The organism is Streptomyces sp. NPDC043427, assembly GCF_056436655.1.
This window is the reverse complement of sequence record NZ_JBWKCC010000023.1, coordinates 72026-129696: the sequence shown is the minus strand read 5'-3', so window position 1 is coordinate 129696 and position 57671 is coordinate 72026. Positions and strand designations below refer to the sequence as shown.

General features: G+C 72.4%; 36 protein-coding genes and 1 pseudogene (2 of these 37 running past the window's edge). 13 read left to right on the top strand and 24 right to left on the bottom strand.

The window, feature by feature from the left end:
• On the bottom strand, positions 1-173 hold the beginning of the coding sequence (locus AC067M_RS30765) for a hypothetical protein (RefSeq protein WP_478700301.1). Its footprint begins 784 nt before the window's first position; the window shows 173 of its 957 coding nt (coding positions 1-173); its start codon is at positions 171-173; the stop codon falls past the left edge of the window.
• A 389-nt stretch (positions 174-562) separates the two neighbouring features.
• Here AC067M_RS30765 and AC067M_RS30760 point away from each other — a divergent pair.
• Positions 563-1443: pseudogene (locus AC067M_RS30760) on the top strand (N-acetyltransferase family protein).
• A 30-nt stretch (positions 1444-1473) separates the two neighbouring features.
• On the opposite strand, the gene AC067M_RS30755 reads toward AC067M_RS30760, so the two are convergent.
• Positions 1474-2253: a GNAT family N-acetyltransferase gene (locus AC067M_RS30755; protein WP_478700300.1), complete on the bottom strand. Its 780-nt coding sequence runs from the start codon at positions 2251-2253 to the stop codon at positions 1474-1476.
• A 283-nt stretch (positions 2254-2536) separates the two neighbouring features.
• On the opposite strand from AC067M_RS30755, the gene AC067M_RS30750 reads away from it, so the two are divergent.
• Positions 2537-3694: a DUF6183 family protein gene (locus AC067M_RS30750; protein WP_478700299.1), complete on the top strand. Its 1158-nt coding sequence runs from the start codon at positions 2537-2539 to the stop codon at positions 3692-3694.
• 37 nt (positions 3695-3731) lie between these two features.
• The gene (locus AC067M_RS30745) at positions 3732-4214 is read left to right on the top strand and encodes a nucleoside deaminase (protein ID WP_478700298.1); all 483 of its coding nucleotides are present in this window, start codon (positions 3732-3734) and stop codon (positions 4212-4214) included.
• A gap of 243 nt (positions 4215-4457) precedes the next feature.
• Here AC067M_RS30745 and AC067M_RS30740 read toward each other — a convergent pair whose 3' ends face one another.
• A complete protein-coding gene (locus AC067M_RS30740) occupies positions 4458-5141 on the bottom strand; it encodes a chaplin (protein WP_478700297.1) in 684 nt (227 codons plus the stop codon).
• Between the two features lie 220 nt (positions 5142-5361).
• Between AC067M_RS30740 and AC067M_RS30735 the strand changes: the two genes are divergently transcribed.
• Complete coding sequence (locus tag AC067M_RS30735; protein ID WP_478700296.1) at positions 5362-6948, top strand: alpha/beta hydrolase; 1587 nt, start codon at positions 5362-5364, stop codon at positions 6946-6948.
• Positions 6949-6952: 4 nt separating this feature from the next.
• Here AC067M_RS30735 and AC067M_RS30730 read toward each other — a convergent pair whose 3' ends face one another.
• From AC067M_RS30730 to AC067M_RS30710, 5 genes are all read right to left on the bottom strand, one after another.
• Positions 6953-7732 (bottom strand): alpha/beta fold hydrolase, encoded by a 780-nt coding sequence (locus AC067M_RS30730; protein WP_478700295.1) that lies wholly within the window; start codon positions 7730-7732, stop codon positions 6953-6955.
• Between the two features lie 62 nt (positions 7733-7794).
• On the bottom strand, positions 7795-8934 hold the full coding sequence (locus AC067M_RS30725; protein ID WP_478700294.1) for an alpha/beta hydrolase: 1140 nt from the start codon (positions 8932-8934) through the stop codon (positions 7795-7797).
• Positions 8931-11528, bottom strand: a complete 2598-nt coding sequence (locus AC067M_RS30720) for a thioester reductase domain-containing protein (RefSeq protein ID WP_478700293.1) — start codon at positions 11526-11528, stop codon at positions 8931-8933. The genes AC067M_RS30725 and AC067M_RS30720 overlap by 4 nt, the downstream gene beginning before the upstream one ends.
• A 69-nt stretch (positions 11529-11597) precedes the next feature.
• Complete coding sequence (locus AC067M_RS30715; protein ID WP_478700292.1) at positions 11598-25379, bottom strand: SDR family NAD(P)-dependent oxidoreductase; 13782 nt, start codon at positions 25377-25379, stop codon at positions 11598-11600.
• 199 nt (positions 25380-25578) lie between these two features.
• Complete coding sequence (locus tag AC067M_RS30710) at positions 25579-27330, bottom strand: fatty acyl-AMP ligase (protein WP_478700291.1); 1752 nt, start codon at positions 27328-27330, stop codon at positions 25579-25581.
• Between the two features lie 361 nt (positions 27331-27691).
• On the opposite strand from AC067M_RS30710, the gene AC067M_RS30705 reads away from it, so the two are divergent.
• Entirely contained in the window at positions 27692-28786 is a 1095-nt protein-coding gene (locus AC067M_RS30705; protein WP_478700290.1) for a baeRF3 domain-containing protein, read from the top strand.
• 27 nt (positions 28787-28813) lie between these two features.
• On the opposite strand, the gene AC067M_RS30700 is transcribed toward AC067M_RS30705, so the two are convergent.
• A complete protein-coding gene (locus AC067M_RS30700) occupies positions 28814-29227 on the bottom strand; it encodes an SsgA family sporulation/cell division regulator (RefSeq protein WP_478700289.1) in 414 nt (137 codons plus the stop codon).
• A gap of 345 nt (positions 29228-29572) precedes the next feature.
• On the opposite strand from AC067M_RS30700, the gene AC067M_RS30695 reads away from it, so the two are divergent.
• Positions 29573-30991, top strand: coding sequence for a PP2C family protein-serine/threonine phosphatase (locus AC067M_RS30695; RefSeq protein ID WP_478700288.1), 1419 nt, complete (start codon positions 29573-29575; stop codon positions 30989-30991).
• A 21-nt stretch (positions 30992-31012) separates the two neighbouring features.
• Here the strand turns inward: AC067M_RS30695 and AC067M_RS30690 are convergent, their stop codons facing one another.
• Complete coding sequence (locus tag AC067M_RS30690; RefSeq protein ID WP_478700287.1) at positions 31013-32506, bottom strand: DNA-binding protein NsdB; 1494 nt, start codon at positions 32504-32506, stop codon at positions 31013-31015.
• Between the two features lie 244 nt (positions 32507-32750).
• On the opposite strand from AC067M_RS30690, the gene AC067M_RS30685 reads away from it, so the two are divergent.
• Together AC067M_RS30685 and AC067M_RS30680 are read left to right on the top strand one after the other, a co-directional pair.
• A complete protein-coding gene (locus AC067M_RS30685) occupies positions 32751-33890 on the top strand; it encodes an aminoglycoside phosphotransferase family protein (RefSeq protein WP_478700286.1) in 1140 nt (379 codons plus the stop codon).
• Positions 33891-34070: 180 nt separating this feature from the next.
• Positions 34071-36017, top strand: a complete 1947-nt coding sequence (locus AC067M_RS30680; protein WP_478700285.1) for an N-acetylmuramoyl-L-alanine amidase — start codon at positions 34071-34073, stop codon at positions 36015-36017.
• A 16-nt stretch (positions 36018-36033) separates the two neighbouring features.
• Here AC067M_RS30680 and AC067M_RS30675 read toward each other — a convergent pair whose 3' ends face one another.
• Together AC067M_RS30675 and AC067M_RS30670 are read right to left on the bottom strand one after the other, a co-directional pair.
• The gene (locus tag AC067M_RS30675) at positions 36034-36531 is read right to left on the bottom strand and encodes a hypothetical protein (RefSeq protein WP_478700284.1); all 498 of its coding nucleotides are present in this window, start codon (positions 36529-36531) and stop codon (positions 36034-36036) included.
• A gap of 184 nt (positions 36532-36715) precedes the next feature.
• A complete protein-coding gene (locus tag AC067M_RS30670) occupies positions 36716-37267 on the bottom strand; it encodes a MarR family winged helix-turn-helix transcriptional regulator (RefSeq protein WP_478700331.1) in 552 nt (183 codons plus the stop codon).
• A 92-nt stretch (positions 37268-37359) separates the two neighbouring features.
• Between AC067M_RS30670 and AC067M_RS30665 the strand changes: the two genes are divergently transcribed.
• Positions 37360-38079: an SDR family NAD(P)-dependent oxidoreductase gene (locus AC067M_RS30665; RefSeq protein WP_478700283.1), complete on the top strand. Its 720-nt coding sequence runs from the start codon at positions 37360-37362 to the stop codon at positions 38077-38079.
• 229 nt (positions 38080-38308) lie between these two features.
• Here AC067M_RS30665 and AC067M_RS30660 read toward each other — a convergent pair whose 3' ends face one another.
• The 7 genes from AC067M_RS30660 to AC067M_RS30630 form a co-directional block, all read right to left on the bottom strand.
• The gene (locus AC067M_RS30660) at positions 38309-38908 is read right to left on the bottom strand and encodes a CGNR zinc finger domain-containing protein (RefSeq protein ID WP_478700282.1); all 600 of its coding nucleotides are present in this window, start codon (positions 38906-38908) and stop codon (positions 38309-38311) included.
• A 67-nt stretch (positions 38909-38975) separates the two neighbouring features.
• Positions 38976-39875: a universal stress protein gene (locus AC067M_RS30655; protein WP_478700281.1), complete on the bottom strand. Its 900-nt coding sequence runs from the start codon at positions 39873-39875 to the stop codon at positions 38976-38978.
• 239 nt (positions 39876-40114) lie between these two features.
• Positions 40115-40357 carry a DUF397 domain-containing protein gene (locus AC067M_RS30650; protein WP_478700280.1) on the bottom strand — a complete coding sequence of 81 codons (243 nt, stop codon included), beginning with the start codon at positions 40355-40357 and terminating at the stop codon, positions 40115-40117.
• Between the two features lie 81 nt (positions 40358-40438).
• Positions 40439-41605, bottom strand: a complete 1167-nt coding sequence (locus AC067M_RS30645) for a thiolase domain-containing protein (RefSeq protein ID WP_478700279.1) — start codon at positions 41603-41605, stop codon at positions 40439-40441.
• Complete coding sequence (locus AC067M_RS30640; RefSeq protein WP_478700278.1) at positions 41602-42645, bottom strand: thiolase domain-containing protein; 1044 nt, start codon at positions 42643-42645, stop codon at positions 41602-41604. Before AC067M_RS30640 ends, AC067M_RS30645 begins: the two co-directional genes overlap by 4 nt.
• Entirely contained in the window at positions 42642-43583 is a 942-nt protein-coding gene (locus tag AC067M_RS30635; protein ID WP_478700277.1) for a Zn-ribbon domain-containing OB-fold protein, read from the bottom strand. Before AC067M_RS30635 ends, AC067M_RS30640 begins: the two co-directional genes overlap by 4 nt.
• Before the next feature lie 139 nt (positions 43584-43722).
• Positions 43723-44523: a crotonase/enoyl-CoA hydratase family protein gene (locus tag AC067M_RS30630; RefSeq protein WP_478700276.1), complete on the bottom strand. Its 801-nt coding sequence runs from the start codon at positions 44521-44523 to the stop codon at positions 43723-43725.
• Positions 44524-44698: 175 nt separating this feature from the next.
• Here AC067M_RS30630 and AC067M_RS30625 point away from each other — a divergent pair, with 175 nt between their 5' ends.
• Positions 44699-46297 (top strand): acyl-CoA synthetase, encoded by a 1599-nt coding sequence (locus AC067M_RS30625; RefSeq protein ID WP_478700275.1) that lies wholly within the window; start codon positions 44699-44701, stop codon positions 46295-46297.
• A 357-nt stretch (positions 46298-46654) separates the two neighbouring features.
• On the opposite strand, the gene AC067M_RS30620 is transcribed toward AC067M_RS30625, so the two are convergent.
• Entirely contained in the window at positions 46655-47509 is an 855-nt protein-coding gene (locus tag AC067M_RS30620) for an alpha/beta fold hydrolase (protein ID WP_478700274.1), read from the bottom strand.
• A gap of 173 nt (positions 47510-47682) precedes the next feature.
• On the opposite strand from AC067M_RS30620, the gene paaK reads away from it, so the two are divergent.
• Positions 47683-48981 (top strand): phenylacetate--CoA ligase PaaK, encoded by a 1299-nt coding sequence (paaK, locus tag AC067M_RS30615; protein WP_478700273.1) that lies wholly within the window; start codon positions 47683-47685, stop codon positions 48979-48981.
• Here paaK and AC067M_RS30610 read toward each other — a convergent pair.
• Positions 48976-50472, bottom strand: coding sequence for an acyl-CoA synthetase (locus AC067M_RS30610; protein WP_478700272.1), 1497 nt, complete (start codon positions 50470-50472; stop codon positions 48976-48978). The genes paaK and AC067M_RS30610 overlap by 6 nt on opposite strands.
• 109 nt (positions 50473-50581) lie before the next feature.
• On the opposite strand from AC067M_RS30610, the gene AC067M_RS30605 reads away from it, so the two are divergent.
• Positions 50582-52981: a penicillin acylase family protein gene (locus tag AC067M_RS30605; protein WP_478700271.1), complete on the top strand. Its 2400-nt coding sequence runs from the start codon at positions 50582-50584 to the stop codon at positions 52979-52981.
• Positions 52982-53039: 58 nt separating this feature from the next.
• On the opposite strand, the gene AC067M_RS30600 is transcribed toward AC067M_RS30605, so the two are convergent.
• From AC067M_RS30600 to AC067M_RS30590, 3 genes are all read right to left on the bottom strand, one after another.
• Entirely contained in the window at positions 53040-54599 is a 1560-nt protein-coding gene (locus tag AC067M_RS30600; protein WP_478700270.1) for an acyl-CoA synthetase, read from the bottom strand.
• Positions 54596-55720 carry an NAD(P)H-dependent flavin oxidoreductase gene (locus AC067M_RS30595; RefSeq protein ID WP_478700269.1) on the bottom strand — a complete coding sequence of 375 codons (1125 nt, stop codon included), beginning with the start codon at positions 55718-55720 and terminating at the stop codon, positions 54596-54598. The genes AC067M_RS30600 and AC067M_RS30595 overlap by 4 nt, the downstream gene beginning before the upstream one ends.
• Positions 55721-55819: 99 nt before the next feature.
• Complete coding sequence (locus AC067M_RS30590) at positions 55820-57382, bottom strand: phytoene desaturase family protein (protein ID WP_478700268.1); 1563 nt, start codon at positions 57380-57382, stop codon at positions 55820-55822.
• A 110-nt stretch (positions 57383-57492) separates the two neighbouring features.
• Between AC067M_RS30590 and AC067M_RS30585 the strand changes: the two genes are divergently transcribed.
• Positions 57493-57671: the 5' portion of an NUDIX hydrolase gene (locus tag AC067M_RS30585; RefSeq protein WP_478700267.1), read on the top strand. Its footprint extends 703 nt past the window's final position; 179 of the gene's 882 nt are visible here — the first part of the coding sequence; the start codon lies at positions 57493-57495; its stop codon lies off the right edge, out of view.

Here is a 57671-nt window from a genome sequence, read left to right as displayed (position 1 = left end):
TCGGGATCGGCGAACAGGGCGCTGTAGTCCGCGAAGCGGGTCTCGGCCAGCCAGCCCTGCGTCAACCCTGAGACCGCGTCGGCATGACCGGCCCTACGCGCTCCCTCGGCCAGCGCTTCGAGCCACTCGCGGCGTTGCTGCTCCTTGTCCCGGAGCCCTCCGATGCCGTGCACGAACACAAGCTGAGGAGTGTCCGATTCGTTCACCCGCGCCCCCGTATCACCAGCATGAACACCCAGGAAAACCTTAAGCCACAACTCCCGGGCACGCGGGGCGAATCGGTCTACACGCACGTCCGCGGGCCGCTGCCGGGGCACGCCCTCCGTCCCGTCAGCTCACGTCGAGAGCTGTCGCCCAGAAGGCCACGCGGCCGTTGCCGAGGGTGCTGATCGCGAAGAAGGGGGTCGTGTCCGCCGCTCGGCGCGGGAGTGCCCTTCACTGTGCGAGGGCGGGGTGTCGGCGGGCCAAGTGACCGCGGAGGTAAATGCGTTGCGGCCGGCATCCCGCTCCTGTTGGCTTCCGCGGGTCGCCACGCCCGGTCCGATCCTCGACGGAGCCCCCCTTGTCTCTGCGCATCACGCCGCTCACCGACCCCGAAACAGGCAGCGCGAGCCGTCGCCTGGTCTGGCTGGCCTCCGGCGCCGACGGCGCTCCGATCGGCTCAGCCTCACTCCGGCTGTTCACGCGCGAGGGCAGCGTCATCTCGCCGAGTTGGAAGTCGCGGTGCACGGAGCGGAGCGACGGCAGGGCGTCGGCTCCCGACTGCTGGGGGCCGCCGTCGCAGCCGCGAGGTCGGAGGGCCGGCGCTCGGTCCTCGCCCGGGCCGAGGCGGACTCCCCCGCCGGACTGTTCCTGGCGGCACGCGGTTTCCGCCGGGTGCTGACCCTGACGTACGCGCGCCTGCCACTGGCCGTCGCCGACCTCGCGGTGATCGAGACGAGCGCCCAATGCCCCTGTCCCGGCTACCGGTTGACGGAGTGGGACGGCACCGTGCCCGCCGAGCTGGCGCAGTCGTACGCCGACTCGCGGCGGGCCATGGACGACATGCCGATGGACGAGACGGACTTCGGCACCGTCGTGTGGGACGTGGAGCGTGTCGTCGCGGCGGCCGAGGCGGTCGCGCGGCGCGGGGAGTTGCTGCACACCGTCGCCGCGGTGGACGCATCGGACGGCTCGGTGGTCGGGTTCTCCGAACTCGTCGTTCCGGGCGACGGTCGGGGCGACGCCCAGCACTACGGCACGGCGGTCCTCCCCGAGCACCGGGGCCGCGGCCTCGCCCGCTGGATGAAGGCGGCCTCGATCCTCCGGGCGCGCGAGCGGCATCCCCTGCTGGCCGGACTGCTCACGGACACGGCGGAGAGCAACGCGCCGATGCGCGCGGTCAACGACGCGCTCGGCTACATGGCCACACATCAGGCGTTGGAGTACCAGCTGGACCTGTAGCGCGGCCTACGGCTGGACCTCCAGCCGGGCCTACGACTGGACGTACACGTACGGCGTCGTCGTGCTCAGTGCCGAGAAGCCCAGGCGTTCCAGGATGGGGCGGCTCTGATCGGAGGCGTCGACCTGGAGGTAGGGGTAGCCGCGGGTGGCGGCGACGCGGGCGCGGTGGGCGACGAGTGCGCGGTAGATGCCGCGGCCGCGCCAGCCCTCGACGGTGCCGCCTCCCCACAGGCCGGCGAACCCGGTGCCGGGCACGAGTTCCATACGGGCCGAGCTGACCGGCACGTCCCCCGCGAGGGCGACGACGGCGACGACCGTGTCGGGGTCGGCGGCGAGCCGGGCGATCATCTGGAGCCGCAGCCGTTCGCTGTCCGTGCCGAACGCCTTCTCGTGCACGTCGGCCACCAGATCGACGCCCGCCGCGTCGGTGACGGGGACGATGCGAACTCCCTCGGGCGGTTCGGCGTCCAGGACCGGCCCGGTGGCCTCGCCGATCATCAGGGTCTCCTCGGGCTCGGATGTGAAACCGGCCGCCCTGAGTCGCTGCCCCAGGTCGGTGGGCCGGTCGTGTCCGTACAGCTTCCACTCGAAGTCCCGGCCGAGCGCGGTGAAGTAGGCGACCTGCTCGGCGATCGCCGCGTCGGCGTCCGTCTCGTCCAGATCGGCCCACAGGACGCCGTTCCAGCCCTGGACGGACGCCACCTGGCGGACCACCTTCCCGGCCCGCTCGATCCGGGCGTCGGGACCGTCGGGGCGGGCACCTTCGCGCAGGTCCCGGTCGTGCAGGGCGAGTACCGCGGCGTGATCCATGCGGCCATCGGACCATCGACTCGCCTCGGGGGCAACGGGATTACGACGCCCCCGCCCGAGGAAATGAGGCGGCGGCCCGGCGCGCGGTGCGCCTGGGGCGCGTTGCGAGAGTCCCGTCGTCCGCCCGAAGGGCGGGCCCTGCGGCGTCCGGTGCGTGCGATCGCACGGCGGGGGGGTCGCCTCGTACCGGGCGTACGTGGGCGGCCCCGGCAACGCGGCGAGCGCACGTGCCGGACGCCGCAGGGCGGGCGGGACGTTCGCAACACGCCCTAGGCTCGGCGCCGTGACCGACGAGATCGAGACCATCGTGAGGACCCTGCCCGACCTGGAGAACGTCGGGGGCGTGAAGGAAGTGGCCGTCCGCCGCCACGCCCGGGGGGACGTCGCCTTTCCGGGCGACCTGGGCGTCGCGCTGGTCCGGCGGTACGGACGTCCCGGTGCCGAGGAGATCTGGCAGTACGGCAGCGTCTTCAGCCATCTGTTCCACCTGCTCGCCACGACGCCCGGCCCCGAGAACGTCCGTCAGACGCTGCGGCTGATCGCCGCCGGGGGGCCCGGCAACCGGAACCTGGAGCGCTTTGCCGCGTCCGTGCTCGCCTCCGGCCATTCCGCGGAGGAACTCGCCGTGGTCTTCACCGGCGGTGGGGGCGGGAGCGGGACTGTCCCGGGCGCCTCGGAGGAGCTGCGCGCCTGTCTCGTACAGGAGTTGGTGCTCAGGGGTGTCACCCTCGCCGACACGCCGGGCATCGCCCGGTGGGCGTCCTCGCCCCACCGGCGGTTCCATCCGCTGGCCTGGCTGCCCCTGGTGGCGTCACCCCTGGAGGCGTACGCCGGTCTGCCGCATTACAGCGTGCATGGCAGCAGTCACGCGATGCCGTATGGGCTGCCGAAGGACGGCGCGCCCGTGAGGGACGCGCGGGCGTGTGTGCCGTCGGCGGTGGAGACGACGCCAAGGGAGCGGGAGACGCGCATCGCCGAGGCGGTCGCGAACTGGGCGGCCGAGTCGAACGGCCGCAGCGAGGCATGCACCTTCGAACTGGACGAGCCCCTCACCCCGGGCGCGCTGCCGGCCACCCTCGCCGAGTTGGGCCTGGAGTGCCTGGTGGGTGTGGGGCGCGGGAACAGGCTCACGGTGAAGACGAGTTCGGCGGCCGAGGCGTGGCGCGTGCTGTTCGCCGCCGCGTCCACGGGCGGGGCCTACAACCACGGCTGCGGCGGCGCGTACGGCCGCCTGGCCGCGTGGCGGTCCCTCGCCGGGCTGTGCGGGGCACCGGAGGGTGCGTCCGCCGAGCAGGTGGAGGCCCGCGCGTCGGAGTGGGCGTGGTACGCCTTCGACGCGCCGACGGACTGGTTCGAGCAGGTGGCCTGGGACATCGGCCTCGCGGCTGTGTCCCCGGACGGCCTCGAGCTGGCCGTGCTGGCCGCGACGGACACCGACTGAGCGGTGTGGAGTTCCTTGTGAGGAGGTTCGTACGACCATGGTGAAGGACAGCGAACTGCCGTACCTGCGGCGCTGTGTGGCACTCGCCGCCGAGGCGCTGGCCGAGGGCGACCAGCCGTTCGGGTCGGTCCTGGTGGCCGGGGACGGTGCGGTGCTCGCGGAGGACCACAACCGGGTGGCATCCGGCGACCGGACACGACATCCGGAGTTCGAGCTGGCCCGCTGGGCGGCGGCGCACCTGACCGTCGCGGAGCGGGCGGCGGCGACCGTCTACACCTCCGGCGAGCACTGCCCGATGTGTGCCGCCGCGCACGCCTGGGTGGGCCTCGGACGCATCGTGTACGCCGTGTCCTCTGCGCAGCTCGCCTCCTGGCTGACCGAGTGGGACGTCCCGCCGCCGCCGGTGCGGATGCTGCCGGTGGAGGAGGTCGCTCCCGGGGTGACCGTGGAGGGGCCGGTACCGGAGCTGGCGGAGGAGGTACGGGCCCTTCACCGGCGTTTTCTTGAGCGGGGGCGGTGAGTCGGTTGAAGGCGGGGGGCGTGGACTGAAACGGCACCAGTCTCCGGAGCCGAGGGCGGGCGGGCCTTGGCGGGTCCACGCGAGCAGCCCCGTGAGCCGACGCGGAACGGGCACCGGGGCTGACGTGTGGCAGGGCCCCGCCGGTGGTCGTCCGGCAGGGCCCCGGGTCATGCGCCGGAGACCGCGCCGACTGGAGGTGCGCCTCGTCAGCGGGACGCGCCCCTCAACGCGAGGCGCGCCGCTTCATCGCGTCTGCTGAGGGCGGCTGCGTCGGTACAGGACCGCTCCGCCCAGGACGAGGGCCGCGCTGATCGCGGCCGCGGGGAGCGTGGCGTCTGCTCCCGTGCTGGCGAGGGCGGAGACGGACGAGGCCTGGGCCTGCGCGGTCGCCGACGCCTGGTGGGCCTTGGGGGGCGTGTGGTGCGCGGGCCGTGTGCGAGGCGCGGTCGGGGACTGATGCTGGGGCTGGGGCTCGGCGGGGTGCGCGGGCCGGTCGCCTGAGGTGTTCACGGACTCGTTGTCGAAGACGGGGTTGCCGATGCCGACGACGTTCGCGGTGTTGCCGCTGACGTTCGCGGGGAGGTCCACCGGCAACTGCGCGACGTTGCCGGAGACGACACCGGGCGAGTCCTTCGCCAGGCCGTCCGCCGTCGCCCCACCGGAGCCGGGGCCCTCTTTCTTGCCGCCTCCCTCGTTGGCGCACACGTTGCCCACAGCGGGGTTGAGCAGTCCCACCACGTTGACGGTGTTGCCGCACACGTTCAGCGGCACGTGGACCGGGATCTGGACGGTGTTGCCCGAGATCACCCCGGGCGAGCCGAGCGCCGCGCCGTCGGCTGCGGAGTCGGCGAACGCCGACCCAGTCACAGCCATCGCGCCGGACACGGCGGCGACGGCGATCACACCGTTTCGCGTAACCCGTCTCATGGGTCCCTGCCTTCCAGACATGTTCGCGAGCACTCACCCGCACCGAATAGAACGCGGATGAACCGCCAGAGTTATGGTCAATTCCGTATTCACCCCATTGAGGGGGATGCACGGCCTCCATCGAACGAACGTACGAGTCACGCCGTCCGTCTCCGGAGGCAGCCCCCGCGAGGGCCGCATATCGTGAGCGAGGGCGCCGCTGGCGTCCCTGGAGGCACTGATGCTGGCCAAGCTGTCGACGCGGCCCGTGGCCCGGCGCCGCGTCCTCACCGGAGCCCTGGGCGCCTTCGGGCTCGCCCTGCTGGGTGCGGGGCTGCCCGCGGCGGGCACGGACGGGGACGGGCCGGACCTGTCCCGGTTCCACGACCAGAAGATCACCTGGTCGAGGTGCGAGGGCGAGGACATGCCCAAGGACCTGCAGTGCGGAAAGGTCACCGTCCCGCTCGACTACACCAGGCCCCGCGCCGGAACCCTCGACCTGGCCCTCGCCCGCTACCGGGCCACGGGTGACAAACGCGGCTCCGTGCTGCTGAACTTCGGCGGCCCGGGCGGTCCCGGGGTGCCGGAACTCGCCTACGGCGGCAAGGACTTCATGGAGCTCACCAACCGCTACGACGTGGTCACCTTCGACCCGCGGGGTGTCGGCAGGTCCTCCCCGGTCAGCTGCGGCGACGGCGAGGAGGACGTGTTCGCCGCCATCGACGGCACGGAGGACGACCTCAGTCATCCGCGGGACGTGCTGGACCAGTTGAAGAAGGCGGCCGCCCTGTGCGCCGAGCACTCCGGGCCCGTACTGAAACACATCGGCACGGTGGACGCGGCACGGGACATGGACGTGCTGCGCGAGGCCCTCGGCGACAAGAAGCTCAACTACCTCGGCTTCTCCTACGGCACCCGCCTCGGCGCGGTGTACGCGGCGCAGTTCCCGGACAAGGTGGGGCGGGTGGCGCTGGACGGCGTGGACACGTTGACCGAGCCGCTGACCGAGCAGGGCGCGGCGGGCGCCCGGGGGCAGCAGGTCGCGCTGGACGGCTTCGTCGACTGGTGCGCGGAGGACATAGCGTGCCCGTTCGGGCAGGACGCCCGCTCGGCGAGGGAGCATGTGCTGCAGCTCGTCCGGTCCCTCGACGAGGACCCGGTGCCGACGGACTTCGGTGAGCCGTTCTCCGGCCAGGACCTGGTGAGCGCCTTCAGCCAGGCCCTCTACAGCAAGGAGTGGTGGCCGTCGCTGGAGCGGGCCCTCGCCCAGCTGGTGGAGGACGGCGACGCGAGCGGTGTCATGGCGTTCGCGACCCGCGGCACCACCCTCCCGGTGCGGCAGCGGGCCGGCGACCTCGTCGACGAGGAGGAGGTGCCGCTCGACAACCTGCCGGCGGCGCTCATGGCGATCAACTGCGCGGACGATCCCGACCGTCCCGGTGCGGCCCGGCTCACCGAGGAGCTCGGCCGGCTGCGCGCCGAGTACGAGGAGGCGTCGCCGATCTTCGGCCGGTACCGGCTGACCCAGGTCCTGATGTGCTACGGCCGCCCCAAGGGCACCGACTTCATACGGGAGAAGGTGAAGGACGTCGACACGCCGAGGATGCTCCTGGTGGGGACCCGCGGCGACCCGGCGACGCCGTACCGCTGGACCGAGGAGACGGCGAAGCGGCTCGGCGACTCGGCGGTCGTGCTGGACAACAAGGGCGAGGGGCACACCGGGTACGCGACGTCGAAGTGCGTGCACCGCAAGGTCACCGCGTTCCTGCTGTACGGCACCCTGCCGTCCAGCGGAAGCTCCTGCGGGGCGGAGGAGAGGCTCCGCTGAGCCGTCACGGGCGGGCGGTCAGGAACCCGTCGAGGGCGGCGGTGAGCTCGGCCGGCTTCTCCACGGGCAGCTCGTGGCCGGCGTCGATGATGCGGATCACCGCGTCCGGGTAGCCGGTGGCCATCCGCAGCATCTGCTTCACCGGCAGCTGGATGTCGTGGTAGCCGTGCACGAGCAGGGTGGGCACGCGGATCTCGCCGACCCGGTCGAGGACGTCGAAGGCCCGCATGGCGCCGTAGAGGGTCATGACGACCTCTCTCGGGGTGTCGGCGGAGGAACGGATGTACGAGCGGATCTCCTCGCGCGGGTAGCCGGGGGCGAAGGCCCGCTGAATGTTGGTGGCGACGAACAGCTTGAACGGGACGAGGGTGGAGGCCCCCATCAGCAGGCCCCGGCCCCGGCTGTACGTCATACGGCTGATGGAGTTCACCAGCACCAGGCGCTCGACCCGCTCGGGGTGGGTGAGAGCGAGGGTCTGCGCGATCATCCCGCCCATGGAGTGGCCGATCGGGACGAAGCGGTCGATCTTCAGGTGGTCGAGGAGGGCGACGACGTCCGTCGCCAGCTCCTCGATCGTGCGCACCCCGGCCCCGCCGCTCTCGCCGTGTCCGCGCAGGTCGAGCCGGACTACCCGCCGCTGTCCGGCGAAGTGCGCCACCTGGTGGTCCCAGCGGTGCCGGTTCGCCGTCCAGCCGTGAATGAACACCAGGGGCACCTGAGCCGCGTCGCGGGGGCCCTCGTCGTCGTACGTCAGGGCTACGCCGTCGACTTCGAGCTGCGGCATGGGTGCCTCCTGGATGCGGTCCGGTTACTGCCGCGTACGGTAACCGGCGGACCGGGTCGCCGTCACCGCCGTTCGCCCAGGAAATCGAGGATGTGTCCGAACACGTCGAGGGCGGCTCCCCGGCCGAGGAACGTGTCCAGGTGGCCGTAGCCCGGGATCTCGGTGTACGCCACGTCCAGCTGGGGCTGCCGGTGGGCGAGGACGTCGTGGCAGAGCTTCTGGGAGTCCAGCCACAGCCCGTTCTCGCTGCCGGCGAGCAGCAGGACCGGTGTGTCGATGCGGGCGGCCGCGTCCAGCGCGTTGGGCGGCAGGGCGCGGTAGCGGTGGTCGGTGTCGTGCCAGCGGACCACGCTGCGGGCCAGTTCGATGCGGCGCAGGTGCGGCAGGATCCACAGGGGCGCCGGGCCGAGCAGTTCCGCGAGCCGGTCGTGGGTGGCGTCCGCCAGGTGTTCGTGCACGAACAGCGACGCGCCCGTGCCCCAGGCCGAGTTGTGCAGGATCTGGCAGGTCGGGTCCGGGCAGCTCGCCTTGCGGGAGGCCAGGGCGAACAGCGGGGTGTACTTCGACCACAGGCCCACCTTGCGGAAGTCGACCGGGATGTGGTCGATCCGCGTCTTCAGCAGCTCCCCGGCGACCGACATGCGCAGCGAGGTGCGACCGGCGAGCTTCGGCGTCAGGAACACGCCCTGCGAGACGACGCCCGCGAGGCCGGGTACCAGGCCCGCCGCCATGCTCAGCGACAGGGTGAGGGAGCCGATGCAGTGGGCGACCACGAACAGCGGCCGGTCGCCAATGCGTTCGCGGATGTGGGAGACGGCCGCGGGGATGTCGTGGAGGGCGACGTCGTCGTACGTGTACCGCTGCCCGGTCTCGTTGTACGGCAGCCGGCAGCTGCCCCGCCAGTCGAGGAGCCAGGGCTCGTAGCCGTCGTCGAGCAGGGCGTCGACGAGGTTGCGGGTCTCCGGCAGCAGGAACATGTCGGCGGACGCGGTGTGCCCGTGCAGGAGCAGTACGGCGGGACGGTCGCTGTCGCCCGTGTCGACGCGGGTCAGGCCGAGGCGGACGCCGTCGGCCGCGCGGAAGGGGATCTCCTCGACGCGGGCCGGGTCGAGGCGGTGGCGCAGGGGGCGCAGCGCGGTGGTGGTCCGGACCCTGCGGAGCGCCGGCCTGGTGGTCCTGGGGTTGGTCGTCCTGAAGATCATCGGCGGTGCTCCGAGGGGGTGGGGGTGCGGCGCAGGTCGAGCAGGTCGGCGGCGGCCCGGGTGAACGGGCCGAGCAGGCCGCGGCCCATCTCCAGGCCGAACCAGGCGAGCCAGGTCAGCTTGGCGGCCCGCTTCTCCTGGCTGGTGAGGTGCGGGGCGACCCTGATGCCGTCGATCTGGTCGCGGACGTAGGAGTCGGCGGGGACGACGACCTCGCCGGCCAGCGTGGCGCCTTCGCCCTCGCGGCCGATCTCGACGGTCAGCGCGCGGGTCTGCCGCCACAGGTCGCGGCGGGCCCGGGCGTACTTGTGGCCCTCCAGCCACCAGTGTGTGCCGTCGGCGTCGCGCAAACGCAGCCGGTAGCGCAGGAGTTGATGCTTCATGCCGTGCTGCTGGGGGATGCCCTCCTCGGGGCGCACCCAGAGGTCTCCGCGCTCGACGGTGAGCGGCTCGGGGTGGATCGCGGCGCACGTCACCTCGCCGGTGACGTCGACGCGGCGCTCCTTGACCAGCTGGTACATGCTCGCGATGGAGAGGGTCAGCGCCATGGAGCACGGCGTGTCGGCGGGGGCGCCGACCGGGCCGACGGCGCCCTCGGTGGTCTCGGGGAACCACAGGTAGGGCTGGTCGTCCTTGTGCGGCAGCCGGGCGAGGCCGTCGTCGGCGAGCTTCTCGAACGTCCTCAGCTGGGCCTGGGCGTCGTACCGGGCGGCGGGCGGCAGGCCGAGCGCCTCGACGAGCGCGGCGGTGCGCTCGGCGACGGCGGCGGGACCCTTGAGGGTGGCCTCGCACAGCTTCAGGGCGGTGGGGCTCTGCAACACGCGGGTGAGGAAGGTGAGTTCGGGTACCGGGTCCGCTTCGAGACGGGCCAGGGTGTCGGTGCGCCACTCGTCCCAGTCCTGGACGCGCACGTGCATCCCGCCGAACGCCATGTCCCGTACGACGTCGTCGAGGGTGTTGGGCACGCCGGTCAGGTTGTAGTCGAAGCCCCACGCGTCGGGTTCGCACACGACGGCCACCGCGACCCGGCTCACCCAGTCCACCGGCGCCGCGTTCAGATAGCGGAAGGCGGGGACGGTCCGGAAGCGGCCGAAGGCGGAGATGAGGCCGCTGCTGAGGTCCTGGGGGTTGTAGGCGCCGGTCTTGGTGTGTCCGCCGATGCCTCCCGGGCGCAGGGCGCTGACGATCAGGCCGTGGTCGCGGGCGCGGCGCAGGGCGGCCTCGGCGGCCCACTTCGTCTGGTCGTAGCCCGCGATCAGGCGGTCGACGTGGGCGAACGGGTCGTCCTCGCCCATCGAGGTGATGCCGACCTCGTTGAAGACGGCGATCGAGGAGATGTGGTGCAGCGGCTTGGGCCGGGCGGTGGTGGCGAGTTCGGCCAGGGTCAGCGTGCCGAGGACGTTGCTCTTCCTGAGCGACTGGTAGCCCCGCAGGAAGTCCACGGCCGCCGCGACGCCGACGACGCTGTCCACCTCCTGCGCCAGCGTGTGCCACAGCTCGTCCGAGAGGCCGAGGCGCGGTTCGCGCATGTCGCCGGGGAGCACCGTCACCCGGCGCCGGACCTCCGACGACCACGGCAGCCGGTAGCTGCGCAGCGCCGCGCCGAGCCGCTCGGCGGCGGCGGCCTCGTCGGCGCCGCGGACCAGGCAGTACACGTGGGCGTCACTGTGCCGCAGCAGGTCGAGCAGCATGTGGCTGCCGAGGAAGCCGGTCGCACCGGTCAGCAGGATCCGGCGCGGCGGCACCGGCTCGGGCGAGGCGGTGAACGGCAGCCGGTCGGCGAGCGCGAGGTCGGCCAGGATCTGGTCGAGGTCCTCGCGGCGGGCGGTGGTGTGGGGGTCGATGCCGTCGGTGGGGAGGGGGGCGGTGGGCATCGGGGGTGCGGGGCGGGGGAAGGGGGCGGGGAGGGCGCTGGGGGCGGGCGAGGCGGCAGTAGGGGCGGTCGTCGAAGGTGCGGGAGCCGCAGGCCTGGACAGAGCCGCAGCCCCGGATGGCGCCACGGATCCGAACGGAGCCTGAGCCACCGGAGCCCGCAAGACCTCGGGACCACCCGGAGCCACGGGCACACCCGAAGCACCCGAAGCACCCGAAGCACCCGGAGCACCCGGAGCACCCGAAGCACCCGGAGCACCCGGAGCACCCGGAGCACCCGAAGGCGACTCCCCACCGGACTTCTCCGCCGAACCTCCCGCCCCGGACCTGCCCTCCGTCGCCGACAACCAACGGCGGGCCAGGCTCACCGGACGGGCGTCCGCGAACACGTCGTCCAGGCTCAGCTCGACCCCCAGCTCCCGCTCCAGTTCCGCCGCCAGTTCCACGGCGTGCACGGACGTGCCGCCCGCGTCGAAGAAGTCGGCGTCGGGCGGGAGGTGCCCGGCGGGCAGGTAGCGCCCCGCCGCGGTGGCGATCGCGGCGGTGAGGCCCTCCAGGTCCAGGGCCGGAGCGACGGCGGGCGCCTCGGGCGTCGCGGTCGTCATGACCTTGGCGAGCAGGTCGGTCACGCTGAGGCCGCCCGCTCCCCCGCCCCGCTCGATCGACTCGGCGGTCGTCAGCCGTCCGGCGTGCGCCGCCGCGTCCTCGTTCATGTCACGCATGAGAGCCCTTCACCATGTGCACGGTCCTTTCCATCACTGCCGTAACCCCCGCTGTCGCGCGGGACGCGCTCATCGCCGCTCCCACGACCGGAACGTCCGCAGATGCTCCGGCGTGGCCACGGACTCCAGCCGCTCGTCGTCCTGGTCCCCGCCGCCGAGCGCCGCCACGAGACGGCGGGCCGGGGTGTTGCGCGGGGTGCGCTCCGCGGTAAACCGGACCTTCGTGCAGTCCAGTTCGTCGGCGCGGTCGGCCAGCCATCCGAGCAGTCGTTCCTCGACTCCGCGGCCGAGCGCCCGGCAACTCATCAGCCAGGCGAGGACGTCGAGCCGGTCCCCGTCCTGCCGTACGGCGAGCAGCCCGATCTGGCCGTAGTCGCCGAACCGGTCCCGGGCCGATGCCGTCCACACCTCGCCGTGCTCCCGCCAGCGGGCGAGGTCCCCGCCGTCGGCGGAGCGGGCGCGGAGGGTGAACTGGTTGGTGCGGCGGACGAGTTGGTCGGCCCGCTGGACGTCGTCCTCGGACAGTTCCCGGATGTCGACCTCGAGCTCCAGCTGGGCCAGGAAGTCCTCGAACCCGGCTTCTTCGCGTACGGCGTCCCGTTCCCGCTCCTGCTCGTAGAACCGGGCGCGCAACGCGTCCTCCGCGGTCGCCGCGGCCGGGACGAGCGGCCACAACCGGCCCAGGAATTCCTCCAGTTCGGCTGCGGGCGGGCATGTCACCGACAGCACCTCGGGCAGCGCGGACCGCATCTTGCCGATCTCGGCCGGGTTGTCGTCCAGGAACAGGAAGCTGTCGAGTCCGAGGTTGAGCGTGCGTGCCGCCTCCGCCAGGCGGCCCGGCTTCGGGCCCCACTCGGCGGACAGGACGCTGAAGTGCTCGGCCTTGAGCAGGCTGTCCGGCCGGTCCAGTACGGCCCGGACGGTCTCCTCGTCGTTGTTGCTGACCAGTGCCAGCAGTGCGCCCGCCTCCCGCCACTGCAGCAGCCTGCGCGCGAGCAGGGCCCGCGGTCCGGTCAGGTCGACCGCCTCGGGGCCTGCCTCCCCGGCCACGCCGCCCCACAGGGTCTCGTCGCCGTCGACGGCGATCACCTTCGGCGCGGGTCGCCGCACCGCCCGTACGACCTCGGCGAGGTGCAGGGCGACGGCCGCCTGGAAGTGCGGGGTGAACGGCAGGTGGGCGAGCCGTTCGGTGCGTTCGTCGAAGGGTTCCTCGACGGGGTGCAGCCGGGTCCAGGCGTCGGGGCCGAGCACCGCGATGCCGGGCCGTTCGGCCAGCTCGGCGGCGATGTCGCGCTCCCAGCGGGTGAGGCGGTCGTCGCGGTGGGCGGAGGGCAGGATCCCGACGACCAGCGGCCTGCGGGTGCGTTCGGCCAGGGCGCGCAGTGCCGCCGGGTACTCGGTGCGCAGTTCGGCGAGGAGCGCGTCGTCCACCGGGCCGAAGCGTTCCAGGTCGACCGCCCGCAGCAGTACCACGCCGACCGCTGTGCCCGGGTCGGTGAAGACGCCCGAGGGGTCGCGCAGGCTGGCGAGTACCTGGTGGTACGGGGCTTCGGCGACGGTCAGAGTCCCGTCCGCCGCGCCGTCGTTGACGGCCGCCTCGCACATCAGGGGCAGGTTGCCGAGCGCGAACGTGGCGGCGAGGGCCAGGGAGCGGGGCGCCGGCGGTGCCTCCGTCGTCGCACGCACGAGTGCCGAGGCATCCTGCGTCGCCGTACGCACCGGCGCGGAAGCGTCCTCCACCACTTCCCCCAGCAACCGTACGAACTCCTCCCCCAGCCCCGCCGTGACCGCCTCGTCGAGGATGTCGAGGTTGTGGTCGAGGCGCAGTCGGCCGGCGTCCGGGGTCATGGTGATCATCAGGTCGAGGTCGGTGTAGCCCGTACCGCCGGGCAGCACCTCGACGTGGGTCAAACTCCCCGCGTATCGAACGAAGTTGAAGTACACCTCGACGAGCGGCGCGTTCTCGCGGTGCAGGCCCTGCCGGGCCAGCGTGGCGAGGACGTCCGAGAACATGGCGCCCTTGGTGAGGATCCGCTGGAGGCGCCCGTCGGTGCGGCGCAGCACGTCCTCGACCGGCTCGCCCGCCCGGGCCTCGGCCGGGAACGGCACCGGGACGCCGTAGAAGCCGACCGCGTCGTAGGCGTCGGCGTGGATGCGGGTGTCGACGGGGACGGCGAGCACGAACCGTTCGCGTTCCCGCTTCCTGGCGAGGAGAACGGTGAGTGTGCCGAGGCAGAGGGCGGCGGGGGTGATGGCGAGTCGGCTGGCGGCGGCCGACACCCGGTCCATGAGCCCGTCGGGGAGGGGCACGGTGACGCTGCCCGCCCGATACGAGCGCCGCTCGGGGCGCGGCCCCGCCAGCGTCAGGTCGAGGCGTTCGCTGCCGTGGAAGTTCTCGCGCCACTCGGCCGCGTCGCCGCCCTCGCCCGCCTGCTGGGCCTCGATCAGGAGGTGGACGTCCCGGTTGGTGACGTCGGCGGGGAGGGCGCTGCCGGACAGCTCGGTGTCGATCTCACCGGCCACCAGCAGCAGCGACTGGAGGTCGCTCACCGCGTGGTGCGCGCCGAAGACCAGGATCTGGCCGTGGGCGCCACCGTCCAGCAGCTCGAACCGCCACAGCGGCGCCGTCGCCAGGTCGAACGGGGGCTCCAGCAGATCCCGGAGCCGGTCGGCGGCGTCCACTGCGGTCTCGTCGACCACGTCCGTCCAGCGCAGCGGCGGCTTGGGCAGTGACCGGTCCACGCGCAGCCGCCAACCGCCCTCGGGGTCGGGGACGATCGCCGTGCGCAGGGCGGCGTGCCGGGCGGTGAGGCGGTTGACGATGTCCGTGAGGGTGTCGCGGGTGACCGGCGCGGTGAGCCGGAGCGCGAGGCCGACGCCGTGGGCGGCGTGCGGCATGCCCGGCTGGGCGCTGCGCAGCAGCCGTACGACGTCCCGGGTCGCGGGCCGCAGCTCGCTCTCCGGCACCTCCTGGGCCGGCTCGGCGGCCCGATCGGGTGCCGTGGTCCGCCGCTCGGGCAGGGCCTCGCCGAGTGCGCGGGCGAGGCCGCGGATGTCGGCGGCGGAGAAGACCTCGGCGGTGGGCAGTTCGACGCCCAGTTCGCGGGCGAAGGCGTTGCGCAGCCGCACCAGCATCAGGGAGTCCAGGCCCAGTTCCTTGAGGGCGGTGGTCGCGGAGACGTCCACGACGCCTCCCGAGACCTCGCCGACGCGGGCCCGGACGTACGCCTCCAGCCAGGCGGTGCGGTCCTGCTCCGTGGTCGCGGCGAACACCTTCTTCACCAGGCCGTCGGAGTCCGCGGTGCCGGTGGGCACGGTGATCAGGTCGCCGAGGATCGGGCGTGTGCGGGCCGCGTCCGGGGCGAGCGCGAGCATCTCCCAGTCGAGGGCGAGGGGCGCGAGCTGCCGCCGTGCGGTGCTCAGCACCCGCTCGAACAACTCTCCGCCCTCCTGCGGGGAGAAGGCGACCAGGCCGGTGCGGCCGGTCTCGGCGGTGCGGACGTCCGACTCGACGATCATGCCGACGCCGGCCCAGGCGCCCCAGTCGAGGCTGAGCGCCCGTCGTCCGGTACGGGAGAGGTGGTGGGCCCACGCGTCGAGGAAGGCGTTGGCCGCGGAGTACGGGCTCTGTCCGGCCGAGCCGAGCAGACCGGCCGCCGAGGCGAACAGCACCAGGTCGTCGGCCTCCGGCACCAGTTCGGTGAGCAGGGCGGTGCCGAGGACCTTGGGCGCGAGGACGCGCAGGATGCGGTCGTCCGTCAGGTTCGCCACCGTGGCGTCGTCCAGGACACCGGCCGCGTGGACGATCCCGGCGATCGCTCCCCCGTCCCGTCGTACGGCGTCCAGGGCGGCGGTGAGACCGGCGCGGTCGGCGACATCGGCGCGGGGCAGGTGGACGGTGACGCCCCGGGTTTCGAGCGCCTGGATCCAGCGGATGGCGTCCGGACCGGGGGTGCCGCGGCTCATCAGGGCCAGCGTGCGCGCGCCGCGTCGGACCAGGCGTTCGGCGACGGTCCGGCCGAGGCCGCCCAGACCACCGGTGATCAGGTAGACGCCGTCGGCGGTGATCCCGGCGTGGCCCTCGTCGTCGTCCGCGCGGGTGCGGGCGAGGCGGGGCACCAGGCGCCCCGACTCCCGCAGCGCGACGAGCCGTTCGTCGTCGGCGTGCCACAGCTGGGTCCACAGGGCGTCGGTGCCGCCCTCGGCCGGCAGGTCGATCAGTGTGGTCCCCAGCTCCGGGTACTCCTGCGCCACCGTGAGTCCGAAGCCCCAGGCGAGCGCCTGCTGCGGGTGGGCGACCTGGGTGCTGTCCCCGGCGGCCTGGCTGCCGCGGACGACCACGAAGAGGCGGGGCGCGCGGCCCTGCGGCCGGTCGGCGAGGGTGCGCACCAGGTGCAGGGTGCTCAGGCAGCACAGCCGTGCCGCCTCCTCGGCCGTACGGTCGTCGGCGACGGCCGGGGCGTCGAGCGCGGTCAGCTGGACCACCCGCTCGGGCGTGCCGCCCGCGAAGGCCTCGTCGAGGAGCCGCGCCAACTGCGCCGGATCGGTCGGGTCGAGGACGTACCGGCCGGGCTCCTCCTCGGCGAACTTGTCGCCCCTGCGGGCGATCACATGGGGTACGGAAGCGCCGAGCCGCTCGGCGAGTTCGGTGGCCACGCCCGACTCGTCCCCGAGGATCAGCCAGCTGCCCATGGCGGGCGGTTCCTGTGCGGCCGGGCGCGGCTGCCAGCGCGTCTCGAAGAGGGCGCCGTCCAGCGGGGAGAGCGCGGCAAGCTGGAAGTCCCGTGCTTCCAGGACGAGTTGCTCGTCCTCGTCCCACAGGTGCAGGTCGAGGGTGGCGGTGTCGCCGTCCACGGACTTCAGCGCGCAGCTCACCCAGACGGGTGTGGTGCGCCTGCCGGTGAACGTCAGTCGCCCGAAGCCTGCGGGTACGAAGGCGCGGCCTTCGGGCGCGTCGCCGGGCAGGGCGGCCGTGTGGAAGGCGGCGTCGAGGGAGGCGGGGTGCAGCAGATGTCCGGCTGCGGGTTTGGCGGCCAGCCGGGCGAGCGCCTCGGTGGCGGAGCGGTGGCCCGACTCCAGGCCCCGGAAGGCGGGGCCGTACTCGATGCCGAGGGCGGCGAGTCCGGCGTAGACGGCGGGCAGGTCGACCGGTTCCGTGCACTGCTCGCGCGTCTCGGGGAGCCGGACGTCCCTCGCGACCTCGCCTGCGGTGATCCGTCCGGTGACGTGCCTCTCCCAGCGGCCGCCGACCGGCGACGAGGCGACGGTGAAGTCGCGTACGCCGTCCTCGGCTGGCCGTAGCACCAGTTGCAGCCGTACGGGCCGGTCCGGGTCGAGCCGGAGCGGCTGGACGAACCTGACGTCGGCGAGCTCGACCGGGCCGCCGTCCTGGAGCGTGGCGGCGGCGCCGAGGGCCATGTCCAGGAAGGCGGCGCCGGGCAGCCAGACCTCGCCGGTCACCTGATGGTCGGTCAAGTAGGTGAAACGGCTGTCGCGCAGGTCGAGTTCGGCCTGGAAGACGTGCCGGTCGGGCTCGTCGCTGGCCTCGACGTGCGTGCCGAGGAGAGGTGAACCGCCCGAGGCGCCGGTGTGGGGGGCCGGTGCGAGCCAGTGGCGCTCGCGGGCGAAGGCGTAGGTGGGCAGGGTGGTCCGGCGCCCGGTCGGGAACAGTGCCGACCAGTCGGGGGTGTGCCCGGCGGTGTACAGCTCCCCCACCCGGCCCAGGAGCACGTCGTGGGCGTCCTGGCCCCGGCGCAGGGAGCCGACGCCGACGGCGTCGATTCCGGCCTCGGCGGCCACCGCCTCGATGGAGGAGGTGAGCGACGGGTGCGGGCTGAGCTCGACGAAATAGCGGTAGCCGTCGTCCAGCATCCGGCGGACGGTGTCCGCGAAACGCACGGGCCGGCGGAGGTTGTCGAACCAGTAGGCGGCGTCCAGGTGGTCGCCGGGGACGGGTTCGGCCAGGACGGAGGAGTACAGCGGGGTGGGTGTGCGGGCGCCGTGGACGCCGGAGAAGCGGTCCAGGAGTTCGGCGCGGAGGGGTTCCATCAGGGGCGTGTGCGAGGCGAACGGTGTCGACAGGCGTCGTACGGTGACGCCCCGCTCCTTCAACGCGCGCTGGAGTTCGGCCAGGGCCTCGGCGTCGCCGGAGACGGCCGTGGAGGTGGCGCTGTTGACGGCGCCGACGAACAGCCGGTCCTCGTAGGCCTCCAGCAGTTGCGCGACCTCGGCGGACGGCAGGCCGACGGCCAGCATGCCGCCGTGTCCGACCAGCGGGACGACCGACTCGGCACGCGCGGTGACCACGGCGACGGCGTCGTCCAGGGTGAGCGCGCCCGCGCGGTACGCCGCGGCGATCTCACCGAGGCTGTGCCCCACCACGGCGTCCGGCGTGACGCCGAGGGCCTGCCAGGCGGCGGCGAGCGCCGCGTTGATCGCGAACAGCGTGGGTTGCAGGTATTCGGTCCGGTTGAGCGGCGAGAACTCCTCAGGTGCGCGCAGCGTGTTGAGGACGGACCAACCGGCGTGCCGGTGCAGGGCCTCGTCGATCCGGGTCAGCTCCTCGCGGAACGCCTCCGAGCCGCGCATCAAGTCCAGGCCCATACCGGCCCATTGACCACCGTGCCCGGCGAACACGAAGGCCACCTTGCCGGTCTGGTCCTCACGGGGTGCTGCCGACGGCGTACGTCCTGCGGCCAACCCGTCGAGGTGGGTGAGCAGTTCGTCACGGTCGCCCGCCACGATCGCCGCCCGCCGCTCGAAGTGACTGCGGTGCACGGCCAGGGTGTGGGCGACATCCGGCAGCGACGTGTCGGAACCCACATGACGGGCGAGCCGGGCCGCTTGCCCCCGCAGGGCGGTCTCGCCGCGGGCGGAGAGCACGAACAGCCGCTTGGCCGGGGCGGATTCGGCACGCGCGGGCGGGGAGACTTCGGTGCTCCGCCGCCCCGCGTCGGCCTCGGTGCTCCGGCCCGGAGTGGCTTCGGTCTGCGGCTCTGTCACGGGCCCGGGCCCTGCCTCGCTCCCACGCTCGGCCGCGCGCTGCGGCGCCTCCTCGACGATCACGTGCGCGTTGGTCCCGCTGATCCCGAAGGCGCTCACCCCCGCCCGGCGGACACGGGTGTCCGTCTCCGGCCATGTCAGGTCCGCCTGGAGCAGGTGCAGCCCGCTCTCCTCCCAGTCGACATGTCGGCTGGGGGTGTCCGCGTGCAGGGTGCGCGGAAGGGTCTGGTGGCGCAGGGACTGGATCACCTTGATGAGCCCGGCGACACCCGAAGCGGCCTGGGTGTGACCGATGTTGGACTTCAGCGAGCCCAGGTACAGCGGCCGGCCCTCGGGGCGGGAGGCGCCGAAGACCTCCGAGAGGGCGTTGGCCTCGATGGGGTCACCGAGCGTGGTGCCGGTGCCGTGGGCCTCGACGTAGTCGATGTCTGCGGGGGCGAGCCCGGCGACCTCCAGCGCACGCCGGACCACCTGCTCCTGGGCCGGGCCGTTCGGCGCGGAGAGGCCCTGGCTGCGGCCGTCCTGGTTGACGGCCGTGCCACGCAGCACGGCCAGCACCTCGTCGCCGTCGCGCCGAGCGTCGCTCAGCCTCTTCAGTACGAGCATGCCCGCGCCCTCCGCCCAGATGGCGCCGTCGGCGTCGTCGGAGAAGGAGCGGCAGCGGCCGGTGACGGACAGGCCGCGCAGGCGGCTGAACTCGACGAAGGTCTGCGGGGTGACCATCAGCGTCACGCCACCGGCGAGGGCGAGGTCGCACTCTCCGGAGCGCAGCGCCTGCGCCGCGAGATGCGTCGCCACCAGGGACGACGAGCACGCGGTGTCGACCGTCATCGCCGGGCCGTGCAGGCCGAGCGCGTACGCCAGCCGGCCCGAGGCCACGCTCAGCGCCGAGCCGGTGCCGACGTAACCGTCGAGCTGGTCGAGCCGGGAGCCCGCCAGGTAGTCGCTGCCGAACATGCCGACGTACACGCCGGTGGTGCTGCCCGCGAGCCGGGCGGGCACGATCCCGGCGCGTTCCAGCGCCTCCCACGCGGTCTCCAGGAGCAGCCGCTGCTGCGGGTCCATGGCAGCGGCCTCCTTCGGGGTGATGCCGAAGAAGCCCGCGTCGAAGGACTCGATGTCGTCCAGGAATCCGCCCTCGCGGGCGTACGACTTGCCCGGGGCCTCCGGGTCGGGGTCGTAGAGCGCCGCCACGTCCCAGCGGCGCGCCGGGAAGGGGCCGACCGCGTCCTGGCCCGCGGCGACCAGGTGCCACAGGTCCTCGGGGTCGTTCACCCCACCCGGCAGACGGCACGCCATGGCCACGACGGCGATCGGCTCGTCGGCCACCGGCGTGGCCGTGGCGGCGGGGCGCGTCTGCGTACGGCGTGTCGTGCGGGCGTCCGTGGCGAGCGCGCTGCTCAGCAGGTACTCGGCGAGTCGGGCCGGCGTGGGGTGGTCGAAGAGGAGGGTGGCGGGGAGCTTGGCGCCGATCCGGGTGCCGATGCGGTTGCGCAGTTCGACGGCCGTCACCGAGTCCATGCCGAGTTCGCGCAGGGGCTGGTCGGCGCGGACGGACTTGGCCGAGCGCAGGCCGAGAGCGCGGGAGGCCTCCTCGCGGACCAGGGCGAGGACGCGTTCGGCGCGTTCGGCCTCGGGCAGCCTGGCCAGCCGGTCGGCGAGGGTGGCCTGTTGCCCGCTGCGGCGGGGCGCGGGCAGCAGGGAGCGCCACAGGGCTCCCGTTGTGCTGTCCCGCAGCCGCGCCAGGTCCAGTGCCCAGGCGACCTGGTGGGCCGCGCCCCGGCGCAGGGCGAGTTCGGTGAGGTCGCGGCCCTGGTCGGGGGTGAGGGCGCGGTGGCCGAGGCGGGCCATGCGCTCCAGGTCGGCGTGCTCGGCGGCCAGGCCCTCACCCGCCCACACGCCGAAGGAGACGGAGACGCCCGGCAGGTTCAGCGCCTGGCGGTGGTGGGCGAGTTGGTCGAGGAAGACGTTGGCCGCAGCGTAGTTGCCCTGTCCGGCGTTGCCGACGACACCCGCGGCCGAGGAGACCAGCAGGAAGAGGTCGAGCGGCAGCTCTGCGGTGAGCCGGTGCAGATGGGCGGCGCCGTCGACCTTGGGGCGCATCACCCGCGCGAGGCGTTCGGGCGTCAGCTCGGCGACGACCCCGTCATCCAGGACGCCGGCGCAATGCACGACACCACGCAGCGGCAGCTCCTCGCCGACGCCCGCGATCACCTCGGCGAGGGCGTCGGCGTCCGCCGCGTCGCAGGCGGCCACCTCGGCCTCGGCGCCCAGCGCGGCCAGTTCGGCGACGACCTCGCAGGCGCGAGAGTCGTCCGCGCCCTGACGTGACGTCAACAGCAGGCGGGGTACGCCCCGTTCGGCGAGGAGTCGGGCGAGATGGCGGCCGACGGCGCCGAGTCCGCCGGTGATGAGCACGGTGCCGTCGGTGGGCACCCGGCTGGGCGTGACCTGCGAGGAGCGGGCGCGGACCAGCCGCGGAGCGAGCAACGCGCCTGCGCGGAGAGCGAGTTCGGGCTCGTCGACGTGTGCCACGGCCGCTCGGAGGGCTTCCGTGGGTTCGCCGGAGTCGTCGAGGTCGAGCAGGGTCAGCCCGAGGTCCGGGTGTTCCGCGCGGGCGCTCCGGGCCAGGCCCCACAGCACCGACTGGGCGAGCCCCGGCACGGTGTCGCCGGTGCCGGCCGCGACCGCGCCCCGGGTCACCCAGACGGTCCGCCCCGGTGCCTCGTCCGGCGGGAGGGCGATCAGCGCCTGCAGCTCGGCGAGCGCGGTGGCGGCCCGATCGTGTGCCGCGGCCGCGTCCGTCGCGGAGGGCGGCCAGAACCGTACGACCACGTCGGAACCCTCGTCGCCCAGCCCGCATACGGCCGAAGCGACCAGCGGGTCCGTGCGGTCGCCGACGACGGTCCAGGTGGCGTCCGGCTCCCCCGCGGGCTCCTCCCCCACGCTCTCTTCGGTGACGGCCGTCCACGCCACCTCGTACAGGTGCCGGGCGTTCTCCGACCCGGCGCTCAGGTCGGCCGGGCTCACCGCGCGCAGCCGTACGTCCTCCAGGTGCCCGGCGGGCAGGCCGTCGGCGTCCCACAGGGTCACGTCCAGCGTGACGTCGGTGGCGGTGCCGCCGGTGCGCCGTACGGACACCGTGAGGTCCGTCGCGCCGCCGGGCGGCAGGACGCAGCGCCCGACGGCGACCGGCAGCAACACCCGGTCGTCGCAGGCGTCGAACGCGGCTGTGACGTGCAGCGCGGCGTCGAGCAGCGCGGGGTGGACGGGGTACGGGTCGGCCGTGTCACGGGCCACGGTCGGCAGCGCGAGGCGGGCCAGCAGCTCTCCGTCGCCGGTGCGCACGGCCTCCCGTACGCCCTGGAAGGCCGGGCCGTAGCCGAGGCCGAGGTCGGTCAGCCGCTCGTACGTCTGCGGGCTCCAGGCCGGCCGGGCCGTGTCCGGCCACTCCGGGGGCCGAGGTGGCGTGTCCTCGCCGGGCTCGGCCGCCGAGGCGGTGGCGTGCAGGGTCCAGCCGGTGGCCTCCTGGGCACGCGGGCGGCTGTGCACGGTGATCTCGGCGGCCGGGCCGTCGGTGACGACCTCGACGGACACCTCGACGGTGCCGGAGGCGGGCAGCGTGAGGGGGGTCAGGAGGAGCAGTCCGGCGAGGTCGGCAGGTTCGTCCGGGCGGGTCGCGGCGAGGGCGGCGCGGCAGATCTCCAGCAGGGTCGTGCCCGAGACGACGGTCCGGCCGAAGACGGCGTGGTCGGGCAGCCAGTCGGCGGTGGCCGTCGACCACTCGTTGCGGAAGGTCCAGCGGGTCTCGTCGGCCGACTGGAGCTGGATACCGAGGAGAGGGTGCGCGGCGCGGTCGAAGAGGCCAACGGCTGCTCCGGTGGCGGACTCGGGCTCGATCCAGTGGCGCTGCGGGTCCCAGGCGTAGGTCGGCAGGTCCGCGGGTTCCGTGTCGGCGACCAGGCGGCGCCAGTCGATCGGCCTGCCGTGGACGTGGAGTTCGGCGGCGGCACGGTCCAGGCAGGCGGGGCCGTCCTCGTCGCGGCGGAGGGAGCCGACGGCAACGAGGTCCTCGTCGACGGCCTTCACGGAGGTGACGAGGGACGGGTGGGGGCTGAGTTCCACGAAGCAGCGGTAGCCGTCGGCCGCCATGCGCTCCACGGTGGGCGCGAAGCGGACGGGCTCGCGCAGGTTGGTGTACCAGTAGTCGGCCTCGAGCTCCTCGGTGACCGGCTCGCCGGTGACGGTGGAGTACCAGGTGACGGAGGTCGGATACGCGGTGACGCCGTCGAGTTCGTCGAGGATCGTCGCACGGACGGGCTCGACCTGGGCGCTGTGGGAGGCGTAGTCGACGTCGAGGCGGCGGACGAAGACCTGCTCGCGGTCGAGGTCGGCGAGCAGCGTCTCCAGGGGTTCCACGTCGCCGGCGATCACGGTCGAGCGGCCGCTGTTGACGGCGGCGACCGAGACGCGGCCGTCGAGAGAGGCGAGGCGGGCCTCGACGTCGGTGTGCGGCAGGGCCACGACGGCCATGGTGCCGCTGCCGGCGAGGCCGGTCAGGGCCTGGCTGCGCAGGGCGACCACCGCCGCCGCGTCGGCGAGGCTGAGGGCACCGGCGACGCAGGCCGCGGCGACCTCGCCCTGGCTGTGCCCGATCACGGCATCGGGGCGGACGCCCCGGGCCCGCCACACGGCGGCCAGCGACACCATCACGGCGAACAGGACCGGCTGCACGACGTCGACGCGCTCCAGGGAGGGAGCGCCGGCGTCACCGCGCAGCACGGCTGCCACGGACCAGCCCGTGAACGGGCGCAGGGCGCCGTCACAGCGGTCCAGTTCGTCGGCGAACACCGGGTCGCGGTCGAGGAGGTCCCTGGCCATGCCGGTCCACTGGGCCCCCTGACCGGGGAAGACGAACGCCACCTTGCCCGTTCCGGCGGCCTGCGCCGCACCGACGGCGATCTCGGGGTCGGGCTGCCCGTCCGCGAGTTCCCTGAGAGCGGTGAGCAGGTCGCCGCGGTCGGCTGCCTGGACGACGGCCCGGTGCTCGAAGTGCGTACGGCGGTGGGCGAGCGTCGCGGCGACGGCGGGCAGTGATGCCTCGGGGTGGCGCACCAGGTGCTCGTGGAGTCGGGTGGCCTGCTCCTGGAGCGACGCGGGGGTGCGGCCGGAGAGGGGGAAGAGGGCCGGGCGGGGCAGGCCGGTGACGACGTCCCCTTCGCGCTCCTCCCCCGGTGCCTCCTCCAATACGACGTGCGCGTTGGTCCCACTGATGCCGAAGGCGCTCACCCCGGCCCGCCGCACCCGCTCGGCGGCCCGCGGCCACTTCAGGGCGTCGGCGCTCACCCGCAGGCCGCTGTCCGCCCACTGGATGTGCTCGGTGGGGGTCTCGGCGTGCAGGGAGGCCGGTATGCGCTCGTGGCCGAGGGCGAGCACCGTCTTGATGACGCCGCCGATGCCCGCGGCGGCCTGGGTGTGGCCGATGTTGGACTTCAGGGAGCCGACGCCGAGCGGCCGGTCGGCGGGTCGGCCGGGTCCGAAGACGGCGGCCAGGGCGTTCCCCTCGATGGGATCGCCGAGCCGGGTGCCGGTGCCGTGGGCCTCGACGTAGTCGATGTCGTCGGGGCCGAGCCCGGCCGCGTCGAGGGCGGCCCGCAGCACCCGCTCCTGCGCGAGCCCGTTGGGTGCGCTCAGGCCCTGGCTGCGGCCGTCCTGGTTGATCGCCGAGCCCTTGACGACCGCGAGAACCCGGTCGCCGTCCCGGCGGGCGTCCGCCAGCCGTTTGAGCAGCACCAGGCCGCAGCCCTCGGCCCACACCACACCGTCGGCCTGAGCGGAGAAGGGGCTGCACTGCCCGGACGGCGACAGCCCGCGCAGCCTGCTGAACTCGACGTGCCCGCGGGGCGTGACCAGCAGGGTCGCCCCTCCGGCCAGCGCGAGGTCGCACTCCCCGGCGGCCAGCGCGCGGGCCGCGAGGTGCAGGGCGACCAGGGAGGAGGAGCAGGCGGTGTCGACGGTGATCGCCGGGCCCTGGAGTCCGAGGGTGTAGGCGATGCGCCCGGAGGCCACGCTGGCGGCCGACCCGGTGCCGACGTGCCCGTCGAGTTGGCCGAGCGGGGCGGAGGCGAGGTACCCGCTGTCGTACAGGCCGATGTAGACACCCGTGGAGCTGCCGTTCAGCGTGTCCGGGACGATTCCGGCGCGCTCCAGCGTCTCCCAGGACGTCTGGAGCAGCAGCCGCTGCTGCGGGTCCATGGCCGCGGCCTCGCGCGGGGAGATGCCGAAGAAGGACGCGTCGAAGCGGTCGATGCCGGAGAGGAATCCGCCGCGCAGGGTGTACGCCGTGCCGGTGGCCTCCGGGTCGGGGTCGTAGAGCCCCTGGGTGTCCCAACGGCCGGGCGGTACCTCGGAGATGGCGTCCTCACCGGCGGCCAGCAGCCGCCACAGCGCCTCGGGGTCGTCGGCGCCGCCGGGGAAGCGGCAGGCCATGGAGATGATGGCGATGTCGTCGTCGGCCCGCACGGGCGTCCCCTCCGCACCGGCCGGTGTCACGGCCACTGGCACCGCGGGGCCCTCGTCGAAGACGGCCTCGGCGATCGCCGCGATGGTGGGGTGGTTGAAGACGAGGGACGGTTCGAGGAGTCGGCCGGTGCGGGTCGAGAGCTCGGCGGCGAGTGTGACCAACTGCCGTGAGCCGAGGCCGAATTCGGCGATCGGGCGGTGCGGGTCGACGGTCAGCGGGTCGAGCCCGGCCGCCTCGGCGACGGCCGCCGCCAGCCAGCTCCGCACGCCCTCGGCGGTCGTCACGGACGGCTCGGTGGACAGCTTCGGGGACTCGTTGGCAGACATCTGGGCAGGCGTCCTCACGACGGGTTCGGGCGGAATGCGTACGACGGGTACGGCGGGCGCGGCGAGTTGGAGGCATGCGTCGCGTACGCGGGTACGGCGGATGCGGGCGACGTACGGCTCTGGGCGAGGCGGCGTCGACCGGGAAAACGGACGGACGGGCCGCCGTCGGCGCGAGCGGGCGCGCCGACGGCGGACTGTGTCATCTCCGGGCGGGTGCGCCGATCAGGGAGAGGGTGCCGTCGAGGTAGGCCGTCCGGGATGCGCGGCGCTGGATCTTGCCGCTGGACGTCTTCGGGATGGTGCCGGGGTGGACCAGCACGACGTCGCGCACGGACAGGCCGTGGGCGTCGCCGATCGCGCCGCGGACGAGGTCGGTGATCTTCTCCGACTCGTCGGCCGCCTCCGGGGCGACCTCGGCGACGAGGACGGGCTGTTCGCCCGTCACACCGCTGTCGACGGAGAACACGGCGGTGCAGCCGGGGCGCAGCGCCGGGTGGGACATCTCGGCGGACAGTTCGAGGTCCTGCGGGTAGTGGTTGCGTCCGTCGATGACCATCAGGTCCTTCAGGCGGCCGGTGACGAACAGCTCGCCGTCGCGCAGGAATCCGAGGTCGCCGGTGCGCAGGAAGCGGCCCTCGTGGCCGGCCAGGGTGGCGCGGAAGGTCTCGCGGGTGGCGAGGGTGTTGCGCCAGTAGCCCTTGGCGACGCTCGCGCCGCCGACCCAGATCTCGCCGACCTCGCCCTCGGGCAGCTCCTGGTGCCGCTCGGGGTCGGCGATCACGACGGTCACGCCCGGGCCGGGGCGGCCGCAGCCGACAGCGGCCGCGTCCGTCGCTTCGGCGTGCGGTGCTTCGGCGTGCGAGGCGGCGCCCTCGGTGTCGCTACTGATGTCGAGGAGGACGGGCGGGGTGTCCACGGTGCCGCCGGTGACCATCAGGGTGGCCTCGGCCAGGCCGTAGCACGGGTAGAGGGCCTCGCGGCGGAATCCGGCCTTCCCGAAGGTCTCGGCGAACCGGCGCAGAGTGGCCGCGCGCACCGGTTCGGCGCCGTTGAAGGCGACCTGCCAGCTGCTGAGGTCGAGGCCGTCGAGGAGTTCGGGCGTGGCGTGCTTCAGGCACAGCTCGTACGCGAAGTTGGGGGCGCCGCTGGTGTGCGGGCGGTAGCGGCTGACGGCGGTGAGCCAGCGGTCGGGGCGCTGCAGGAAGTGCAGGGGCGAGAAGAGCGTGGTGGTCGCGCCGAGGTAGACGGTGTTGAGGACCGGCCCGATGAGGCCCATGTCGTGGTAGACGGGCAGCCAGCTGACGAACAGTTCGTGGCCGTGCCGCGCGATCGCGTCCGGGGTGTGGCCCATCCGCTCGGCGATGACCCGCTCGTTGTCCACGAGGTTGCCGTGGGTGACCATCACGCCGCGCGGGGCGGAGGTGGAGCCGGAGGTGTACTGGAGGAAGGCGACCGAGTCGGCCGTGAGGTCCGGTTCGCGCCAGGCGTCGGCCGCGTCGTCGGGTATGTCCTCGGTGGCGACGCAGGTGATCTCGCCGAGTTCGGGCAGGTGTTCCGCCATGGTGCCGAGGGCGGCGATCACCTCGCGTCCGCCGAGGATCGCCTGGGCGTCCGCGTCCGCGATCAGTCGCTTCATGCGGGTCAGCGCGCGGTGGTTCTGCGAGCGGCCCTGCGGGGGCACGCCGGGTACGGCGACCACGCCGGCGGCGAGACAGCCCAGGTAGGCGCAGATGAACTCCAGGCCGGGCGGGTGGAGCAGCATGGCGCGGGAACCGGCCATGCCGTTCTCCTGCAACCAGGCGGCGATGGCCCGGGAGCGGCGGGCGAGACCCCCGTACGTGATCTCCTGAACCTCTCCGTCGCTGTCGCCCGTGACGAGGTAACGGTAGGCGGTCCGGTCGGGCTGCTGCGAGGCGTGCGTGGTCAGTAAATCGACCAAGGTATGAGCCATCGGACGAGTTTCACCTGTCTGGATCGTGAGCGGGGAAACTGGAGTTCGAGAGCCACGTGCTGCGACGCTGCAGAATCCGCGGCCGCTCCGGCTCCCTTGCCGGACCGTCCGTCTCGACGACCCACCCGTGAAACGCGGCGAAAAATCAGCCGGCTCCACGCGTCCCCCCGTTCGGCGTGCTGCCAACGGGTAAGACCATAGCAAGACAACCCGCACGACCAGTCGAACATATGTAAACCCGGCGTGTCTAAATAAGTTTAAAGTCCCTGGCGAGCGCGACTGACCCGACGCACGACCGTCCGCTTACGTTTGAATCTTGCACCGCATGCCCCGCGGGCGATTCGGTCATATCGTGCTGTATATGGAGCACGCACTCAGCCCCGCGACACTCACCGAGCTGCGCCGTCGGCGCGCCTATCCCGCGGTGTCGGTGCTGACGCCGACCCACCGCCGCGGTCCCGACACCACCCAGGATCCGGTCCGGCTGCGCAACGTGGTGGCCGAGGCCAAGAAACAGCTGGAGGCCGACCCCGGGGTCACCCGGGAGCGGCGGGCCGACGTCGCCCGGGAGCTGGACCGGGCGCTCGCCGAGGTGGATCTCACGCACGCCGAGGACGGTCTGGTGATCTTCGCCGCCCCGGGCGAGCACCAGGTGTGGTCCCTCGCGCGTCCCGTGCCCGAACGCGTCGTACTGTCGGACACCTTCCTGACCCGCAACCTCGTCTCCGCGCAGGCCGCCGAGCGGCCCTTCTGGGTGCTGTCGGTCTCCGCCGACCGCGTCACGCTGTGGAGCGGCGGCGTCGACCGCGTCACCGAGGACCACTCCGGCGGGTTCCCGCTGACCAGGACCCGTGAGAACTTCGACGCCGAGCGCCAGGAGCGGATCGGCGACATGCCGAGCACCTTCCGCGACGAGGACACCCGTCACTTCCTGCGTGACGCGGACACGGCGGTGAGCCGCGTCCTGCGGGAGGACCCGCGGCCGCTGTACATCACCGGTGAGCAGGCGGCCCTGTCCCTGCTCGACGAGATCGGCACCGTCACCAAGGACGCGGTCCACGTCCGGCACGGCGGCCTCGCCCACGGATCCGCGGAGGCCGTGTGGCAGGCGGTGCGTCCGCGGCACGACGCGGAGGCCCGGCGGGACACCGCGTCCGTGGCACGGGTCCTGGAATCGGCCCGGGGGCACCGGGCGTTCGCGGCCGGGGTCGACGAGGTCTGGCAGAGCGCCCGGGAGGGCCGGGTGCGGCTGCTCGCGGTCGAAGAGAACTACCGCGTGACGGTGCGCGACGACGGCGACCACCTCGTCCCGGCCGAGAGCGGCGACCTCGACGCCCGCGAGGACATCGTGGACGAGATCGTCGAGCAGTGCCTGGACAAGGGCGCACAGGTGCGCTTCGTCCCGGACGGCGCGCTCGGCGAGGCACACGGGATCGCGGGAGTGCTGCGCTTCTGAGAACGGCCCGCCGCGCAGCCGGTGTGCTCAGACGCCGTCGAACAGGCTGCTCAGGCCACGTTCGACGGCCTCGTCCACGTCCTCCTGCCCGGCCTCCACCACGGCGTGGCTGCGCAGCAGGAAACGGTGCAGGTCGGGCGTGTCGAACTCGACCAGCGCCAGCCCGTACGGCGAGTGGAACTCCATGATCGTACGGGCCTGTCCGCACGGCCGGAGCCGTACGTCCCCGCTGCCGGCCGGAGCGCGCAGGCCCTCCTCGAGGAGGGCGCGGGCGAAGGTCCAGGTGACGGCGGTGCCGTCGAGGGAGGCCGTGGGCGGGAAGTCGACGTGCACGGCCAGCGGGTCGGCGGAGCTGTAGCGGAAGGCGGCGCGCACGGGAAGCTCCTGCTCCTCCGCCGTGATCAGACGGCCGCGGACGGACTGCGCGAGGGTGGTCTCCATCGTCATGTTCTTACGACTTCGCGAGGGCCCTTCACGTACACCCGGCGGGTAAAGAATCAGCCCGGAATCTCACCCCCGAACATGCGCCCGTCGAACACCTGGATGAGCGTCGACCGAAGCACCCCGCCGATCCGTCAAGTGGCGTACCCTGCCTACGACTTGACCCACCCGGCGACGTACTCCGAACGCACCGCACAACCACTCCGTGAAGACTGTGGCATATGCCAGAAGCACCACCGTATCGTGTGTTGCCGAATCCCTTACACGGCGTCGCGGGCTGTGCAACAGTCGTAACGGTCCTTCCGTCACAGTCCTTGCCGTACCGTCCCCGCATCGGAGTGCGTCATGCCGTCCCATCTGTCTGCGGACCGCCCAGCCGCCCAGCCGCCAGGAGGCGGCTCGGTCGAAGCGCTGATATCGCAGACGCGGCGGCTCAAGGGCGACGTGGACGCCGTACGACGGGACGCGCAGGGCGACGGATCGGACCCGCAGGGACGCTGGCAGCGCGCGCTGTACGACCTGGCGCTGCACCAACTCAACGATCTGGACGAGCACTTGGCGCAGCTGAAGGACGGCCCGGCCCCGGTGGCCTCCGAGGCGTCGACCGCCACGCATGCCGTCCCGGACGTGCCCGCCGAGGACTCACTGCTCAGCCGGGTCGGCAGCGCGGAGTGGAACCTGCTGACGGACGGGGCCAGTTGGTCCGGTGAGCTGTACCGGATCCTGGGCCGTGCCCCGGACGCTCCCCCGCTCACCCTGGACGAGCTGCCCTCCGTCGTCCTCGACGAGGACCGGCCCCAGCTGACCGCGATGGTCACCGACTGCCTCGTCGACGCCAAGCCGATCGACGGGGAGTTCCGGATCGTACGCCCGGACGGCGAGGTCCGGGCCGTGCACATGATGGGCGAACCGGTGCTCGACACCGACGGCAGCACCGCCTCGATGTGGGCCGTGCTGCGGGACGTGAGCGAGCTGCGCCGAAGCCAGCGGACGGTGAGTGAGACCCGTGACTCGCTCCAGCACCACCGGCACCGCGCGCAGACGGAGCACCGGCTCGCGGTCGAGTTGCAGGAAGCCGTGCTGCCGCCGTGGCGTGGCTCCCTGCGGCTCCCGCACCAGGGACCCGAGGCCCTCGACCTGGCAGGGCGCTATCTGCCGGCCTCGACGAGCACGCTGATCGGCGGCGACTGGTACGACGCGCTGGAGCTGTCCGACGGCGAGACACTCCTCACTGTCGGCGACCTCACCGGGCACGGCCCCACCGTCACCTCGAACATGGCGATGCTGCTGGGCGCCCTGCGCGGCATGGCGATGGCGGGCACCCGGCCGGGTCAACTGATGACCCTGCTCAACCAGTTATTGGACGCCACCGTCCAGCCGGTCCTCGGCAGCGCCGTCTGCTGCCGCTACCGGCCGGAGAGCCGCACCCTGGTGTGGGCGCAGGCCGGACACCCCGTCCCGCTGCTGTACCGCGACGGAACGGGGCGCAGGCTGAACGCACCCGACGGTGTCCTGCTCGGTGCCACCTCGGGAGCCGCCTACGGTCAGGCCGAGGAGACCCTGGAGGCAGGCGACCTGCTCCTGCTGCACACCGAGGGGCTGGTGCCCGGCGGCGCGGCGGCCGTGGACCGCCTCCTCGACCTGGCCCCGGACTTCGCCGGGGCACACACCGCACAGGACTGCCTGCGGAGGGTCGTGGAGGAGTTCGGCGAGACCGAGCGCGAGGACGACGCCTGTGTGCTGGTCGCCAGGGTCACTTCGTAGAACCAGTGACGCGCAGGCCCCTTACGCCGGTGCGCTGCCCCCCTTGCCGCCCCGCGGCCTGGGCAGGGCCAGCCTGATCTCCTCCCGCAGTTCCTGGATCTTCGGATAGCCCGCGTACTCCGCGGTGAGCCGGTACATCTGGCGCAGCCGGTCCCAGGTGCGTCGGGAGGAGTTCTGCCCCATCGACATCAGGGCGAGGCGCGCGAACCGGTCCGCCTGTTCGGGATCGTCAGCGATGAAGCAGGCGGAGGCCATGGACAGGAAGTCGAAGATCTTCGACCGCTCCTGTGCGTCGATCCGCAGGGCCAGAGCCTTGTCCGCGTAGTGCTGGGCGTGGACGGCCGCTCCCGGCTCGAACTCCGCGAGCGTGCGATAGGCGAGAGCCTGCATGCCGTACAGGTCTGCCTCGTTGAACAACTGCATCCAGCTGGGCGGCGGCACGTCGCTCTTGTCGGAGACAAACAGGTCCTCCGCCTGCCCGAGGGTGCGGCGCATCGCCTGTCCCTTGCCCATCGACGCCTGTGCCCAGGCCTCGATGGTGTGGAACATCGCCCTGGTGCGCGGCAGTACCTGCTCACCGGAGCCTGACTGGGCGAGCTTCATGAGGTCCAGCGCGTCGTCGGGCCGGCCCAGGTGCACCATCTGACGGGCCGCCCGGGACAGGGCCTCCCCGGCGCGGGGCCGGTCCCCGCCCTCTCTCGCGGCATGGGCGGCGATGACGAAGTACTTCTGGGCCGTGGGTTCCAGGCCGACGTCGTGCGACATCCAGCCCGCGAGGACGGCGAGGTTGGCGGCGACGCCCCACAGGCGCCGCTGGAGATGGGCTGGGTGATGGTAGGACAGCATGCCGCCCACCTCGTTGAGCTGTCCCACGACGGCTTTGCGCTGCAGCCCGCCGCCGCGGGCCGCGTCCCAGGCTCGGAACACCTCGACCGAGCGTTCGAGTTCGTCGACCTCCTCGGTCCCGATGGGGGCGGCCTCGTAGCGGTCGAACCCGGCCGGTTCGGCGTTCATGGGTTGGTCGATGACGGGAGCGTCGGCGGAAAGAGTCGGATCGGTGTGCAGCCAGTCGTACATGGCGCTGCTGAGTGCGGATCCCGCGGCGAGCGCGGCACCCGCGCCCACCAAGCCGCGTCGGTTGAGCATGAGGTCCATTCCCGTGAATTCGGTGAGGACCGCAGCAGTCCGCTCGGGCGCCCACGGCACATCGTCGGGATGCTCGTCGCTCCCGCCGCCCTGCCGTTTCCCCGCACGCCCGTGCCGGACCAGACCGAGGTCCTCGATGGTCACGACACGGCCGAGACGCTCCGTGAAGAGAGCCGCCAGCACCCGCGGCACCGGATCGCGCGGGATCTCTCCCGTGTCGATCCACCGCCGCACCCGGGAGGTGTCGGTCGCGAGCTGGGGGTGGCCCATGGCCGCCGCCTGCTTGTTGACCAGCCTCGCGAGTTCGCCCTTGGACCAGCCGGCCAGGCCGAACAGGTCCGAGAGCCGGGTGTTGGGTTGTCCGCTCACGTAAGCCCCCAGGTTCTCGGCTGAGTTGACAGTAGCCCGGTGCGAGTTGCCGGGCGACTATTCGCCAGGGTTCGCCAGGGTGCGCCAGATGGTGTGCCACTGGTCATCGGGTGTCAGGTAGGAACGCGCCACCTCGACCCGGTCGCCTTCTTGCTACGGCGGGTGCATTCCCCAGGGTGTACTCGGGCGTCCGGGTCGGGCAGCGCATTGACGTCGCAGGCACACGAAGGGATCTGTTTCCCCCATGTACGCAGCATCGTCCTCCGTGTCCGCCCCGCCCCGGCCGCTGCGCCCCCGCCCGGCGGGCAGTGGCCCCTACCTCGACCCCGCCCGCCCGGCGGCTCCCGTGCTCGGCGCGGGCCGGGCCCGGCGGCCCGCGGGGGTCGGCACGCAACCGCTCAGCGGGAGACTCGACCTGTCCGGCCCTCAGGGGGCCCAGCTGCGTACGGCGATCGCGTCGGTGCACCGGATCTGCCCGGAGTTCGCCCCGGTGCAGGTGCTGCGCCGCAGCGGACGCTCCGTGCTCCTGGTGGGCACGACAGGGCGCAGTACGGCAGTGGCCAAGTGTTTACTGGACCACTCCCCCGTCTGGGCCGAGCGGATCCGCCACGAGATAGCGGCATACCGCACGTTCGTCCGGCACCGCCCTCCGGTGCGTGTGCCGAGACTGATCGCGGCGGACCCGGACAACTGCACACTGGTGATCGAGCGGATGCCGGGACGGGTGGCCGCGCTGCACCGGCACCCGGCGGAGGCCCCGCCGCGGGCCGACATCCGGGCCGCGCTCGGCGCGATCTGCCGACTGAACGCCTGGCGGCCGCCGGCGGGCACCTTCGACGCCCCGCTGGACTACGCGGCCCGCATCTCCCGCTTCCACGAGTTGGGACTGCTGACCGACCGGGACATGGGCGACCTCCAGAAGCTGCTGCACGGCATCGCGACCACCGCGGGCCGAGGGGGCATGGGCCAGTTCTGCCACGGCGACGCACTGTTGTCGAACATCCTTCTGTCACCGGCCGGTCCAGTGCTGGTGGACTGGGAGCACGCGGGCTGGTACCTGCCGGGCTACGACCTCGCCACGCTGTGGTCGGTGCTCGGTGACGCCCCCGTGGCGCGGCGGCAGATCAGCCAGATCGCCCAGTCGGCAGGACCCGCGTCCCGTGACGCCTTCCTGGTCAACCTGATGCTCGTGCTGACCCGGGAGATCCGTACGTATGAGACGGCCGTGCAGCGTTCGATGCACGACACGACCCCGACGGCACCGGGAGTGGCCCAACCGGGTGCCGCGCCGTCCGGCGAGGAACAGCGGCTGCTGCTGAGGCGGCTGCACGACGACTGCCAGATGGCCCGCCGGGCCGTGCGTGCGGCGGTCGGCACTCGCTGAGGGGACGATGGCCCGCGGCGCGCCTGAAGGGCGCACCGCGGGCTTTCGTGTGTCCGTCGGGAGGAAACCCGTGCTCCTGGGCATCATTGACGGATCGTCGGCCGACCGGTACCCCGGTACCACTGACCCACCGCTCGGCCCCCGCACGCCCCCCACGCTCCACCGGCCCTGGAGGCTGCCATGCGAGGATCCGTCCCCCACCTCAGACGTACACGCGGAGCCGCCAAAGCCGTGGCGTCCGCGGCCCTGCTGCTGCCCCTGCTCGGCGCGGCCCCGGCGGACGGCGCGCCGGAGCCCTCCGGCGACCGGCTGCAACGTGCGTTCGCCACGGCGGCCGCCGAGTACCACGTACCGCAGAGCGTCCTCCTGGCCGTCTCCTATCTCCAGTCCCGCTGGGAGGCGCACGGCGGTGCGCCGAGCGTGACCGGCGGCTACGGCCCGATGCACCTCACCGACGCCCGCACCGCGCTGGCCACGGCCCCGCACCACAGCGAGGGCACGGAGGACGCCCGCGGCGACCAGGCTCGTCCCCCACTGCACCCCGACGCGAAGGTGCCGGAGTACACCGAGCTGCCCACCCGTCTGAAGACGCTGCCGAGGGCGGCCGATCTGACCGGTGTCCCGGCCGCCGAGCTGCGGACCGACGAGGCCGCCAACATCGCCGGCGGGGCCGCCCTGCTGGCCGCCGCGCAGAAGGAACTGGGCGAGCCGCTGAGCGCTGACCCGGCGGACTGGTACGCAGCGGTGGCCCGCTTCTCCGGCGCGGACGACCGCGCGACGGCCGCCACCTACGCGAACGACGTGTACGACGTCCTGCGCACCGGCGAGGCACGCACCACGGGCGAGGGGCAACGCGTCGCGCTGGCGGCCCACCCCGGCCTGAAGCCCGACACCGCCCGGTTGGGGCGGGCGGGGCTGCGCACGGCGTCCGCCGACGGCACCGAGTGCCCCTCGACCGTCTCCTGCGAGTGGATCCCCGCGCCGTACGAGGAGTTCGGCGACCACGACTACGGCAACCACGACCTGGGCGACCGGCCGAAGGCGCAGAGCATCAAGTACATCGTCGTCCATGACACCGAGGGCGGCTGGGAGGGTGTCCTGGACCTGGTTCAGGACCCGGCCTACGTGTCGTGGCAGTACACCCTGCGCTCCACCGACGGCCACATCGCCCAGCACGTGAAGGCCAAGGACGTGGCGTGGCACGCGGGCAACTGGTACGTCAACGCGAAGTCGATCGGCCTGGAGCACGAGGGCTTCCTGGCCAATCCGGACGCCTGGTACACGGAGGCGATGTACCGGTCCTCGGCGCGGCTGGTGAGGTACCTCGCCGCGAAGTACGGCATCCCGCTGGACCGGCAGCACATCCTGGGCCACGACACCGTGCCCGGGCCGACCAGCGTGGCGGTGCCGGGCATGCACACCGACCCCGGCCCGTACTGGGACTGGCGGCACTACTTCGAACTGCTGGGCCACCCCCTCGAGTGGACCAGGGTCAAGAGCGGCGGTCTCGTGACGGTCCTGCCGGACTACGCCGCCAACCGGCCCGTGTACACGGGGTGCGACGCCAAGGGCGAGCCGTGCGCGCCGCACGGTTCCAGCGAGGTGCGGCTGTACTCGGACCACGACGAGAACTCGGCCCTGATCAAGGACATCGGTCTCGGCACGGACCCGACCCCGGGCGTGAACGACCTCTCCTCGCGGGTCTCCACGGGCCAGCGGTACGCGGTCGCGGACCGGTGGGGAGACTGGACCGCGATCTGGTACCTGGGGCAGAAGGCCTGGTTCAGGAACCCGAAGCAGCAGCCGACCGCCGTCGAGTCGGCGGGCTTCGTCGTCACGCCGAAGGCCGGCCTGGACAGCGTCCCCGTGTACGGGCGCGCCTATCCGGAGGCGGCGGCCTACCCGGCGGGAGTGCCCGCCCAGCCCGTGTCACCGCTGCCGTACACCCTGTCGAAGGGGCAGAAGTACGTGGTCGGTGACAAGGTGCCGGGCGAGTACTACTACGCGGCCACCTTCACCACGGACTCACACCGGGTCGTGGTCGGCAAGGACCTGTACTACGAGATCCAGTTCGGCCACCGGGTGGCGTTCGTGCGGGCCGCGGACGTGCGGCTGTCGATCTCCTGAGCCGGTCGGCGACCGGTCAGCCCTGCTGGAACAGCTCCGCGGGCAGCGGCTTCAGCAGGGCGTACAGGTCGTCGGTGATGGGGCGGTCCCAGGCGGCGATGGTGACCAGCACGTTGTCGCTGCGGTCGAACTGGACGCAGGAGATACGGCCCTCGGAGAGCTTGAGGCGGCGCACGATCAGGAGGTTGTCGCCCTGCATCACCGGCATGTCCTCGGCGCCGACGACCGTCACCTCCTCGTCGTTCTCCAGCGCCAGCAGTAGTTGGGCGACCTCGAAGGGGACCTCGCCCTCGGCGACCTCGCGGGCCGGGGATCCCTCGGGCAGGTTGCCGATGATCATCGCCGGGCCGCGGCCGCCGAACAGGTCGTAACGCAGGAACACGCCCTGGCAGGTGCCGTCGGGCGCGGGCAGCAGACCGGCGCCGAGATTGCCGGGCCAGTCGCCCGGGTCCATGGCCAGTACGTCGAAGTCGGGCCCGGCGGGCGTTGCGCTACGGCGGCGGAGGAACGACATGCCGCCAATGGTACGTGCCCGAAGGTCGTGGACGTCGTGCGGGCGCCCCACGCTTCGCGCACTCCGCGGGGCCGTCCCAGCCGGGGGTGGCGGTCCCGCCTCCGGGACGACACGGATGACCGGACCCTTGTGATGCAGGCCCGGCCCTGAAGGCCGAGCAGTCGGCCCATGCGCTGTGCGCCTGTCACTCGTCGCCGACGTGGGAGATACGGTCGTCGCCGAGCCGGCGCTGGACATCCTGGAGCAGTACCCGCAGCAACTCGGTGAGCTGGTGCTGCTGCTCGCCCGTAAGGCCACCGATCAGCTCGGCCTCCCGGCCCAGAACGTGGTCGACGGTGGTTTCGACCAGGTCGTGCCCGGCCTGGGTCAGGGAGACCAGGACCGTACGCGGCCGCCCTTGGCCGGGCCGGCGGGTGACAAGTCCGTCGCTTTCGGCGCGGGTGACGCGCTGCGAGATGGCGCCCGCGGTGACCAGTGACCGCCGGCTGAGTTCGCGTGTGCTCAGCGTGTACGGATTGCCGCTCCGCCGCAGAACACTCAGCAGGTCGAGGGTCGCGGCATCGACCCCGGTCCGCGCGAGGACCCGCCGCCGGTCGTCGCCGAGCAGCTTGGCCAGGCGCCAGATGGGCGTGACGATCCCGATCGATGCGACGGGCGTGCCGGGCCGCTCGCGCTCCCAGGCGGCCGCGATGTCCTGCACGGGGTACGTGGACGCGCCGTCCGTCGGGTAGCTCATGCCCTTCGGCGTGAGGGGTTCACTTGCCATGCCGACCCTCTCCAGTGTTACGTTTAGTTCTAAATTTAGGTCTGAATCTAGGAGTTCATCGTATGTCACGCACCATCCTGGTCACCGGCGGCGGCACGGGCATCGGCCGCGCCATCGCCCGCCACTTCGCCGACCAGAACGACACCGTCATCGTCACCGGCCGTCGCCCCGGCCCCCTTGACGAGCTCGCGGCCGAAACCGGCGTCCGTCCCCTGGTCTGCGACCACACCGACCCAGAGGCCCTCCTGCGGCTCGTGGCCGAACTCCCCGAGCGCGTCGACGTACTGGTCAACAACGCGGGCGGCAACATCGTCTTCGACGCCGACGGCAAGACCGATCTCGCCTCCTACGCCCGCGACTTCCGCGCCAACCTCGACGCCAACCTCGTCAGCGCCGTCCTCACCACCAGGGCCCTCGACGACCGCCTCGCCCCGGGTGGCGCGGTGGTACACCTCGGCTCCATCGCGGCCGACCAGGGGGCCGACTCGTACGGCGCGTCCAAGGCGGGCCTCGCCACCTGGAACTTGAGCCTTGCCGACGTCCTCGGGCCCCGCGACATCACCGCCAATGTGGTCTCGCCCGGCTACATCACCGACACCGAGTTCTTCCGCGACCAGCTCTCCGACGAACGCCGCGCCACCCTGATCGACGCTACCGCCACCGGCCGTCCCGGCACCCCGGACGACATCGCCGGCGCGGTCGCCTTCCTCGCCTCTCCGGCCGCCCGCCACATCACGGGCCAGGTCCTCAACATCAACGGCGGCGCCCACAAGACCCGATAGCCGTACTGCCGACGGTGGCCTTGCGCCACGTGAACGCGTATGAGACTGGCACTTGGCACTGTGCCCGCGTACGCGATGGACGTCTTGAGAGCACGAGTGATGTCCAGTTGCCCGACGGGCGGGACGTCCTGGGCAGGAGGCGTAGAACATCCCGCCTGCCGCAAACGGGTCTGGCGCCAGGTGGCGCGTGTCGGCCCGCCTGCCTGGGCACATTCATCCGTACTCGCCCTCAGGCCGCCTTCTTGTGCCGTTCGTGGTGGCGGGCCACTCTGGCGCGGTTGCCGCAGGCAGGGTTGCACCACTCCTGGCGGGGGTGCTCCTTGAGGAAGTAGCGCACGCAGCGCGGTGCGTGGCAGGCGCGCAGCCGCGTACGGTCGGGGCCGGCGAGGAAGGCGATGGCGGCCTGGGCGAGCACCGCCGTGAGCTCGCCGGCGTCCTGCGCGGCCTGCCTGCGCGCCTCGGGTTCGGCGTCGTCGGACCAGTGCAGGACGGGGACGGTGGGGGTGCGGGCGGCTGCCGCGTTGAGGCGTTCGACGGCCTGGTGCACGGGCATGAGGCGGGTGGCGTCGGCGGGGCTCGGCTCGTCGGGGCGCACGGCGTGGGCGAAGAGGGCGCGGACGGCGGCGCGCACATCACGGACGGCCGCGAGGGCCGCGTCGTCGGCGACGAATCCGGCGGGGTCCACCACGGTGTCGGGGTGCGCGTGGGCCCAGGCGGTGAGTCCCGCCGGTCCGGCCAGGTCGTCGGCGACGCCACCGTGGCCGTCGTGCCGGATGGTGAGGGCGAGGTCGAGGGCGAGGCGAGCGTCCCTGCTGAGCGAGTCCTGCATGCGGCTAATGATAGGCAGGAGGCCAGCCATTAGTCGCCGGGCAGCCCTTGGGCATGCCTCCAGCTCCTCATTCCTCCCCCGGCGACGGCGGCACCACCGCCACCGGGCTCGCCGCGTGCAGCAGTACGGCGTTGGTGACGGAGCCCAGCATGCGGGCGGGGACCAGGAGGCGTCGGCGGTGACGGCCCACGACGACCAGTTCCGCGTCCTTGGAGGCGGCGACCAGGTGACCGGCAGCGTCGCCGGGGGCCGGGAACGGTTCGGCACGGACATCGGGGTACCGCTCGCGGTAGGGGGCGAGGAAGCCCTCGGCGAGGGCCCGCGTCTCGCTCTCGACGGCATCCTGGTCGATCGTCGGCGGGACGACGTCCTCGGGCGCCGCCCAGGTCTGTACGGGCCAGGGGTAGGCGGCGACGACCTGGAGGCGGGCGCCGCGCAGCGCGGCCTCGGCGAAGCCGAAGTCGAGCGTGGCGTCGTCGGGGCCGTCCACCTTCAGGCCCACGACCACCCGGGGCCCCGGCTCCGTCTCCGGCGCCGTCTCGACCTTCCGCCCGGGCCGGGGCACCACCACGACCGGGCACTCGGCGTCCCGCGCGGCCGCCAGGCCGTTGGAGCCGAGCAGGAGGCTGGCGAAGCCGCCGCGTCCCCGGGAGCCGAGCACCAGGAGCTGGGCGGCCTGCCCCTGCGCGGCCAGCACGGAACCAACGACGCCGTCGAGGCCGGCGTACTCCGTCGTGGGCATGGCGGGGAGACCTTCGAGGTGGGCGCGTGCCGCGGTGAGCACCCAGTCAGCCTCCGGGGCCGGGGGCACGGCCACGGGGGCGCCGGGGGTCCAGGCGTGGTACTGCCGTACGTGGACCACCCGCAGCGATGCCGCGCGCCTGCGGGCGGTGTCGACGGCCCAGTCCAGGGCACGCAGGCTGTCGCGTGAACCGTCGACCGCCACGACGACCGGCAGGGTGCTCATGGTTCCTCACCTCCGGAAGACGACCTTCCTCCTGTGGGGGCCAGCCTCGCTCAGGTGGCGGCCCCGGGAGGGCGCACAAGGGCGCGTGTCCGGAAAAACTGGTGAGAAACAGGCGTCGCGGGTCGGGCAGGTGTCGGGCCGGTGCCTCAGGTCGAACCGGAGTCCCGGGTCGGGCGGCACCGCAAGGCCGAACCGAAGCCCCAAGCCAGTCTGCGCCTCAGGTCAGGAAGAAATCTCCCTCACGTCAGGTCGAACTCCCCCTCCCGCGCCCCCGACACGAACGCGCCCCACTCCGCGGGCGTGAAGATCAGGGAAGGGCTCTGGGGCCGGCGGCTGTTGCGCATCGCGATGAACCCCTCGACAAACGCGATCTGGACATCCCCCACGCCTCGGCTGCTGGACTGCCAGTCGGCGTTGCTGAGATCCAGCTCCGGCTTGTCCCAGCTCGCGAGCGGCTGCTGCTGGATGGTGCTCTCGGCCACGTCCGTGCTCCTCCCGTTTCGTCGTCCGCGGCCAGCCTAGCGATCGACTCCTGCCCTCAACAGGCCACGCGAGGGGGACCTTTAGGAGGTGGGGGGTTCGGAACCCACCAGCCACATGGAGAAGAACTGCGATCCGCCGCCGTAGGCGTGCCCGAGGACCCGCCTCGCGCCGTCCACCTGATGGTCTCCGGCCTGCCCCCGTACCTGGAGCGCCGCCTCCGCGAACCGGATCATTCCGGAGGCCCCGATGGGGTTGGTGGACAGGACACCCCCCGACATGTTGACGGGCAGGTCCCCGTCCAGTTCGGTCACCCCGGCCTCGGTGAGTTTCCAGCCCTCGCCCTCGTCGGCGAAGCCGAGGTTCTCCAGCCACATGGGCTCGTACCAGGAGAACGGCACGTACATCTCGACGGCGTCGATGTCCCGGCGCGGGTCGGCGATGCCCGCCTGCCGGTACACGTCGGCGGCGCAGTCCTTGCCGGCCCGCGGCGAGACGAAGTCCTTGCCGGCGAAGAGGGTCGGCTCGCTGCGCATGGCGCCGCCGAGCATCCAGGCGGGCGGACGGGGCGCACGGGCGGCTCCTGCGCGGTCGGTGAGGACCATCGCGCAGGCGCCGTCGGAGGAGGGGCAGGTCTCGGAGTAGCGGATGGGGTCCCAGAGCATGGGCGAGGCCTGGACCTTCGCCAGGGTGATGTCGTTCTCGTGCAGATGGGCGTAGGGGTTCTTCAGGGCGTTGCGCCGGTCCTTGTACGCGACGAGCGAGCCGACCGTGTCGGGGGCGCCGCTGCGCCGCATGTAGGCGCGCACGTGCGGGGCGAAGAAGCCGCCCGCGCCGGCCAGCAGCGGCTGCTGGAAGGGGATCGGCAGGGACAGGCCCCACATGGCGTTGGACTCGGACTGTTTTTCGAAGGCCAACGTCAGTACGGTCCCGTGGACGCGGGCGGCGACCAGGTTGGCGGCGACCAGTGCCGTCGACCCGCCGACCGAGCCGGCTGTGTGCACGCGCAGCATCGGCTTGCCCACGGCGCCGAGCGCGTCGGCGAGATAGAGCTCGGGCATCATGACGCCCTCGAAGAAGTCCGGCGCCTTGCCGATGACGACGGCGTCGATGTCGGCCCAGGTCAACTCGGCGTCTCGGAGCGCTTGTTGGGCGGCCTCCCGGACCAGTCCCGCGATGGACACGTCCCTGCGGGCCGCCACGTGCTTGGTCTGGCCGATGCCGATGACGGCCACGGGTTCCTTGCTCATCGCGGATCCCCTTCGAGTACGGCGACCAGGTTCTGTTGCAGGCACGGGCCCGAGGTGGCATGGGCGAGGGCACGGTCGGACTCGCCCCGTTGGATGCGGGCGGCTGCCTCGCCGACGCGGGCGAGACCGGCGGCCATCATCGGGTTGGCGGCGAGTGCACCGCCGGACGGGTTGATCCGCACGCTGTCGTCGAGCTTCAGGGCCTTGCGCAGGACGACCTCCTGCGCGGTGAACGGCGCGTGCAACTCTGCGGTGTCGACGGGCCGTTCGAAGGCGCCGGCCCGTTCGGCGGCCAGGCGGGTGGACGGCGAGTCGGTGAGGTCGCGGACGCCGAGCGAGTGGGCCTCGATGCGGTGGTCGACGCCCCGGATCCAGGCCGGCCGCGCGCACAGTTCGCGCGCCCGGTCCCCGGCCGCGAGGATCACGGCGGCCGCGCCGTCGCCGACGGGCGGGCAGTCGCCGGTGCGCAGGGGCCGTACGAGGTACTCCCCCTGCGGCACCGAGCCCCGCAGCTGCGCGTGCGGGTTGTCGGTGGCGCGACTGCGGGCGGCGATGGTGGCGAGTGCGGGCTCGTCGATGTCGCCCGCGTCGATCAGGGCCTGCGCCTGGAGGGCGGCGAGGGCGACGGAGTCGGGCCACAGGGGAGCGACGTAGTACGGGTCGAGTTGGCGGGTCAGTACGTCCCGCACGGTCCCGGGGGAGGACTTGCCGTACGAGTACACCAGCGCGGTGTCGGCGTCCCCCGTCAGCAGCTTCGTCCACGCCTCGTACAGCGCCCATGCGCCGTCCATCTCGACGTGGGACTCGGAGATCGGCGGCCAGGCGCCGACGCCGTCCAGGGCGAGGGTGAAGGAGAAGGCGCGCCCGGCGAGGTAGTCGCAGGAACCGGAGCAGGTGAAGCCGATGTCGGCGGTCCTGAGTCCGGTCTGCTCCAGCACGTCGTGCAGGACCGGCATGAGCATCTCCACCTCGGAGTGCTCCTCGGTGGTACGCAGGGTGTCCGTCTGCGCGAAAGCCACGACGGCGATCTCCCGGTTCACAACAGCTCCTTGTACGTCTCGTAGTCCGCGTCGGGTTCACCGGTCGGCCGGTAGTGGTCCGGGTAGCGACCGCCCTGCGTCCACACCGGTTCGACGCGCAGGCCCATCCGCACCTGGTCGTACGGGATGCCGCCGATACGGCCGTGCAAGGCGAGGTCGGCTCCGTCGAGCGCGATGTGGGCGTAGACGTACGGCACTTCGATGTCGAGGTTCTTCGCCTTGATGTTGACGATGCAGAACGTGGTGATGGTGCCGCGTGGTCCGACCTCGACCTGCTCGGCGGTGGCCACGCCGCAGGTGGGGCAGGCGCCGCGTGGAGGGACGTACACCTTGCGGCAGGAGGGGCAGCGTTCGCCTACGGTGCGCTGGTCGGCGAGGGCGTGGATGTAGGCGGACTGGGCGCGGCCGGGCGAGTAGGTGTAGTCGAGGCGGGCGGGGGCGACGATGCCGGTCACTGGGTCCTCGAACTCCCCTGTGATACCCCTTGGTTGGACCGCTTCACCGTCGTACGGCTCGAAGCAGGCGATGTCAGTGATGGCGCCGGTGCGGTCCTCGGCCCAGCGGACGCGGACGCGCAGGCCGGTGTGCACGGCGTCGGGGCCGGGGGCGTCGAGGGCGTGCAGGAGGGCGGTGTCGGCCCCGTCGAGGCGGACGAGGACCCAGGCGAAGGGCGTGTCGAGGGGCTGGCCGCGGCGGGGGGCGTGGTTCCAGGCCCAGGTGGTGACGGTGCCGGTGGGGGCGACTTCGACCAGGTCGCGCAGCTCGTCGGCGGTGACGGGGTCGTACTCGACGGGCGGCACGAGGACGCGGTCGTCGGTGGTCCGCACACCGAGGACGACACGCTCACGCAGGCCGGTCAGGAAGGCGCTCTGGACGGGCCCGAGCGAGCGCGTGAAGGGGAACTCGACGACGAGGGGGGCTTTCAGGACTTCGGGCATCGGGTGCTTGCCTCCTTTGGAGCCAGGTCGATGGGTCACGCCCTGTAGGGGCGCGGGGCTGTGACATCTGCGGCTCCGCCGCGTGGGCGCGACCAGCCACACACGGTTCGCAGCGTCCGAACAGCCGCACCGGCGAGCGCTACGCACGCTTGTAGACGGGCGGCCTTTTCTCCGCGAAGGCGCGGGCGCCCTCCTTCGCGTCGGCTGTGTCGAAAATCGGCCAGCCTCGCTTGAGTTCGGAGGCGAGGCCGTCGGTCTCCGTCATCTCGGCGGTGTCGTACACGGACGCCTTGACCGCCTCGACGGCGAGCGGGCCGCAGGCGTTGATCCGCTCGGCGATCTCCAGGGCCTTCGCGAGCGCGGTGCCGTCCGGGACGACGTGTCCGACGAGTCCGACGTCGGCGGCCTCCTGGGCGCTGTAGGGGCGTCCGGTGAGAAGCATCTCCAGGGCGTGGGTGCGCGGGATCTGGCGCTGGAGGCGGACCGTGGAGCCGCCGATCGGGAACAGGCCGCGCTTGACCTCGAACAGGCCGAAGGTCGCGGACTGGCCCGCGACCCGGATGTCGGTGCCCTGAAGAATCTCGGTGCCGCCCGCGACGCAGTACCCCTCGACGGCGGCGATCACCGGCTTGCGGGGCCGGTGGTGGCGCAGCATCGCCTTCCAGTGCAGGTCGGGGTCGGCGTCGAGCCGGGCCCGGTATCCCTGCCCTTCCATGCCCTTTCCGGCCAGGGCCTTGAGGTCCATGCCCGCGCAGAACGCACCGCCGGAGCCGGTGAGCACGATCGAGCGGACCGTGTCGTCCTCGTCGGCCTCGAGCCATCCGTCGTAGAGGCCGACGAGCATCGGCAACGAGAGCGCGTTCCTGGCCTCGGGCCTGTTGAGTGTAAGCACCAGTGTGGCGCCTTCGCGCTGCACGGTGAGGTGTTCGGTCCCGCCCATGACCCATCTCCCCTCTGACAGAACGAGAACAGGTTGCAGGAGGCGGAGTAGCACTTCAAGGGTTTTCTGACAGTCAGTCAGATTTCTTCGCGCGGACCCTTCACACTTGCGGCGCCCTTTGCTCTGATGACCGGCGAACCGTCGAGGAGCAGGCCGTCCGAGCTCAGGAGGAGCGGTGGAGTACAACCTTGCCGACCTGTTCGAGTCGGTCGTGGACGTGGTCCCGGACCGCGAGGCACTCGTCTACGTCGACCACCCCGGCACCGGTGCCGAACGCCGTCTGACCTATGCGGAGTTGGACGCGGCCGCGAACCGCGTCGGCCATCACCTCCTCGATGCCGGGATACGCCCCGGCGAGCACCTGGGGCTCCATCTCTACAACGGCGTGGAGTACCTGCAGACCGTACTCGGCTGCCTGAAGGCGCGGATCGTCCCCGTCAACGTCAACTACCGCTACGTTGAGGAGGAGTTGGTCTACCTCTATCGGGACGCGGATCTGACGGCGCTGGTCTTCGACGCGGAGTTCACCGACCGGGTGGCGGCGGTGCTGCCCCGGGCGCCGAAGCTGCGGCATCTGCTGCGGGTGGGAGGGACGGGAGCGCTCGGCCTGCCCTTCGAGGAGGCCGAGGGGTCGCCCGAACGCGGGTTCCCAGCCCGGTCCGGCGACGACCAGTTCATCATCTACACCGGCGGCACGACCGGCATGCCCAAGGGCGTGATGTGGCGTCAGAAGGACCTCTTCTTCGCCGGATTGGGCGGCGGTGCGCCGACCGGTGAGCCGGTGAAGAAGCCGGAGGAGCTGGCCGAGCGCGTGGCGGCCGGCGGATCGGGGATCACCTTCTTCCCCACTCCCCCGCTCATGCACGGCACGTCCACGCTGACGGCGTTCATCGGCTTCAATTTCGGTCAACGGGTCGTGATCCACCGTAAGTTCGTGGCGGAGGAGGTGCTGCGGACCATCGAGAAGGAGAAGGTCACCGCCATGTCGCTGGTGGGCGACGCGATGCTGCGGCCGCTCATCGACGCGCTCGGCGGACCGATGAAGGGCACGGACTGCTCGTCCATGTTCAGCGTCTCGTCGTCGGGCGCCATGATGTCGGACACGGTGCGCAGACAGTTCCTCGCCCTCGTCCCTAACGTCACGCTCCTCAACAACTTCGGCTCCTCCGAGTCCGGCTTCAACGGGACGGCGACCGAGGACGCCGGGCCCGAGCGCGGCTTCCGCATCCGCGTCAACTCCCGTACCCAGGTGGTCGATCCGGCGACACACGAGCCGGTCGGAGCGGGCGAGGTGGGCCGTGTCGCGCAGTGCGGACACGTGCCGCTCGGCTACTACAACGATCCCTTGAAAACCGCCGAGACCTTCTTCGAGAAGGACGGCGAACGGTGGGTGCTGCTCGGCGACATGGCGACCGTCGACGCGGACGGCGTGGTCACCGTCCTCGGCCGCGGTTCTCAGTGCATCAACACCGGGGGCGAGAAGGTGTACCCGGAGGAGGTCGAGCAGGCACTCAAGTCCCACCCGGACGTGTACGACGCGCTGGTCGCCGGGGTGCCGGACCCGACCTGGGGCAACCACGTCACGGCCGTGATCCAGTTGCGCGGGGGCGCACCGCGACCGTCCCTGGAGGACATCCAGACCCACTGCCGCACCCGGCTCGCCGGCTACAAGATCCCGCGCCAGCTGGTGATCACCGACACCATCCGCCGCTCACCGAGCGGCAAGGCGGACTACCGCTGGGCACGGGAGGTGGCAGTGGCGGCACAGGGGTGACGCCCTCGGGCTGCCGCCCGCGCCACAGCACCCTCCGGCTGCCACCCGCTCCACGGCGCGCTCCCGGTTGCCACCCCCGTCACGGCGCGCTCCCGGTTCCCTCCCCCGTCACGGCGCTCCTGGTTGCCGCCCCCGTCACGGCGCGTGACGATTGAAGGGGGCCGACAGGGGGCGTTCTCGAGGGGTGCAGCCATGTCGAGCCTGGAGAGAGCGCCCTGGTGCGGCTGCTTCGGCAGTCGGAATTCGCCGACATGCGCCTGGCCCTGCGGGACGTCACCCACACGTATCTTTCCGGTGACACCTCCAGCCGGACGGCCACCCTGGCCGCGATCGACGACGCCTACCGGAAGGTGGGCATCATCGAGGGCCGACCGAGTGGGTGTCCAAGAACGCGGCGATCCGCCCGGCGAACCACTCCGGGTCGTCCAGCCACGGGTAGTGCCCCGCACCGGGCTGCACCGCGAACTCGGCGTTCGGGAAGACGTCGGCGATCCGGCGGGCGAGGTCGGGCCGGGGGCCTCCGTCGAGTTCGCCCGCGAGGACGAGCACGGGGGCGGTGACGCGGGTGAGGCCGGCGCGGGTCGCGGGCGGGTCGTAGGCGCCGGCGGAGCCGTACACGTCATGGGCGGCGTCGTTGAACTGCTCGTCGGCGCGCGCGTCGTGCTCGCGGGCGGCGTCGTCCCAGCGGCCGTAGAAGAACGGCGCGAAGGCCGGGTCGAAGTCGCCGTCCTCCCGCAGCCACGCCTCGAACGCGGGGAACGCGTCCTCGAACCACGGCTCGCCCTTGCGCAGGCGGGCCGCGTGCAGCCGGTCCTCGGTCGTCACCGACAGCCCCAGCGCCCGGGGGATGACCGTGACGAGCACCAGCCGCGCCACCCGCTGTGGATACCGCGCCGCGTACAGCAGCCCGAGGTTGCCGCCCGCGGAGTGCGCGAGCACGTCCATCCGCTCCAGCCCGAGATGGACGCGCAGCGCCTCCACGTCGTCGACCAGCCGGTCGCAGCGGTACGTCGCCGGATCCGCCGGCACCGCGGAGTCACCAGTGCCCCGCAGGTCGAGGCGGACCAGCCTGTGGTGGGCCGAGAGCCCGCCCAGTTCCCCGAGGTAGGCGGAGGCCTGCATGGGCCCTCCGGGCAGGACGACGAGGGGCGCGCCCTCACCCCGGACGTGGTAGGCGAGTGCGGTCCCGTCGGGTGCGCTGAACGTCGGCATGGCGCCGATCATCGACGAACGCCGCGACCCTCGCAATCGAGTAACCGCGACGCGTCCGAGAAAGTCCCGCTGGTCCTCTTGCCTCGGCCCCGGCGGCCTGGATTACTGATCACCGGCGCCTCGACCGAATGGTCGGTCGACCGGATGGCGCGGTGGGTGAAGGAGACGGCCTCATGGCGGACGCGAGGGATCTGGACTCCGGGGAGCGGCTCGACCTGGCGGAACTGCGCGCGCTGCAACTGCAGCGGCTGCGCGCCTCGTTGCGGCACGCGTACGCCAACGTGCCGTTCTACCGGGCGTCGTTCGACAAGGCCGGCATCCATCCCGACGACTGCCGCACCCTGGACGACCTGGCCCGCTTCCCCTTCACCACCAAGGCGGACCTGCGCGAGAACTACCCCTACGGGATGTTCGCGGTCCCCCGGGAGCGGGTCCGCCGGATTCACGCGTCGAGCGGGACGACCGGGCGTCCCACGGTCGTCGGGTACACGGAGGCCGACCTGTCGATGTGGGCCGACATGGTGGCCCGTTCGATTCGCGCGGCGGGCGGCCGGCCCGGGGACACGGTGCACGTGGCGTACGGCTACGGCCTGTTCACCGGCGGCCTGGGCGCCCACTACGGCGCCGAACGCCTCGGCTGTACGGTCGTCCCCGCGTCCGGCGGAATGACGGCCCGCCAGGTGCAGCTGATCCAGGATCTGAAGCCCGGCATCATCATGGTGACCCCCTCCTACATGCTCACCCTGCTCGACGAGTTCGAGCGACAGGGCGTCGATCCGCGCGGCACCTCGCTGCGTGTGGGCGTCTTCGGCGCGGAGCCGTGGACCGAGCGGATGCGCGAGGAGATCGAGGAGCGGTTCGCCATCGACGCGGTCGACATATACGGCCTGTCGGAGGTGATCGGTCCGGGCGTCGCCCAGGAGTGCGTGGAGACGAAGGACGGGCTGCACATCTGGGAGGACCACTTCTTCCCGGAGGTCGTCGACCCGATCACCGGGGAGGTGCTGCCCGAGGGCGAGGAGGGGGAACTGGTCTTCACCTCGCTCACCAAGGAGGCCATGCCGGTCGTCCGTTACCGGACCCGCGACCTGACACGCCTACTGCCGGGCACGGCGCGGGTCTTCCGGCGGATGCGGAAGGTCACCGGCCGCAGCGACGACATGGTGATCCTTCGCGGTGTGAACCTCTTCCCCACCCAGATCGAGGAGATCGTGCTGCGCACCCCGGGCGTGGCCCCCCACTTCCAACTCCGCCTCACCCGCGAGGCCCGCCTCGACACCCTCACCGTCCGCGCGGAGGCCCGCCCGGACGCCCCCGCCGAGACCCGCGACGCGGCCGCCCGCGCCATCGCGGCGGCCGTGAAGGACGGCATCGGTGTCTCGGTCGGCGTCGAGATCGTCGAACCGGAGTCCCTGGAGCGGTCGGTGGGCAAGATCAGGCGGATCGTGGACGAGCGCCCCCGGCAGTCATGACCCGAACCGGTCCCGCAGCTCGCGCTTGAGGATCTTTCCGCTCGCGTTGCGGGGCAGCTCGTCCACGAAGACGACCCGCTTCGGTGCCTTGAAGGCGGCGAGCTTCTCGCGCGCGTGGCCGATCAGTTCGGCTTCCGTCACCTCGCCGCGGGGGACGACGACCGCTGTGACGGACTCGATCCACTTCTCGTCGGGGAGACCGATGACGGCGACCTCGGCGACGGATGCGTGGGTGTAGAGGGCGTCCTCGACCTGGCGTGAGGCGACCAGGACGCCGCCGGAGTTGATGACGTCCTTGACGCGGTCGACGATGGTGAAGTACCCGTGCGCGTCGCGGACCGCGAGGTCGCCGGAGTGGAACCAGCCGTCGCGGAAGGCCTCGGCGGTCTCCTCGGGCTTGTCCCAGTACCCCTCGCAGAGCTGCGGGGAGCGGTAGACGATCTCGCCGGGGGTGCCGTCGGGGACGTCCTCGCCGTTCTCGTCGACGACCCGGGCGTCCACGAACAGGACGGTGCGGCCGCAGGAGTCCATGCGGCCCTTGTGCTCGTCGGGGGCGAGGACCGTCGCGAGCGGGCCGATCTCGCTCTGGCCGAAGCAGTTGTAGAAGCCGAGCTTCGGCAGCCGCTCCCGCAGCCGTTCGAGGACCGGCACCGGCATGATCGACGCGCCGTAGTACGCCTTGCGCAGACCGCTCAGGTCACGTGTCGTGAAGTCGGGACGGTTCGACAGGCCGATCCACACGGTCGGCGGGGCGAAGAGGCTGTCCACGCGGTCCGCCTCGATCAGGTCGAACAGCCGGTCGCCGTCGGGCGCGTCGAGGATGATGTTCGTGGCGCCGACGGCGAGGTAGGGCAGCAGGAACACGTGCATCTGCGCCGAGTGGTACAGCGGCAGCGCGTGCGCGGGACGGTCGCCCGCGCTCAGGTCGAGTGCCGTGATCGCGCTCAGGTACTCGTGGACCAGCGACCGGTGCGTCATCATCGCGCCCTTGGGCAGGGCCGTCGTTCCCGAGGTGTAGAGCAGCTGCACCAGGTCCTCGCCGCGCGGCTCGGGTCCGTCGTACGGCGGGGTGGCGGCCAGCCGCGCCAGCAGCGAGTCGTCGGCGTCGCGCAGCGGCATCGTACGGACGCCGTCGGGGAGCCGCGCGGCGAGGTCCGGGTCGGTCAGGACCAGCGTGCTCCCCGACTGGCCGACGATGTACGCGAGGTCGTCGCCGGTGAGGTTCTGGTTGACCGGCACATGGATGAGGCCCGCGCGGGCGCAGGCGAGGAAGCCGATGAGGTAGGCGTCGGAGTTGTGGCCGTAGGCGCCGACCCGGTCGCCGGGGGTGAGTCCCTGGGCGAGCAGCAGGCTCGCCGCACGCGAGACGGCGTCGTCGAGTTCCTCGTAGGTCCAGGAGCGGTCGCGGTGCTCGACCGCGACGCGCGCCGGGGTGCGGCGGGCGCTGCGGCGCAGCACCCCGTCAACCGTACTGCCGTGTCCAGGCGTCATGACACATGATCCTCGGTCGGCCGAAGAGCGAGGTCAAGCAACCGGGCCGAGGGCACATACCCGCTGGTACGCTCAACCACCCCTTCCCCAAACGACGTTGGGAGGCACGATGCGCACCCGCTTCAGACGCCTCGTCGTCACGGCCGTCGCCCTGCTGACCGCCACGGCCACACTGCCCGCGGCCGCGGCCTCAGCCGAGCGGCAGGACCAGCGACAGGAACGTCCCGCGCACGGCGGACTGTCCGCCGTCATCCGCTACACCGAGTACGGCATCCCGCACATCGTCGCCCGCGACTACGCGGACCTCGGCTTCGGCACCGGCTGGGCGCAGGCCGCCGACCAGGTGTGCGCGCTCGCCGACGGTTTCGTGACCGTGCGCGGCGAACGGTCGCGCTTCTTCGGGCCCGACGCGGCGCCCGACTTCTCGCTCTCGTCCGCGACGAAGAACCTCTCCAGCGACCTGTACTTCCGCGGGGTGCGGGAGGCGGGCACGGTGGAACGGCTGTTCGCCGAACCCGCGCCGGCCGGGCCGAGCCCGGCGTCGAAGGATCTTATGCGCGGTTTTGCCGCCGGGTACAACGCCTGGTTGCGGCAGCGCCGGATCACCGATCCGGCCTGTGCGGGCGCCGCCTGGGTACGCCCCGTCACGGCCACCGACGTCGCCGCGCGCACCTACGCACTGGCCGTGCTCGGCGGTCAGGGCAGGGGCGTGGACGGCATCACGGCCGCGCAGCCGCCCACGGCGACGGTCGCGGAGGGGCCGGATGCCGGCAAGACCGCCCGGGCCGCCCGCGAGCTGCTGGCCGCGGACAGCTCCGACATGGGGTCCAACGCGGTCGCCTTCGGTGGCACCACCACGGCGAACGGTCGCGGGCTGCTGCTCGGCAACCCGCACTACCCGTGGCAGGGCGGCCGCCGCTTCTGGCAGATGCAGCAGACCATCCCGGGGAGGCTCAACGTGTCGGGCGGCGCGCTGCTCGGCACGGCGACGGTGTCCATCGGCCACAACGACCGCGTGGCCTGGAGCCACACCGTCGCCACCGGCGTCACCCTCACCCTCCACCAGCTGACACTGGATCCGTCCGACCCGACCGTCCATCTGGTCGACGGCACACCGGAACGGATGACCCGTCGGACCGTCACCGTCCCCGTGAAGGACGGCACGTCGGTGACACGTACCCAGTGGTGGACGCGCTACGGCCCGGTGGTCACCTCACTCGGGGCCACCCTGCCCCTCCCCTGGACGAACACGACGGCCTACGCGCTCAACGACCCCAACGTGAAGAACCTCCGCGCCTCCGACACCTCCCTGGGCTTCGCCACCGCCCGGGGCACGGACGGTGTCCTGGGCTCCCTGCGCCGCACGCAGGGCCTGCCGTGGGTCAACACCGTCGCCGCCGACGCGCGCGGCCACACGCTGTTCACCCAGTCCCAGGTGCTTCCCCGCGTCACCGACGAGCTGGCCCAGCGCTGCTCCACACCGCTCGGCAAGGCCACCTACCCCTCCTCGGGACTGGCCGTCCTGGACGGCTCACGCGGGGACTGCGCACTCGGCAGCGACGCCGACGCCGTACAGCCGGGGATTTTCGGGCCCACGAAGATGCCGGTGCTCCGGGACACGCCGTACGCGGAGAACTCCAACGACAGCGCCTGGCTGGCCAACGCGGAACGGCCGCTGACGGGGTACGAGCGGATCTTCGGCACGATCGGTACCGCGCGCTCCCTGCGGACGCGGGGTGCCCTCGAGGACGTGGCGGCGCTGGCCCGGCGCGGTGGTCTGACCGTACGGGACCTCCAGGCGCAGCAGTACGCCAACCGCGTGCCGGCGGGCGACCTGGTCGCCGCGGACGCGGCGAAGGCGTGCGCGGCCCTGCCGGGAGGTACGGCAACGGGCAGCGACGGCAAGGCGGTTGACGTGCGCGAGGCGTGCGGGGTGCTCGCGGGCTGGGACCGCACGGCGAACACCGACAGTCGGGGCGCCCTGTTCTTCGACCGCTTCTGGCGCAGACTGCCCGCCTCGCAGCTGTGGCGGGTGCCGTTCTCGGCCGCGGACCCCGTGCACACCCCGAACACGCTCGACACCACCGCCCCCGCCTTCGCCACGGCTCTCGCGGACGCGGTCGCCGAACTGCGTGCGGCGGGCATCCCCCTCGACGCCCCGCTCGGCGCTCACCAGTTCGTCGTGCGGAACGGGACGCGCATCCCCGTCCCGGGCGGCACGGAGTCGCTCGGCGTATGGAACAAGGTCGAGCCCGTGTGGAACGCGGCGGGCGGCGGCTACCCGGAGGTGACGACCGGCTCCAGCTATGTCCAGGCCGTCGGTTTCGACGGCGGTCGCTGCCCGGTGGCCCGTACGGTGCTGACGTACTCCCAGTCCTCGAACCCGAACTCGCCCCACTACAGCGACCAGACCCGGTTGTTCTCGACCGGGAGGTGGGTGACGTCCCGGTTCTGCGAGAGGGACATCCTGTCGTCCCCGGCGCTGCGGGTGGTCCGGGTGCGCTCGTAGAGGGGGCGTCGGCCCGCCGTCTCGAGGGCGGCGGGCCGCGGGATGTGCCGGCCCGGCGTCACAGGGCGCGCTGGTGGCCTTCCCAGTACGGCTCGCGCAGGCGTCGCTTGTACAGCTTGCCGTTGGGGTCGCGGGGCATTTCCGGGGTGAAGTCGATGCTCTTCGGGCGTTTGTAGCCGGCGAGGTGTTCGGCGCAGTGGTCGAGGAGGGCGGTGGCGAGGGCGGGGCCGGGTTCGTGGCCGGGGGCGGGTTCGACGACGGCCTTGACCTCCTCGCCCCAGTCGTCGTGCGGGATGCCGAAGGCGGCGGCGTCGGCGACGGCGGGGTGGGAGAGGAGGGCGGACTCGATCTCCGCCGGGTAGATGTTCACGCCACCGGAGATGATCATGTCGATCTTGCGGTCGCGGAGGAAGAGGTAGCCGTCCTCGTCGAGGAGGCCCAGGTCGCCGACGGTGAAGAAGTCGCCGATGCGGTTCTTCTTCGTCTTCGCCTCGTCCTTGTGGTAGGCGAATCCGCCGGTCGTCATCCTCATGTAGACCGTGCCGAGTTCGCCGGGCGGAAGACGGTCGCCGTCGTCGTCGAAGATCGCCAACTCGCTGATGGGCCAGGCCTTTCCGACCGTGCCGGGTTTCTTCAGCCAGTCCTCGGCCGTCGCGAAGGCGCCGCCACCCTCGCTGGCCGCGTAGTACTCCTCCACGCAGGGGCCCCACCAGTCGAGCATGGCCCGCTTCACGTGGTCGGGGCAGGGGGCGGCGCCGTGGATGGCGTGGCGCATGGACGTCACGTCGTATCGCGCCTTGATGTCGTCCGGCAGCGCCAGCAGGCGGTGGAACTGGGTCGGGACCATGTGGGTGTGCGTGCACTTGTGGGCGTCGATGAGCCGGAGCATCTCCTCGGGCGTCCATTTGTCCATCAGGGCCAGGCGGTGGCCTATGTGCAGGGACGCGCCCGCGAACTGGAGGACGGCCGTGTGGTAGAGCGGCGAGCAGACCAGGTGCACGTTGCCGTCGAACGGCTTGATGCCGAAGATGCCGAGGAAGCCCCCGAGGTAGGCCTCCTCGGGGAGCTTGCCGGGCAGCGGGCGCCGGATGCCGCGGGGCCGGCCGGTGGTGCCCGAGGTGTAGTTCATGACCCAGCCGAGGGTGCGGTCGGCGGGCGCGGACTCCGGCTGCCCGTCGAGGAGTTGCGCGTACGGAAGGAAGCCCTCGACCGTGCCGACCGCGTACCGGTGGGTGGTCGGCAGGCCTGCCTCGTCTGCGGCTCGGCGGGCGGCGCCGGCGAAGCGTTCGTGGGCGAGCAGCACCTTGGCGCCGGAGTCGGAGACGATCCAGGCGATCTCGGGCCCTACGAGGTGGTGGTTGACGGGGACGAGGTAGAACCCGGCCTGGGTGGCTGCGAGGTAGGCGGTCAGGAACTCGACACCGTTGGGCAGGACGACGGCGAAGGCGTCACCGCGTTCGAGTCCGGCGGCGCGCAGGCCGTGGACGAGCCGGTTGGCGGCGGCGTGCAGGCGTCCGGCGGTCCACGGTTCGCCGTCGGGGGCGACCAGGACCGTGCGTTCGGGGTCCTGCGTGGCCTGGGCCCAAAAGCCGGCGGGGGGTGTGCTCGTGCTGGTCACTGGCCGCTCCTTCCGGCGATGCGGTTGACGCGGTCGACGGCTCGCTCGAAACCTCGGGTGAGGTCGTCGAAGACGGCCTGGACACTGCGTTCGCTGTTCATCCGGCCGACGATCTGGCCGACGGGGGTGCCGAGCAGCGGCTCGACCTCGTACTTCTGGATGCGGGACACGGCCTCCGCTACGAGCAGTCCCTGCAGGGGCATGGGGAGGGTGCCGGGGCCGTCCGGGCCGTCCCAGGCGTCGGTCCACTCGGTGCGCAGCTGACGGGCGGGCTTCCCGGTGAGGGCACGGGAGCGCACGGTGTCGCCGGAGCCGGCGGCGAGCAGCTTGCGGGTCAGGGCCGGCGAGTGCAGGTCGGCCTCGGTGGTGGTGAGCCAGACGGAGCCGAGCCAGACGCCTTGGGCGCCGAGGGCGAGGGCGGCGGCGACCTGCTGTCCGCTGCCGATGCCGCCCGCGGCCAGGACCGGCAGCGGGTCAACGGCCTCGACGACCTCGGGGGTGAGCACCATGGAGGCGATCTCGCCCGTATGCCCGCCGGCCTCGTACCCCTGTGCCACGACGATGTCGATGCCGGCGTCCTGGTGCTTGCGGGCGTGCCGGGCGCTGCCGGCCAGGGCGGCGACGAGGATGCCCTGGTCGTGGGCGCGGGCCACGACGTCGGCGGGGGGTGAGCCGAGGGCGTTGGCGAGCAGCCGGATCGGGTAGTCGAAGGCGACGTCGAGCTGGGTGCGGGCGACCTGCTCCATCCAGCCGGTGATACGCCATCCCGACGCCTCGCCCTCGGCGAGCTCGGGTACGCCGTGCTTGGCGAGGGTGTCCCGGACGAACTCCCGGTGCGGCTCGGGAATCATCGCCTCGACATCGGCCTCCGTCAGTGTTTGATTGTTCGGGGCCTCGACCTTTTTGGCGGGCATGACGACGTCGAGGCCGTACGGCCGCCCGTCGACGTGTGCCTCGATCCAGTCGAGGTCACGTTTGAGCTCGTCCGGGGCGGTGTAGCGGACCGCGCCGAGCACTCCGAAGCCGCCGGCCCGGCTGATGGCCGCGGCGACGGCGGGGAACGGCGTGAAGCCGAAGACGGCGTGCTCGATTCCGAGTTGGTTGCTCAGCTCCGTCTGCATGGGCGCAGGATGCCGCAGCCGTCCGGACGACGGAAGAGGTTTTCTGATAGACCGTCAGATTTCTTGGTAGGGGGCCTCGGCCGGCCTTGCCGCGGGACCTCAGTCGGCTTCCAGCACCGCCATCGCCGCGTTGTGCCCCGGCACTCCGCTCACGCCTCCCCCGCGCACCGCCCCCGCCCCGCACAGCAGCACGTTCGCGTGCCGGGTCTCCACGCCCCAACGGCCCGTGCCTTCCTCGGCGTACGGCCAGGACAGGTCGCGGTGGAAGATGTTGCCGCCGGGCAGCCGCAGGTCGCGTTCCAGGTCCAGCGGGCTCTTCGCCTCGATGCAGGGGCGGCCCTCGGCGTCGGTGGCGAGGCAGTCGGCGAGGGGTTCGGCGAGGTGGGCGTCGAGCTGGGCGAGGGTCAGCTTCAGCAGTTCCTCGCGTACGGCGTCATTGTCCTGCGCGAAGAGGCGGGCGGGCGTGTGCAGGCCGAACAACGTCAGCGTCTGGTGGCCCTGTTCGACCAGCTCCGGGCCGAGGATCGTCGGGTCGGTGAGTGAGTGGCAGTAGATCTCCGAGGGCGGGGCGGCGGGCAGTTCGCCGACGGCGGCCTGGGCGTGGGCGGTGGCGAGCTGGTCGTAGCCCTCGGCGATGTGGAAGGTGCCGGCGAAGGCCTCGCGCGGGTCGACGGAGGTGTCCCGCAGTCTGGGCAGCCGCTTGAGCAGCATGTTCACCTTCAGCTGTGCGCCCTCGGCGGGCGTGGGCGGTGCGTCGCCGGTGAGGGCCGCGAGGTGCTGCGGCGAGGCGTTCACCAGGACGTGCCGGGCGGTGACGGTGCCCTCGGCGTCGGCGGTCCGGTAGGCGACCTCGGCGGTCGTGCCGTCCGTGTCGATCCGTACGGCCTCGTGTCCGGTGGCAAGGACGGCGCCCGCGGCGCGGGCCGCGTCGGCCAGAGCGTCGGTCAGGGCGCCCATGCCGCCGACGGGGACGTCCCAGGCGCCGGTGCCGCCGCCGATGACGTGGTATAGGAAGCAGCGGTTCTGCTTGAGGGAGGTGTCGTGGGCGTCGGCGAAGGTGCCGATGAGGGCGTCGGTGAGGACCACGCCCCGGACCAGGTCGTCGCTGAAGCGCTCCTCGATCGCGACGCCGATCGGTTCCTCGAAGAGCACCCGCCAGGTGTCCTCGTCGTCGATGCGGCGGCGCAGCTCGTCCCGGGTGGGCAGCGGCTCGGTGAGCGTGGGGAACACCCGTTGGGCGACACGGCCCGTCTGGGCGTAGAAGCGCTGCCAGGCCGCGTACTCGCACTCGTCGCCGGTCAGCCGGGCGAACGCCTCGCGGGTGCGCCGTTCGCCGCCGCCCACGAGAAGTCCGGTGGGCCTGCCCGCGCGCTCGACGGGGGTGTACGAGGAGATCGTGCGGCCGCGGACGCGGAAGTCCAGGCCCAGGTCCCGCACGATCTTCTTCGGCAGCAGGCTGACCAGGTACGAGTACCGCGACAGTCGGGCGTCGACGCCGGTGAAGGGGCGGGTGGAGACGGCGGCGCCCCCGGTGTGGTCCAGCCGCTCCAGCACCAGCACGGACCGTCCGGCCCGGGTGAGGTAGGCGGCGGCGACGAGGCCGTTGTGGCCGCCGCCGACGATGACGGCGTCGTAAGCGCGGTGTCCCTCGAGTGCAGGCATGGTTCTTCGTAACACGGGGTGATCTCGATCGGCCAGAGACAGGCCCGGCGGACGGCGGCGGATCCGGCGTTCCCGCCCGCCACGCCGAGCGGCCCGTGTTGACTGTCCGGGTGACGAGCGAACTCCCCGAACCCACCCAGACCGCCGCGCTGCTGGTCAACCGGCGTGGACAGTACCTTCTCCATCTGCGTGACGCGCACAAGCCCATCTGCGACCCGGGGACCTGGTCCCTGCCCGGAGGCGCGCGGGAGGGGACCGAGACACCCGCGGAGGCGATCGCCCGCGAGTT

Excerpts from the sequence above, each read along its gene's own strand:
- AC067M_RS30590 (WP_478700268.1), bottom strand. The coding sequence starts at position 57,382 with ATGCCTGCACTCGAGGGACACCGCGCTTACGACGCCGTCATCGTCGGC.
- AC067M_RS30745 (WP_478700298.1), top strand. The coding sequence starts at position 3,732 with ATGGTGAAGGACAGCGAACTGCCGTACCTGCGGCGCTGTGTGGCACTC.
- AC067M_RS30675 (WP_478700284.1), bottom strand. The coding sequence starts at position 36,531 with ATGTCGTTCCTCCGCCGCCGTAGCGCAACGCCCGCCGGGCCCGACTTC.
- AC067M_RS30705 (WP_478700290.1), top strand. The coding sequence starts at position 27,692 with ATGGAGCACGCACTCAGCCCCGCGACACTCACCGAGCTGCGCCGTCGG.
- AC067M_RS30610 (WP_478700272.1), bottom strand. The coding sequence starts at position 50,472 with ATGACGCCTGGACACGGCAGTACGGTTGACGGGGTGCTGCGCCGCAGC.
- AC067M_RS30695 (WP_478700288.1), top strand. The coding sequence starts at position 29,573 with ATGCCGTCCCATCTGTCTGCGGACCGCCCAGCCGCCCAGCCGCCAGGA.
- AC067M_RS30715 (WP_478700292.1), bottom strand. The coding sequence starts at position 25,379 with ATGTCTGCCAACGAGTCCCCGAAGCTGTCCACCGAGCCGTCCGTGACG.
- AC067M_RS30730 (WP_478700295.1), bottom strand. The coding sequence starts at position 7,732 with ATGCCGCAGCTCGAAGTCGACGGCGTAGCCCTGACGTACGACGACGAG.
- AC067M_RS30685 (WP_478700286.1), top strand. The coding sequence starts at position 32,751 with ATGTACGCAGCATCGTCCTCCGTGTCCGCCCCGCCCCGGCCGCTGCGC.
- AC067M_RS30595 (WP_478700269.1), bottom strand. The coding sequence starts at position 55,720 with ATGCAGACGGAGCTGAGCAACCAACTCGGAATCGAGCACGCCGTCTTC.
- AC067M_RS30655 (WP_478700281.1), bottom strand. The coding sequence starts at position 39,875 with ATGAGCACCCTGCCGGTCGTCGTGGCGGTCGACGGTTCACGCGACAGC.
- AC067M_RS30630 (WP_478700276.1), bottom strand. The coding sequence starts at position 44,523 with ATGGGCGGGACCGAACACCTCACCGTGCAGCGCGAAGGCGCCACACTG.
- AC067M_RS30645 (WP_478700279.1), bottom strand. The coding sequence starts at position 41,605 with ATGAGCAAGGAACCCGTGGCCGTCATCGGCATCGGCCAGACCAAGCAC.
- AC067M_RS30740 (WP_478700297.1), bottom strand. The coding sequence starts at position 5,141 with ATGAGACGGGTTACGCGAAACGGTGTGATCGCCGTCGCCGCCGTGTCC.
- AC067M_RS30725 (WP_478700294.1), bottom strand. The coding sequence starts at position 8,934 with ATGATCTTCAGGACGACCAACCCCAGGACCACCAGGCCGGCGCTCCGC.
- paaK (WP_478700273.1), top strand. The coding sequence starts at position 47,683 with ATGGCGGACGCGAGGGATCTGGACTCCGGGGAGCGGCTCGACCTGGCG.
- AC067M_RS30680 (WP_478700285.1), top strand. The coding sequence starts at position 34,071 with ATGCGAGGATCCGTCCCCCACCTCAGACGTACACGCGGAGCCGCCAAA.
- AC067M_RS30635 (WP_478700277.1), bottom strand. The coding sequence starts at position 43,583 with ATGCCCGAAGTCCTGAAAGCCCCCCTCGTCGTCGAGTTCCCCTTCACG.
- AC067M_RS30605 (WP_478700271.1), top strand. The coding sequence starts at position 50,582 with ATGCGCACCCGCTTCAGACGCCTCGTCGTCACGGCCGTCGCCCTGCTG.
- AC067M_RS30670 (WP_478700331.1), bottom strand. The coding sequence starts at position 37,267 with ATGAGCTACCCGACGGACGGCGCGTCCACGTACCCCGTGCAGGACATC.
- AC067M_RS30700 (WP_478700289.1), bottom strand. The coding sequence starts at position 29,227 with ATGGAGACCACCCTCGCGCAGTCCGTCCGCGGCCGTCTGATCACGGCG.
- AC067M_RS30660 (WP_478700282.1), bottom strand. The coding sequence starts at position 38,908 with ATGCAGGACTCGCTCAGCAGGGACGCTCGCCTCGCCCTCGACCTCGCC.
- AC067M_RS30710 (WP_478700291.1), bottom strand. The coding sequence starts at position 27,330 with ATGGCTCATACCTTGGTCGATTTACTGACCACGCACGCCTCGCAGCAG.
- AC067M_RS30620 (WP_478700274.1), bottom strand. The coding sequence starts at position 47,509 with ATGCCGACGTTCAGCGCACCCGACGGGACCGCACTCGCCTACCACGTC.
- AC067M_RS30665 (WP_478700283.1), top strand. The coding sequence starts at position 37,360 with ATGTCACGCACCATCCTGGTCACCGGCGGCGGCACGGGCATCGGCCGC.
- AC067M_RS30755 (WP_478700300.1), bottom strand. The coding sequence starts at position 2,253 with ATGGATCACGCCGCGGTACTCGCCCTGCACGACCGGGACCTGCGCGAA.
- AC067M_RS30720 (WP_478700293.1), bottom strand. The coding sequence starts at position 11,528 with ATGCGTGACATGAACGAGGACGCGGCGGCGCACGCCGGACGGCTGACG.
- AC067M_RS30735 (WP_478700296.1), top strand. The coding sequence starts at position 5,362 with ATGCTGGCCAAGCTGTCGACGCGGCCCGTGGCCCGGCGCCGCGTCCTC.